Source organism: Rhizobium sp. P1_E6, assembly GCF_056405875.1.
In genome coordinates this window covers 1-53547 of record NZ_JBFUBG010000038.1, presented here as the reverse complement: position 1 = coordinate 53547, position 53547 = coordinate 1, and the positions used below count along the sequence as shown (strand labels likewise).

Annotated in this window: 53 protein-coding genes and 1 tRNA gene; 30 read left to right on the top strand and 24 right to left on the bottom strand. The window is 60.4% G+C overall.

Going from position 1 to position 53547, the window contains the following annotated elements; all coding sequences use genetic code 11:
- The 9 genes from AC1D35_RS19065 to AC1D35_RS19025 form a co-directional block, all read left to right on the top strand.
- Nucleotides 1-531: DegT/DnrJ/EryC1/StrS family aminotransferase (locus AC1D35_RS19065; protein WP_477939518.1), on the top strand; the 531-nt coding region annotated here is incomplete at its 5' end.
- Between the two features lie 31 nt (nucleotides 532-562).
- Nucleotides 563-1318 (top strand): CmcI family methyltransferase, encoded by a 756-nt coding sequence (locus tag AC1D35_RS19060; RefSeq protein ID WP_113507349.1) that lies wholly within the window; start codon nucleotides 563-565, stop codon nucleotides 1316-1318.
- A gap of 78 nt (nucleotides 1319-1396) precedes the next feature.
- The gene (locus tag AC1D35_RS19055; RefSeq protein ID WP_113507348.1) at nucleotides 1397-2122 is read left to right on the top strand and encodes a WbqC family protein; all 726 of its coding nucleotides are present in this window, start codon (nucleotides 1397-1399) and stop codon (nucleotides 2120-2122) included.
- Complete coding sequence (locus AC1D35_RS19050; protein ID WP_113507347.1) at nucleotides 2119-2979, top strand: phytanoyl-CoA dioxygenase family protein; 861 nt, start codon at nucleotides 2119-2121, stop codon at nucleotides 2977-2979. Before AC1D35_RS19055 ends, AC1D35_RS19050 begins: the two co-directional genes overlap by 4 nt.
- On the top strand, nucleotides 2976-4133 hold the full coding sequence (locus tag AC1D35_RS19045; RefSeq protein ID WP_113507346.1) for a class I SAM-dependent methyltransferase: 1158 nt from the start codon (nucleotides 2976-2978) through the stop codon (nucleotides 4131-4133). Before AC1D35_RS19050 ends, AC1D35_RS19045 begins: the two co-directional genes overlap by 4 nt.
- A gap of 128 nt (nucleotides 4134-4261) precedes the next feature.
- Nucleotides 4262-4993 (top strand): class I SAM-dependent methyltransferase, encoded by a 732-nt coding sequence (locus tag AC1D35_RS19040; protein WP_113507345.1) that lies wholly within the window; start codon nucleotides 4262-4264, stop codon nucleotides 4991-4993.
- A complete protein-coding gene (locus AC1D35_RS19035) occupies nucleotides 4990-5865 on the top strand; it encodes an NAD-dependent epimerase/dehydratase family protein (protein ID WP_113507344.1) in 876 nt (291 codons plus the stop codon). Before AC1D35_RS19040 ends, AC1D35_RS19035 begins: the two co-directional genes overlap by 4 nt.
- Nucleotides 5866-5876: 11 nt before the next feature.
- Nucleotides 5877-6854 carry an ATP-grasp domain-containing protein gene (locus tag AC1D35_RS19030; protein ID WP_113507343.1) on the top strand — a complete coding sequence of 326 codons (978 nt, stop codon included), beginning with the start codon at nucleotides 5877-5879 and terminating at the stop codon, nucleotides 6852-6854.
- Nucleotides 6851-7543 (top strand): metallophosphoesterase family protein, encoded by a 693-nt coding sequence (locus AC1D35_RS19025; protein ID WP_113298201.1) that lies wholly within the window; start codon nucleotides 6851-6853, stop codon nucleotides 7541-7543. Before AC1D35_RS19030 ends, AC1D35_RS19025 begins: the two co-directional genes overlap by 4 nt.
- A gap of 54 nt (nucleotides 7544-7597) precedes the next feature.
- Here AC1D35_RS19025 and AC1D35_RS19020 read toward each other — a convergent pair whose 3' ends face one another.
- Together AC1D35_RS19020 and AC1D35_RS19015 are read right to left on the bottom strand one after the other, a co-directional pair.
- A complete protein-coding gene (locus AC1D35_RS19020) occupies nucleotides 7598-7924 on the bottom strand; it encodes a hypothetical protein (RefSeq protein WP_113307247.1) in 327 nt (108 codons plus the stop codon).
- A gap of 68 nt (nucleotides 7925-7992) precedes the next feature.
- A complete protein-coding gene (locus AC1D35_RS19015; RefSeq protein WP_113307246.1) occupies nucleotides 7993-9615 on the bottom strand; it encodes a GumC family protein in 1623 nt (540 codons plus the stop codon).
- Nucleotides 9616-9745: 130 nt separating this feature from the next.
- On the opposite strand from AC1D35_RS19015, the gene AC1D35_RS19010 reads away from it, so the two are divergent.
- The 12 genes from AC1D35_RS19010 to AC1D35_RS18955 all read left to right on the top strand — a co-directional run bounded on the left by AC1D35_RS19010 (nucleotide 9746) and on the right by AC1D35_RS18955 (nucleotide 25062).
- Entirely contained in the window at nucleotides 9746-10801 is a 1056-nt protein-coding gene (locus tag AC1D35_RS19010; protein ID WP_113307245.1) for a glycoside hydrolase family 5 protein, read from the top strand.
- A 1-nt stretch (nucleotide 10802) separates the two neighbouring features.
- Nucleotides 10803-12074, top strand: coding sequence for a hypothetical protein (locus tag AC1D35_RS19005; protein WP_477939512.1), 1272 nt, complete (start codon nucleotides 10803-10805; stop codon nucleotides 12072-12074).
- A 53-nt stretch (nucleotides 12075-12127) separates the two neighbouring features.
- Complete coding sequence (locus AC1D35_RS19000; RefSeq protein WP_477939510.1) at nucleotides 12128-13144, top strand: acyltransferase family protein; 1017 nt, start codon at nucleotides 12128-12130, stop codon at nucleotides 13142-13144.
- A 213-nt stretch (nucleotides 13145-13357) separates the two neighbouring features.
- Nucleotides 13358-14242 carry a formyltetrahydrofolate deformylase gene (purU, locus tag AC1D35_RS18995; RefSeq protein ID WP_113298196.1) on the top strand — a complete coding sequence of 295 codons (885 nt, stop codon included), beginning with the start codon at nucleotides 13358-13360 and terminating at the stop codon, nucleotides 14240-14242.
- Between the two features lie 114 nt (nucleotides 14243-14356).
- Entirely contained in the window at nucleotides 14357-17284 is a 2928-nt protein-coding gene (locus AC1D35_RS18990; RefSeq protein ID WP_113307242.1) for an aminotransferase, read from the top strand.
- Nucleotides 17285-17806: 522 nt separating this feature from the next.
- A complete protein-coding gene (locus AC1D35_RS18985; RefSeq protein WP_477939508.1) occupies nucleotides 17807-18001 on the top strand; it encodes a hypothetical protein in 195 nt (64 codons plus the stop codon).
- Between the two features lie 140 nt (nucleotides 18002-18141).
- The gene (locus tag AC1D35_RS18980) at nucleotides 18142-19137 is read left to right on the top strand and encodes a P1 family peptidase (RefSeq protein WP_113307241.1); all 996 of its coding nucleotides are present in this window, start codon (nucleotides 18142-18144) and stop codon (nucleotides 19135-19137) included.
- A 44-nt stretch (nucleotides 19138-19181) separates the two neighbouring features.
- Nucleotides 19182-20102, top strand: coding sequence for a LysR family transcriptional regulator (locus AC1D35_RS18975; protein ID WP_113307240.1), 921 nt, complete (start codon nucleotides 19182-19184; stop codon nucleotides 20100-20102).
- A gap of 150 nt (nucleotides 20103-20252) precedes the next feature.
- On the top strand, nucleotides 20253-21782 hold the full coding sequence (locus tag AC1D35_RS18970) for an ABC transporter substrate-binding protein (RefSeq protein ID WP_113307239.1): 1530 nt from the start codon (nucleotides 20253-20255) through the stop codon (nucleotides 21780-21782).
- Nucleotides 21783-21823: 41 nt separating this feature from the next.
- Nucleotides 21824-22771 carry an ABC transporter permease gene (locus AC1D35_RS18965; RefSeq protein ID WP_477939505.1) on the top strand — a complete coding sequence of 316 codons (948 nt, stop codon included), beginning with the start codon at nucleotides 21824-21826 and terminating at the stop codon, nucleotides 22769-22771.
- On the top strand, nucleotides 22771-23634 hold the full coding sequence (locus tag AC1D35_RS18960; RefSeq protein WP_113307293.1) for an ABC transporter permease: 864 nt from the start codon (nucleotides 22771-22773) through the stop codon (nucleotides 23632-23634). The genes AC1D35_RS18965 and AC1D35_RS18960 overlap by 1 nt, the downstream gene beginning before the upstream one ends.
- 36 nt (nucleotides 23635-23670) lie before the next feature.
- Entirely contained in the window at nucleotides 23671-25062 is a 1392-nt protein-coding gene (locus AC1D35_RS18955) for an amidase (RefSeq protein ID WP_113307237.1), read from the top strand.
- A gap of 72 nt (nucleotides 25063-25134) precedes the next feature.
- Here the strand turns inward: AC1D35_RS18955 and AC1D35_RS18950 are convergent, their stop codons facing one another.
- The 3 genes from AC1D35_RS18950 to AC1D35_RS18940 form a co-directional block, all read right to left on the bottom strand.
- On the bottom strand, nucleotides 25135-25989 hold the full coding sequence (locus AC1D35_RS18950; RefSeq protein WP_113307236.1) for a C40 family peptidase: 855 nt from the start codon (nucleotides 25987-25989) through the stop codon (nucleotides 25135-25137).
- A 66-nt stretch (nucleotides 25990-26055) separates the two neighbouring features.
- The gene (locus tag AC1D35_RS18945; protein WP_113298189.1) at nucleotides 26056-26406 is read right to left on the bottom strand and encodes a MarR family transcriptional regulator; all 351 of its coding nucleotides are present in this window, start codon (nucleotides 26404-26406) and stop codon (nucleotides 26056-26058) included.
- 187 nt (nucleotides 26407-26593) lie between these two features.
- Complete coding sequence (locus AC1D35_RS18940; RefSeq protein ID WP_113298188.1) at nucleotides 26594-27985, bottom strand: leucyl aminopeptidase family protein; 1392 nt, start codon at nucleotides 27983-27985, stop codon at nucleotides 26594-26596.
- Nucleotides 27986-28123: 138 nt separating this feature from the next.
- On the opposite strand from AC1D35_RS18940, the gene AC1D35_RS18935 reads away from it, so the two are divergent.
- The gene (locus AC1D35_RS18935; RefSeq protein ID WP_113307235.1) at nucleotides 28124-28957 is read left to right on the top strand and encodes a tetratricopeptide repeat protein; all 834 of its coding nucleotides are present in this window, start codon (nucleotides 28124-28126) and stop codon (nucleotides 28955-28957) included.
- 1 nt (nucleotide 28958) lies between these two features.
- Here AC1D35_RS18935 and AC1D35_RS18930 read toward each other — a convergent pair whose 3' ends face one another.
- The 10 genes from AC1D35_RS18930 to AC1D35_RS18885 form a co-directional block, all read right to left on the bottom strand.
- Nucleotides 28959-29591 (bottom strand): LysE family translocator, encoded by a 633-nt coding sequence (locus tag AC1D35_RS18930; protein ID WP_477939501.1) that lies wholly within the window; start codon nucleotides 29589-29591, stop codon nucleotides 28959-28961.
- Nucleotides 29592-29770: 179 nt separating this feature from the next.
- Nucleotides 29771-30754 carry a type II secretion system F family protein gene (locus tag AC1D35_RS18925; RefSeq protein ID WP_113307233.1) on the bottom strand — a complete coding sequence of 328 codons (984 nt, stop codon included), beginning with the start codon at nucleotides 30752-30754 and terminating at the stop codon, nucleotides 29771-29773.
- Between the two features lie 14 nt (nucleotides 30755-30768).
- Nucleotides 30769-31776, bottom strand: coding sequence for a type II secretion system F family protein (locus AC1D35_RS18920; RefSeq protein WP_113307232.1), 1008 nt, complete (start codon nucleotides 31774-31776; stop codon nucleotides 30769-30771).
- A gap of 1 nt (nucleotide 31777) precedes the next feature.
- Nucleotides 31778-33253, bottom strand: coding sequence for a TadA family conjugal transfer-associated ATPase (locus AC1D35_RS18915; protein WP_113298183.1), 1476 nt, complete (start codon nucleotides 33251-33253; stop codon nucleotides 31778-31780).
- Nucleotides 33254-33276: 23 nt separating this feature from the next.
- Complete coding sequence (locus tag AC1D35_RS18910) at nucleotides 33277-34554, bottom strand: CpaE/TadZ family protein (protein WP_113307231.1); 1278 nt, start codon at nucleotides 34552-34554, stop codon at nucleotides 33277-33279.
- Complete coding sequence (locus AC1D35_RS18905; RefSeq protein ID WP_113307230.1) at nucleotides 34551-35267, bottom strand: CpaD family pilus assembly protein; 717 nt, start codon at nucleotides 35265-35267, stop codon at nucleotides 34551-34553. The genes AC1D35_RS18910 and AC1D35_RS18905 overlap by 4 nt, the downstream gene beginning before the upstream one ends.
- On the bottom strand, nucleotides 35264-36775 hold the full coding sequence (locus tag AC1D35_RS18900; RefSeq protein WP_477939497.1) for a type II and III secretion system protein family protein: 1512 nt from the start codon (nucleotides 36773-36775) through the stop codon (nucleotides 35264-35266). The genes AC1D35_RS18905 and AC1D35_RS18900 overlap by 4 nt, the downstream gene beginning before the upstream one ends.
- 5 nt (nucleotides 36776-36780) lie before the next feature.
- Nucleotides 36781-37596 (bottom strand): Flp pilus assembly protein CpaB, encoded by an 816-nt coding sequence (cpaB, locus tag AC1D35_RS18895; protein ID WP_113307228.1) that lies wholly within the window; start codon nucleotides 37594-37596, stop codon nucleotides 36781-36783.
- Nucleotides 37597-37706: 110 nt separating this feature from the next.
- The gene (locus AC1D35_RS18890; protein WP_113307227.1) at nucleotides 37707-38219 is read right to left on the bottom strand and encodes an A24 family peptidase; all 513 of its coding nucleotides are present in this window, start codon (nucleotides 38217-38219) and stop codon (nucleotides 37707-37709) included.
- 103 nt (nucleotides 38220-38322) lie between these two features.
- Nucleotides 38323-38502, bottom strand: a complete 180-nt coding sequence (locus AC1D35_RS18885) for a Flp family type IVb pilin (protein WP_113307226.1) — start codon at nucleotides 38500-38502, stop codon at nucleotides 38323-38325.
- A 391-nt stretch (nucleotides 38503-38893) separates the two neighbouring features.
- On the opposite strand from AC1D35_RS18885, the gene AC1D35_RS18880 reads away from it, so the two are divergent.
- The 7 genes from AC1D35_RS18880 (at nucleotide 38894) to AC1D35_RS18850 (ending at nucleotide 44497) form a co-directional block, all read left to right on the top strand.
- Nucleotides 38894-39295 (top strand): pilus assembly protein N-terminal domain-containing protein, encoded by a 402-nt coding sequence (locus AC1D35_RS18880; RefSeq protein ID WP_113307225.1) that lies wholly within the window; start codon nucleotides 38894-38896, stop codon nucleotides 39293-39295.
- A gap of 113 nt (nucleotides 39296-39408) precedes the next feature.
- The gene (locus AC1D35_RS18875) at nucleotides 39409-40041 is read left to right on the top strand and encodes a TadE/TadG family type IV pilus assembly protein (RefSeq protein WP_113298591.1); all 633 of its coding nucleotides are present in this window, start codon (nucleotides 39409-39411) and stop codon (nucleotides 40039-40041) included.
- Nucleotides 40041-40622: a TadE/TadG family type IV pilus assembly protein gene (locus tag AC1D35_RS18870; protein WP_113307224.1), complete on the top strand. Its 582-nt coding sequence runs from the start codon at nucleotides 40041-40043 to the stop codon at nucleotides 40620-40622. Before AC1D35_RS18875 ends, AC1D35_RS18870 begins: the two co-directional genes overlap by 1 nt.
- A 252-nt stretch (nucleotides 40623-40874) precedes the next feature.
- Complete coding sequence (locus tag AC1D35_RS18865; protein WP_113307223.1) at nucleotides 40875-42095, top strand: phosphopentomutase; 1221 nt, start codon at nucleotides 40875-40877, stop codon at nucleotides 42093-42095.
- The gene (locus AC1D35_RS18860) at nucleotides 42092-43060 is read left to right on the top strand and encodes an adenosine deaminase (protein WP_113307222.1); all 969 of its coding nucleotides are present in this window, start codon (nucleotides 42092-42094) and stop codon (nucleotides 43058-43060) included. The genes AC1D35_RS18865 and AC1D35_RS18860 overlap by 4 nt, the downstream gene beginning before the upstream one ends.
- Nucleotides 43061-43171: 111 nt before the next feature.
- Nucleotides 43172-43801: a uracil phosphoribosyltransferase gene (gene upp, locus AC1D35_RS18855; RefSeq protein WP_037100564.1), complete on the top strand. Its 630-nt coding sequence runs from the start codon at nucleotides 43172-43174 to the stop codon at nucleotides 43799-43801.
- Nucleotides 43802-43927: 126 nt separating this feature from the next.
- Nucleotides 43928-44497: a TIGR02281 family clan AA aspartic protease gene (locus AC1D35_RS18850; protein WP_113298173.1), complete on the top strand. Its 570-nt coding sequence runs from the start codon at nucleotides 43928-43930 to the stop codon at nucleotides 44495-44497.
- Between the two features lie 6 nt (nucleotides 44498-44503).
- Here the strand turns inward: AC1D35_RS18850 and deoA are convergent, their stop codons facing one another.
- The 9 genes from deoA to AC1D35_RS18805 form a co-directional block, all read right to left on the bottom strand.
- Nucleotides 44504-45811 (bottom strand): thymidine phosphorylase, encoded by a 1308-nt coding sequence (deoA, locus tag AC1D35_RS18845; protein ID WP_113307221.1) that lies wholly within the window; start codon nucleotides 45809-45811, stop codon nucleotides 44504-44506.
- Nucleotide 45812: 1 nt separating this feature from the next.
- Nucleotides 45813-46589: a deoxyribose-phosphate aldolase gene (gene deoC / locus AC1D35_RS18840; protein WP_113307220.1), complete on the bottom strand. Its 777-nt coding sequence runs from the start codon at nucleotides 46587-46589 to the stop codon at nucleotides 45813-45815.
- A gap of 21 nt (nucleotides 46590-46610) precedes the next feature.
- Nucleotides 46611-47405 carry a purine-nucleoside phosphorylase gene (locus AC1D35_RS18835; protein WP_113307219.1) on the bottom strand — a complete coding sequence of 265 codons (795 nt, stop codon included), beginning with the start codon at nucleotides 47403-47405 and terminating at the stop codon, nucleotides 46611-46613.
- Nucleotides 47402-47791: a cytidine deaminase gene (locus AC1D35_RS18830; RefSeq protein ID WP_113298169.1), complete on the bottom strand. Its 390-nt coding sequence runs from the start codon at nucleotides 47789-47791 to the stop codon at nucleotides 47402-47404. The genes AC1D35_RS18835 and AC1D35_RS18830 overlap by 4 nt, the downstream gene beginning before the upstream one ends.
- A 1-nt stretch (nucleotide 47792) precedes the next feature.
- Nucleotides 47793-48764: an ABC transporter permease gene (locus AC1D35_RS18825; protein WP_113307218.1), complete on the bottom strand. Its 972-nt coding sequence runs from the start codon at nucleotides 48762-48764 to the stop codon at nucleotides 47793-47795.
- A 10-nt stretch (nucleotides 48765-48774) separates the two neighbouring features.
- Nucleotides 48775-49878: an ABC transporter permease gene (locus AC1D35_RS18820; protein WP_113298167.1), complete on the bottom strand. Its 1104-nt coding sequence runs from the start codon at nucleotides 49876-49878 to the stop codon at nucleotides 48775-48777.
- A gap of 7 nt (nucleotides 49879-49885) precedes the next feature.
- On the bottom strand, nucleotides 49886-51397 hold the full coding sequence (locus AC1D35_RS18815; protein WP_113307292.1) for an ABC transporter ATP-binding protein: 1512 nt from the start codon (nucleotides 51395-51397) through the stop codon (nucleotides 49886-49888).
- 72 nt (nucleotides 51398-51469) lie between these two features.
- Nucleotides 51470-52462, bottom strand: a complete 993-nt coding sequence (locus tag AC1D35_RS18810; protein WP_113298166.1) for a BMP family ABC transporter substrate-binding protein — start codon at nucleotides 52460-52462, stop codon at nucleotides 51470-51472.
- Between the two features lie 318 nt (nucleotides 52463-52780).
- The gene (locus AC1D35_RS18805) at nucleotides 52781-53098 is read right to left on the bottom strand and encodes a hypothetical protein (protein WP_113307217.1); all 318 of its coding nucleotides are present in this window, start codon (nucleotides 53096-53098) and stop codon (nucleotides 52781-52783) included.
- 227 nt (nucleotides 53099-53325) lie between these two features.
- Here AC1D35_RS18805 and AC1D35_RS18800 point away from each other — a divergent pair.
- A tRNA-Ser gene (locus AC1D35_RS18800) sits at nucleotides 53326-53415 on the top strand.
- Nucleotides 53416-53547: the final 132 nt, after the last annotated feature.

Genomic DNA, 53547 nt, shown 5'->3' with positions numbered 1-53547 from the left:
ACGCTCAGCAACCACGGCCGTGCCCGCAGCCAGAAGAAACAGTTCTGGCCGGATGCAGTCGGCTTCAAATACAAGATGTCGAACATCCAGGCGGCAATCGGCTGCGCCCAGCTGGAGCGCATCGAGGAGCTCGTCTCCCGCAAGCGAGAGATCCTGGCAGCCTATATGGTGCGCCTCTCCACACTGAACGGCATCAGCATGAACCCTGAATATACCGGCACGATCAATGGCGCCTGGATGCCGACGGCCGTCTTCCACCCTGCTACCGGCATCACGCGCGAAGTGCTGCAGCAGGCCTTCGAAGCCGCAAGTATCGATGCGCGCGTCTTCTTCCACCCGCTTTCCAGCCTTTCGATGTTCGGAAAAAAGCCGGCCAACATCAACGCCTGGAGCATTCCGGAGCGAGCGATCAATCTGCCGAGCTACCACGATATGAGCGAGGCCGATATCGACCGCGTGGCAGAAACGCTGATCTCGGTCGTCCGCAGCCATCAGGACAACAGCGCCGTTCACCTCCGTCAGTCGGCCTGAGCGCAGAATATACAGAAGGTTTCAGAGACTTATGACCACCAAGGACGATCGCCTCGAATTCGAAGCCCGCAAGCGCGAAATGTCGCTTGCGCTCGGCAATGACGAAGATGCCTTCCAGCAGTCGCTGAATACGCTGCTGACGCTCGACAAGTATGACTATGCCTATCTCTGGTCCTGGATGGGCGTGCCGATCATTCAGATGCCGGCCGACGTGATTGCCACCCAGGAAGTGGTCTGGAACACCAAACCCGACGTCATCATCGAAACGGGTGTAGCGCGCGGCGGCTCGATGATCTTCATGGCCTCGCTGCTGAAGGTCATCGGCAAGGGCAAGGTGATCGGCGTCGACATCGATATCCGCGCCCACAACCGCGATTCCATCGAAAACCACCCGCTCTCGCCGCTGATCACACTCATCGAGGGCCCTTCGACGACAGCGGAGACGCTTGCCAAGGTCAAAGCGGAAATTCCGGCCGGCGCTTCGGTCATGGTCGTGCTCGACAGCGATCACAGCCGCGACCACGTTCTCGACGAACTGCGCTGCTACGGCCCGCTAGTTACCGAGGGCCAGTATATCGTCGTTGCCGATACTCTGCTCGGCTATGGAAAAGATACGGCGCTGACGCCGAACAGACGCTCGAAAATCTGGCATCCGGGTGATGAGCCCTATACGGCGCTCAACATGTATCTCGAGGAGACCGATCGTTTCGAGACCGACGAAGCCCTGAACGGCAAGCTGGTACTGTCCAGCTCGCCGGGAGGATATCTCAAGTGCGTCGGCAAATGACGGAGCGCCACCGCCGTGTGGCTGGTGGCATGACGCGCGACGTGATGCGACCTGAGCCGCGACTGGAGAACGTGTAACATGACTGCCGTCGTCATTACGCAACCGATGCTGTTTCCCTGGCCGGGCTTCTTCGAACAGCTCATGATCGCCGACAGCTATGTCTATCTCGACGATACGCAGTTTTCGAAAGGCAGCTTCACCAACCGCATCCAGCTTCTGCGCGGCAACGATCGCTGCTGGATGACGATCCCGCTTGCCGGCAAAGGCAGCTTCCAGAAGATCTCCGAGCTCGCAGCGGCAGGCGAGGACTGGAAGGCGAGCCATCGCGCGCTGCTGCGTCAGTCGCTGCTTGGCGCACCCTTCATCGACGATGCTCTTTCGATCTTCGACAGCGTCTACAGCCATTCCTCCCTGCCGGAGCTGCTGATCGCCAGCATCGAGGAGCCAGCCCGGTATCTCGGCATCGGTGCGAACCGGACGGTCGAAAGAACCAGCAATATGGGCGTCGAGGGCACTTCCTGGCAGCGCGTGCTCGACATCGTTCTAAAGGCCGGCGGCACCCGCTATCTCACGGGCCATGGCGCGGCGAATTATATGGATCACAAGGCCTTTGAACGAGCCGGCGTGCAGGTGGACTACATGGACTACAGCCGCACCCCCTGGCCGCAGCCCGGAGGCTCGTTCACCCCTTATGTTTCAGTACTCGATCTCATCGCCCGAAGGGGTCCGGAGGCACGTCACTGTCTCATCCCGACCACCGTGGCGTGGCAAGACTTCCTGAAGGAGGAAACGGTAACATCATGACCGACGCAATCCCAACGTTCAAAGACAACCTGCGCGCTGAATTCGACAGCAAAGGCTATCTCGTCATCCGCGGTTTCTACGATCCGGCGACCGATATCGCGCCTATCCAGGAAGGTATCCGCAAGATCATCGAAGCCCTCTGCAGGAAGTACGGCGTCGATGCTCCGACCGGAACCACGCTCGAGGCCATGACGATCGCCTATCCGAAGCTGATCGCGCAGAACCGTTCGTGGGGCGGCGAAGTCTATGATGCGGTGAAGCAGATTCCGGCCTTCATGCAGCTCGTCACCAAGGCGAAGAATACGGCGGTCTTCGAAAAATTGCGGCCCGATTCCGTTCCCGGCATCGCTGCCGGCGGTTACGGCATCCGCATCGACAACCCCGGCGAAGAGAAATTCCGCGCGCAATGGCATCAGGAATTTCCGGGCCAGCTGCGAAGCCTCGACGGTATTGTCTTCTGGACGCCGCTGTTGCCGGTAACGGTGGACATGGGTCCGGTACAGATCGCCGAAGGTTCCCATGCCGAGGGGCTGATCCCCGTCTATCGCGATGACGCGGGCCTCGGAAAGACCGGCGCCTACGCGCTTTTCATGGACCGGGTCGACGAACGGCTGGCAAAATATGACGTCGTCGCACCGCTCCCCGAACCGGGCGACCTCATTCTGATGGACTTCCTGACGATGCATCAGGGTGGCCATAACGTTTCGAAGACGCCGCGGTGGAGCATTCAGTTCCGGTATTTCAATTTTGCCGAACCGCTCGGCGTTCGCATCGGCTGGTGCGGTTCTTTCGCCGCTGGCGTCGATTTCAGCAAAATCCTGCCGGAACTGGTGACCGATGGGGAGAACACCATATGACAGCGTGCCGCGTCTGCGGGTCGCATATCGCCGAAGCCTCGTACGAGGCTTCGGCGCCGGCGCTCACAACGACCATGGCGTTCGTCGATATTCCGACGCTCGCCTTCGTTTGCGATGAATGCGGGCATGCGCAATCCGGCGATCTGCCCGATATCGAGGCCTTCTACGATACGTCCTACCAGATATCGATGGCGTCGGACGATCACGACCAGATTTTCGCGATCGGCGCAGACAATCAGCCGATCTACCGCACCGACCATCAGGCAGCGGTGAGCCTGCGCCTGCTCGACCTGCCGCAGGGCGCCGAGATCCTCGACTACGGCGCGGCGAAATCGACGACCTTGCGCAAGATGCACAAGGCAAGACCGGATCTTCGGCCGCACGTCTTCGACGTCAGCGCCGACTACAAGTCTGCATGGCAGGGATGGGTCGCGCCGGAAAATCAAGCATCCTATACGATACCGGCCGAATGGGCCGGTCGCTTCCAGGCGATTATGAGCCATTTCGTCATCGAACATGTGCCCGAGCCGGTCGTCTTTCTGAAGGCCCTGCATGATCTCCTCGCCCCCGAAGGGCGTCTTCTCCTGTCCATGCCCGACGTCGCTGCCAACCCCGGCGACATGGCGGTTGCCGATCACCTCAACCATTTCAGCATCCCATCATTGAAGCGGGCCTTCAGCCTGGCCGGCTTCCGTGTCGATACGATCGACACGGAGGTTTTTCCGGGCGCATTCTTCGTCATTGCGAAACGTGCAGACGATTCTGTTCGCCTGAACGTGGACAGAGCCGAGATCGCCACGGCAACAGAAAAAGCCAGGGAGATTTGTTCTTTCTGGAAGCAAGCTGCCATCCGGCTCGACGAGGCAGCGACGGAATTTGCCGGTCGCCGCGCAGCAATTTACGGCTCCGGCTTTTATGGAAGCTGGATCTGCAGCCGGGTGGAAAGCGATGTCGATCTCAGCGTCTTCCTCGATCAGAATCCCAACCTGCAGGGTACCAGCCATTTCGGAAAGCCGGTTATTGCGCCCGCAGCCCTCGCAGACGAGGTCGACGTGGTTTTTGTCGGACTCAATCCCCTCAAGGCAAGGGCAGCCATTGCGCAGCAGCCCAGTCTGCATCGCCCCGGACTGAGCCTCGTCTGGATCGACAGCTAGAATGCACAGCTACCAGCAAGCCTGATGCCTTATCAAAAGGCCATGAGCCGAACGATCGTCGCCAACTGCGGAACCGGAAGGACCATATCGGTACATTCGGGAACCATCGACTCGAAGGAATTTGTATAATGACAGCAGCAGCCATAAACCTCGATGCGGTAACCTCAGAATATCGCCCGAACGGTGCAACGGCGATCGAGAACGATCTCATCCTCAACTGGTACCCCGAGCGGATCATCAATCGCTTCGGCCATTGCGGTTCGCTGCTGGAACTGGGCATCGGCCATGGATATACGCCAAGCATCTTCAACGCCGCCTGCGACCGCCACGTCATCATCGAAGGTTCGCAGGTCGTCATCGATCTCTTCAACGAGAAGAGCCCTGACTTCTCCGGTGAGGTCGTCTTCTCCTACTTCGAGGACTTCGATACGGAAGAACGCTTCGACGTTATCGTCATGGGCTTTGTTCTCGAACATGTCGAAGATCCGGGCCTGGTTCTTGATCGGTTCAGAAAGTTCCTGAAGCCGGGCGGCAAGCTCTTTGCAGCAGTTCCGAACGCAAAATCGATGAACCGTAGGCTCGGAGTCGAACTCGGCAAGATCGACGACATCTACAGCCTGAATGCGAACGATCTGGCACTTGGGCACCGTCGGCAATATTGCCGCGATACGTTCCAGCAAGAGCTGGAACGTCACGGATATTCGATGACCTACCAGGAAGGGATCTATCTCAAGCCGCTTCCGCTCGGAGTTCTAAAGACGCTGCCGGATTTCCAGGAGAATCTCGAAGCCATGCTGCGCGTCGGTATTGAATTTCCCGATCTTTGTGTTGCTTTGTTGATGGAAGCCGAAGCGGCATGACGACAGCCCTCGTCATCGGTCCTCGGTCGATGCTGGGAAGCCAGATTATCGAGCGGCTGCGGGCGCTCGATATCAAGACATTGACAGCGGGACGATCGACAGCGGACGATATCTTCCTTGATCTCGGCGTCTCCGCTGGCAACGTGTCGGAAGGACTCTCCGCCGATATCGTCTTTCATTCCGCGGCGAGTTTTGCAGACGACGGTGACAAGGGGCGCAGGCAGAATTTCGACGTCAATACTGCCAGCGCTGTTGATGTCGCTCAGCTGGTCAAGGAACTCGGCGCCAGCGTTCTTGTTTATGCAGGCTCAGCCTCTTCCGACGAGACCTTGGATCCAGGCAATTTTACATCCTATGGTCTGACCAAGGGTCTCGCGGAACAAGTCCTTGCCTGGGCGGCGCAAAAACATGGGTTTCGGTATTGCAGCCTGCGTTTTCCGCAGATCTACGACACAGAGGGACGCTGCTGCAGCCACCAGGCTTGGTTCGGTCGGATCATCGCCTACGCCTCGCGCGGGCAAAATATCCGCATGCCCCACTCGCTCGGTATCCGAAACTTCCTTCACGTCAGGGATGCCGCCGATCTGATGATCCGCGCCGCTCATACAGAGGTTAGGGGCATATTGAATATCTCCCATCCGGAAGCGATGACCTCAGATGAAATCGCCGCGGTCGCCTACGACACGTTCGGTCTGGGCGGCAATGTCATCGACGCGCCGGAAAAAGCGCCGTTCCGTAAGATAAACTTTCCCGATGGAGCACAGGCTTTCAGCCAGCTGAACTTGTTGCCCTCGATCACGATGAAAGACGGCATTGAGATGATACGGAATGCGGGGACCGCGAAAGCCTTCGGCCCCATGGATCTAGTGTGACGGCAGCAGGCATGAAGACAACTCCCATCACCGTCGTCGTGACTGCGGTCGGCGCCATCATCGGGCAAGGAATTGCCAGCTCCCTCCGGAAATCCGGGCTCTCTGTCCGGGTCATCGGCGTCGATCGGGATGCGCACGGTATCGGTCGCTACTGGTGCGACGACTTCTTCGCCAAGCCGCCATGCAGCGAAGAAAGCCCCGACTATTTCGACTTCTGGAAAAATCTCCTGATCCGGGAAAACGTCGATCTGGTATTTCCAGGGCTGGAGTCGGACGTGCTGTTCTTCAACCGAAATCGGGCTCTTACCCAAGGGACAGACGCTCGAGTCATCCTGAACAATCCCGATCTGATCGAACTTGCGCAGGACAAATGGAATTTCGGCGAAGCGCTGCAACGCCTGGGCCTGCCGGCCATACCTGGTTGCCTTGCTGCAGACTGGCACGATGCGATCGATCGCCTTGGCGCGCCCCCTTTACTTTTGAAACCGCGGCGCGGAAACGGATCGCGCGGCATCGCCGTTCTTCGGGACGAGCATGACTTTGCCTATTGGAGCCGGAAAAGCACCGACGATTTTCTCATCCAGAAATTCATCGGCAGCGACGACACTGAATTTACCGTCGGCGCCTTCGGCTTCGGCGACGGCACCAGTCTGCCGCCGATCATCTTCCGTCGCAAGCTGTCCGTCGCCGGCAATACGCAATATGCCGAAGTCGTCGAGCATCCGGTGCTGGCCAAGGCGGTCGAGACGATCGCCGGTCTTTTCAAGCCATTGGGACCGACAAACTATCAATTCCGCATGGATGGCGAGATCCCTTATCTTCTCGAAATCAATCCTCGGTTCTCCAGCAGTACGTCCTTGCGCGCCGCCTTCGGCTACAACGAAGCCCTCATGGCCGTAGAGCTCTTTCTTTGGGCCAAGCGGCCCGCAGCACCGGAGGTCCGCCCGGGCCGCGGCTGGCGCTACTATGAAGATTATGTGGTGACATGATCGCGATCATTTCAGATATTCACGGTAACCTGCCGGCCCTCGAGGCCGTACTGGAGCGCATCGATGCGCTCGGCTGCCGCCGGATCATATCGCTCGGCGATGTCGTGGGTTACTACGCTCAGCCGGGCGAATGTATCGATCTGCTGCGTGCCCGCGGGATCGTCAATATTCTGGGAAACCACGACCACTACATCGTCAGCGGCGAGGGATGCCCGCGTTCGAAACTGGTTTCGGATATCACCGATTATCAGAGAACGATTATTTCGCCGGAGCAGGTCTCCTGGCTGGCGACTTCGAAGAGTTTCATTGCCGACGGTCCGATCCATTTCTACCACGGCGGCATGCGGGACCCTATCGACCAATATCTCTATCAGATCGGACCCGCTGATCTTCCGGACGACGCATCGATCCTCTTTGCGGGCCACACCCATGTCCAGGCTTTGCTGAAACTGGGCGGGAAGCGCTTCTGCAATCCGGGCGCTGTCGGACAACCGCGCGACGGCGACCCGCGTGCGGCCTTCGCCACGCTCGCTGGTGATGTCATCGATCTGCACCGGGTCGATTACGACATCGACCGGACGGCATTTCATATGCGGCAGACAGGTTTTCCGGCGAAATGCTACGAGAACCTCTATATCGGAGCCCAGATCGGTGGCCGGATCGACAAGATCTCGCTAGCGGCTGTCTGACGGCTGGATAGATAACTTCAGGTTAGGTCCGTCAGCAGTATCCGCTTCCGGCTTTTACCGCACCGGCTGATAATGGCCGCGCAGCGGCACGCGGCTGTCCATGGAAATCACACCGTCCCGCTCGCAGACATACATCAGGGTCGGCATGCCGCCGGAGCGGAAGATCTCGTCGTGGCGGCGGCGGATCTGCACGGTTTCGGTGTGGCAGGCGTAGGACTCTTCCACCTTCTTGTCCGGCTGGGCCTTCACGCCCGGAAGATCCTTGTAGGGGTAAAGCGGCTGCACGGCCTGCCTGCCGGAATTCTGCCAGTCGATGGCAAAGGCGGGCGCGGCCGAAGTGCCGGCAACAAGCGACAGCAGGAGAACGGCAACCAACCGCATGACAACCTCTTTCACGCATCTTCCGTTCGATGCCCACTTTCAGGATGTAGGAAGATTGGAGGCCGCCATCAAGCGGAAGCGCGGGTGGGCTTGCGGAAATAACCTCTGATGACGGGATGAGAGAAGAGGCCGGCGAGGATCGCAAAACCGGCACCGACAGCAAAGCCGGCGAGCAGGCCGCCGATGATGCCCGCGACGATGATGATTTTCTTGCTCGGTCCATCCGCCTTGACCGGAACTTCGGCAGGGGAGACGACGCGGATATTGCTCTGGTTGAGGTTCTGCTGTTCGCTGGTCTCACCGGAGCGTTTGAGCACTGCCTCGTAAAGTTCACGGGCGGCGGTCGCCTTGCGCTGCAGCTCGTTCAGCTGCACCTGCTTGTCCGACGTCGTAGCCTGAAGAGCCTTCTGGATCGCCAGTTCCTTGGCGATATCGTCTTCGGCCTTCTTGGCCTGTTCATAGTCGGCCCTTGCCGAGGTCGCGACCCGCTGCAACTCGTCCTTGATTTCCGCCCCAATACTGCCGAGCGAAGAGCGGGCGGCCTGAAGGCGCGGGTGGCGGGCACCCATCTGGCTCTGCAGGCTGCCGACAACGGCCGCCTGCGCGGAATATTGCTGGCGCAGGCTGACGAGCGGCGATGTGCCCGTGGCGCCATCCGCCTGGCTGCCGGCGACGACATCCTCGACCCGCAGATTTGCGGCGGCATCGGCGCGGGCCTTGGCCTGAATGGTCTTTTCCTGGGAGTTGACGAGCAGCGTATTCAAGGATGAAAGGCGCTGGTCGGAGATCAGATTGCCCTCGGTCGCCGCCATGTCGTTGTCTGCGCGGAAGGTCTCCACTGCCTGCTCCGCCTGTTGCACTTTCTGGCGCAGATCGTCGAGGCGGCCGTCGAGTGTCGACGACGTGGTCTCGTAGATGCCGGTCGATGCACTGCTTTCCTCCTGCATGAAGGAGGTGACGACCTGGTTTGCGAGCTTTGCCGACTTTTCCGGATCGTGGGTCGTCGCCGCAAGCGAGACGACGTAGGTGTTGTTCTCACGCGTTATCAGCAGAGCTTTCTGAAGGGCGCCGATAACGGCGGCGTCATCCGTCCTGCCGCCAGTGAATTCCGGGTCCTGATCGAGTTTCAGGGCGTTGGCTACGCGGCGCAGCACATTGCCTGAGGTCAGTATCTGGACCTGGCTGTCGATCAGCGTCGAAACCATTTCCGGCGACACGGTCGAATTCTGCGAACCGCTATCGGCAAGACCGATCTGGCGCGGATCGAAATAGAGGGCGGCAACTGCTGTGAATTTCTGTTGAATGCGGGGCGCGATTACCGCGCCGGCGGCAGCACCGAGCAAACAAAGGCAGGCAACGATCAGGCGCCTGCTCCAGACGGCGCCAACGGCGGATCTGATATCGAGAAGTGGTCCGGCAACGACTGACGCCCCTTCGGCTGGGGGTTCGGGCGTTTCTCTGACCGGGAGAATAGCGCGAGACGAAGGCGCGGGCGCCGGCTCGGAAGCGTGGCGTTCCGATACTACCGGACGAGCAGGGAGCGGCTCGGGTTCGGGCGGCGGCGGCGGAACGAAATCGGTCGGCCGGATGATCGGGCTGCGCGCACGGGTTCCTTCAGGCGCAGGCTGAGACGACTCAAAACTGCGCCAGGCAGGCAGGCGGCTTACCCTGTTCCTGTCATACTGGTTCATACACACCGCATCCGCCCGGCGAGAAAGCGTGGCCGAGACAGAGCGACTTTAGAAATTCTTAGCTAACGGACCGTTAAGATACCGGCATCGAAGCCACGTGGCGACCTGCCGCGACCCACGAGGATGGCCCATGAGACGGAAAAGACTGCTGCAGAGGCTGCTGCTTGCCGCCGTCATGACCATTTCGTCTACCGTCCATGCGACGAGCGGGCCGCTCTGCTACTACGGCGTCAATCTTTCCGGCGGCGAGTATGGCGAGCGCGGCGGCGTCTACGGCACGAACTACACCTACCCGACGGAAGAAACGATAGGTTATTTTGCCAAGAAGGGCATGACGATCATCCGTCTGCCCTTCCGCTGGGAGCGCCTGCAGCCGACACTTGGCGCACGGCTTGACGATGACGAACTGCAGCGGCTGAAAGATACTGTGGCACTGGTTCGCAAGCACAAGATGAGCGTGCTGCTCGATCCGCACAATTTCGGCTATTACGACAAGGAACAGGTCGGCAAGCCGCCGGCGACGAATACGGCTTTTGCCGATTTCTGGGCGCGGCTTTCCGTCGAGTTTGCCAATCAGGATGGCGTGCTCTTCGGACTGATGAATGAGCCGCACGACATTCCCGCAACCGACTGGCTGAAAGCCGCCAATGCCGCAATCCGCAGCATTCGGGCGGTCGGCGCCCGCAATCTCATCCTCGTTCCGGGCACGGCCTGGAGCGGGGCGGCAAGCTGGGAAAGCGATGTGATCGGCGGCGCGAATGGAACCGTCATGCTCGGCGTGCGCGATCCGCTCGATTTTTATGCCTATGAATTCCACCAGTATCTCGATGTGGATTCTTCCGGAACGCACGATACATGCGAGGGTTCAAAGGCCGCGACCGATGCCGTCACCAATGTGACCGCCTGGCTGAAGAAGAACGGCAAGCGTGGCTTTCTCGGTGAATTCGGTGCTTCGGCGAATGCGGATTGCCTCGACGGGCTGAAGACGATGCTCACCACCGTGTCCGACAACAGCGACGTCTGGTTCGGCTTCTCCTATTGGGCAGCAGGCGAATGGTGGCCGGCGACAGAACCTTTCAACGTGCAGCCGCGCGATGCGCCGGAGCGTCCGCAGATGCGCCTTCTCGAGCAGATGGTGGAGAAACACGCCCCCGTCTGTGCCGCCGTCAAACCCGCGGGGAAGTGACATGACGGCAATCGGAGAAACCAGTGCGAGGTTTGAAAGGGCGGCCGGCGCGGCCAGCACCGCTTCACGTCTCGATTACCCGATCCTGATACTCGGGCTGCTTTCAGTCCTCTACAACGGCATCCTGGCTTTCATAAACCACAACATCATGCCGCTTTCGATGACTCATGTGGCTGCCAGCGAAGGCCTGATCATGGCAAGCGCGATCCTCTATATCCTGCACAAGGGCATTTACGAGGAGGATCTTCCGGCTTTCCTCTTCATGCTTTTCACGCTGATCGTGACGATCTATGTCAGCGTGCTCAACCGCATGGCCTTTATCGACCATTTCCGCAACGTGCTGATCATTTTCTGCTTCACCGGGCTTGGAGGCTGGTGCAACGAACGGACGCTGAAGCTGGTCTTCCGTGTGGCCTGCGCCATGGTGCTGCTTTTCCTGATCTTCGAGATCATCAGCGTGCCATTCTATGTCAGTATCGTGCATCCCTCGGACTATTTCGCCAATACGCGCGGACTGTTGCCGCTCAGCTACAATAAAACCGGCCTGTTTCAGAACRCACTCGGCTTCGAGGGTCGTTTCTCCTTCGGCCTTATCGACCATCGTTCCTCGTCGATCTTCCTCGAACAGGTGTCGCTTGCCAATTTCTGCGGCGTGATCGCGATCTACCTGATTTCGATGTGGGATCGGCTGACGAGGACTGACCGGGCGCTGGCTGTTGCGACAGCAGTCCTGATCCTGACGACCAACGACACGCGCACGATGCTGATCTTGTGCATCTGCTGTATCGGCGGCTATTTCGTCTTTCCGAAAATCCCCAAAGCCGTCAACCTGGCACTGATGCCGCTCATCGTTTGTGCCGGCTTCCTTGTCTACATGAAGGACCCCAACGCGATCGGCGACAATTTCACCGGGCGCATCAATCTGACGATGAAGAAACTGATGGATCTCGATCCGCTGGCGGTCCTCGGACTTTCGGTCGACAAGGTCGCCCAATTCGCCGATAGCGGCTATGTCTATCTCGTCTATGGCGCAACGGTCTTCGGCGTCATCGCCTTCTGGCTTTTCGTCTGCCTGTTCCCGGGGGGCACGAGCCCGGCCCAACGGCGCTGCGCCCATTCACTTTCTCTTTTCATTTTTCTGAATATGATGATCGGCGGGACGGCAATCTTCTCGATGAAGATCGCCGGCCTTCTCTGGCTTGTCGTCGGGTACATGCGTTTCCGCGACACGCCACGCATCCGGCAGGATCGTCCGGCAAATGTACTGAGTTGACGAAGCGGCCTGCCGAGGGGCAATCCGCGGAGCCTGTGGGAGCAAGACATCAGATGCTTGTCCAGCTGCAATATCTGCGCGCTATCGCGGCGCTTATGGTCGTCTATTTTCACGCGATCCTGCAGCTTGCCAAGGTCAATCCCGCCATCGACGCGACCTCGTTCATCTATGGCGAAACGGGTGTCGATATCTTCTTCGTGCTCAGCGGCTTCGTGATGTGGTTGACGACGAGCGGACGCTCCATGACGCCGGCCGACTTCGCCCGCAAACGCATCAAGCGGATCGTGCCGCTCTACTGGCTGGCGACGCTTTTCTCAGCGACCGTGGCGCTCATCGCCCCATCACTTCTGAAGTCGACCGCCTTCGACCTGCCGCATCTCATGGCATCGCTGCTCTTCCTGCCGTGGATCAACCCGGTCGATCCGACGATGATCGCGCCTGTTGTCGTTCCTGGCTGGACACTGAACTATGAGATGTTTTTCTATTTCGTCTTCGCCTTGCTGCTGCCGCTGCGCGAGGATTATCGACTGCCTGCCCTGTTCGGCGCCTTTCTAGCCATCCTGATCGTCTGCCATCTGCTGCCGGAAACGACGGCCACGACATTCTACGGCGAACCCATCATCCTGGAATTTCTGGCCGGTGCGGTGCTTGGCTGGCTCTATGGCCAGAAAATCCTGTTGCCGCAGCGCTGGGCATGGGTCCTGCTGGCCGTCGGCTTTGCCTTCCTGTTCATCAACGAGGATCTGGTGCGGCCCGAGAACCGCTATTACGGCTGGGGCATACCGGCGATCTTCATCGTCTACAGCGCTGTTTCCATCGACTTTTCGAAACTGCCAACTGTCGGCTGGCTGAACTATCTCGGTGATGCCTCCTACGCGATCTACATCACACACGCGTTCACGCTGGCGTTCCTGCGCATCATCGCCAATCATTTCCCCATCGGCGCGCTTCAGCAGCCCGTTTTCTTCGTGATCCTTTGCCTTGTGCTCTCTTCTGTTCTGGGAGCAGTTATTCATGAAATCACCACGCCGCGCCGAAAAGTCCGGGTTGCCAGCCGACCGGCCACCTGACTTCAACACATCAAAAGGCGAGGACGGGCTTTCCGACGGCGCAGGCAGAACGGAATCCTGCATAGCCTGTCATAAGCTTGCGGCCATGAAAGCAAATGCCGCAGGCGTGAAAGTTCGGCTTGCAGTTTATTGCAGAAATGAAAGCTTGCCGGCCTGTTCGCGGCCACGGCTTTGAACTAAGCACGGCCCGGCGCCGCAAAGAGGGAAGAGGACATGACGGACTATGTATTGACGGTAACCTGCAAGTCGACGCGCGGCGTCGTGGCGGCGATTTCCACCTATCTCGCCGAAAAGGGTTGCAACATCATCGATAGTTCGCAGTTCGACGACCTCGATACCGGCAAATTCTTCATGCGCGTCAGCTTCATTTCGGAAGAGGGTGTGTCGCTTGCCGAGATCCGCGAAGGCTTCAAACCGATCTACGAGAAGTTCGGCATGGACGCGGAAGTGCATGACGGGAGCGAGCGCCTGAAGGTGCTTCTGATGGTCTCCCGCTTCGGCCACTGTCTCAACGACCTGCTCTACCGCTGGAAGATCGGCGCGCTGCCGATCGACATCGTCGGCGTCGTCTCCAACCATTTCGAATACCAGAAGGTTGTGGTCAACCACGACATTCCCTTCCACCACATCAAGGTGACGAAGGAGAACAAGCCGCATGCCGAAGCCCAGATCCTCGACATCGTCGAGCAGACCGGTACCGAACTGATCGTGCTTGCCCGCTATATGCAGGTTCTCTCCGATGCCATGTGCAAGAAGATGTCAGGCCGCATCATCAACATCCACCACTCCTTCCTGCCGAGCTTCAAGGGTGCCAATCCCTACAAGCAAGCCTACGAGCGTGGCGTGAAGCTGATCGGCGCGACCGCGCATTATGTGACGGCCGATCTCGACGAAGGCCCGATCATCGAACAGGACACGGCGCGCATTACCCATGCGCAGAGCGCCGACGACTATGTCTCGATCGGCCGCGATGTCGAAAGCCAGGTGCTGGCGCGCGCCATCCATGCGCATATCCACCGCCGCGTCTTCCTCAACGGCAACCGCACCATTGTCTTCCCCGCCAGCCCGGGAAGCTATGCTTCCGAACGCATGGGTTGAGCCGGGCAACCGGCCTCCACCCAAATCCGGACGGCTGAAATCTTCCGTTGCCTGTCGGCAAGTGCTTGATTATCTTTTTTATTAGGTAGTCGAATCATGCTGCGGAGGGGTGCCATGACCGAGGAAGCGCTTGTGGACCGCATGGCGCTGCCGCGCCCCGATGTGACCGCTTCCGAAGCTGCGGATATTCTGCTCACCCATTACGGGCTTTCCGGCACGCTCTCCGAACTCGGCAGCCAGCAGGACCGTAACTACCGGCTCGACACGGACGACGGCCGCTATGTGCTGAAGATCTGCCATGCCGCCTATGCGACAGAGGAGCTTGAGGCGCAGAACGCGGCGATCCGTCATCTGCGCACCAAGGAAGCCGCGCCCCGCGTCCCCGATGTGCTTGCCTCTACCGAGGGGCGGGAGATCGTTGCGGTCACCGTGAGGGAGCAGGACTATCAGGTTCGGCTGCTCGAATATCTCGAAGGAGAAGGCCTGGCGCACCGGTCCTATCTGGCGCCCGCTTCGGTCGCAGCACTCGGCGCGCTCTGCGCACGGCTGGCTGAGGCACTTGCCGATTTTACCCATCCCGGGCTCGACCGCAGCCTGCAATGGGATCTGCGACGGGCCGGCCCCGTGGCCGTGCAACTGCTTTCATCCATTACCGACAGTGTCGCCCGCGACAGGATCGCCAAGACGATGGTCATGGCTGTGCGCCGCATCCAGCCACTTGCGCCGTCGCTGCGGCTTCAGGCGGTTCATCACGACGTGACGGGCGACAATGTCGTCAGCCGCCCTGACGCGCATGGACGACCCGTTCCTGACGGGGTGATCGATTTCGGCGACATCATCCGCGGCTGGCTGGTCGGCGACCTTGCCGTGACCTGCGCCTCTCTGCTGCATCAGGCCGATGGCGATCCCTTTTACATCCTGCCGGCGGTGAAAGCCTATCACGCAATCTACCCGCTGACGGAGGAAGAGCTGAAGGCACTCTGGCCGCTCATCGTGGCGCGCGCCGTCATTCTCGTCGCCAGCGGTGAGCAGCAGATCACGATCGATCCTGACAACGACTATGTCAGAGGAAATCTGGAGGGCGAACGGCGCATCTTCGATACGGCGATGGCCGTGCCGTTCGAACTGATGGAAGCGGCAATCCTGAAAGCGGCCGGTCTCGATATTGCCGGTGCCGATACGTCGGACTGGCAGCCGCTCCTGCCGGAAATCGATCCCACATCCATCACCTTTGTCGATCTCGGCGTGCAGAGCCCGCATTTTTCTGATGGTAACTGGCTGGCGACCGACATGGACTGGCGGTTGCTTGCCCGCGCGGCAGTGGAAACGGGAACTGCGGCGACGCGTTACGGCGAATATCGCCTGTCCCGCGCTGGCCTGCACCATGCAAAGGCCCAGGCGATCTATGCCCTGCACATGGATATCTGCCTTGCGGCGGGCAGCCTCGTTGCCGCTCCCTTTGCCGGCCGGATCACCTGGTACGACCAGCATCTGGTGCTTACGGGCGCCGACATGAAGCTGCATATCGACGGCATCGAGCTCTCGGTCGCTGATGGCAGCGAGGTTACAGCCGGCCAGGAGCTCGGCACAGTCTCCGGTGAAACATCCTCGCTCGGCGGATTGCGCCTGCAGCTTTGCAGCATCGCCGGCTTCGAGCCGCCACTCTTTGTGACACCGCAACAAGCCGGGGCGTGGTCTGCGCTCTGCCCCTCGCCCGCGGTGCTCCTCGGGCTGGGCGCCGATGCGCCGAAACCCGAAACGGCAGCGCTTCTCGAACTGCGGCAGGCGCATTTCGCCAGCCCACAGAAGAATTATTACGAGCACCCGCCGCAGATCGAGCGCGGCTGGAAGGAGCATCTCTTCGATATCGAAGGTCGCGCCTATCTCGACATGGTCAACAATGTCACCATCCTCGGCCATGGCCATCCGCGCATGGCGGAAGCGATCGGCCAGCAATGGCTGATGCTGAACACCAATTCCCGCTTCCACTATGCCGCCGTCGCGGAATTCTCCGAGAGCCTTGCATCGCTGGCGCCCGACGGCATGGATGCCGTGTTCCTCGTCAATAGCGGCTCGGAAGCCAACGATCTGGCGCTGCGGCTTGCCTGGGCGCATAGCGGCCGACGCAACATGGTCTGCCTGCTGGAGGGCTATCACGGCTGGTCGGTGGCAAGCGACGCCGTCTCCACTTCGATCGCCGACAATCCGCGGGCGTTGACGACACGGCCGGACTGGGTTCACGCCGTCGTTTCGCCCAACACCTATCGCGGCCAGTTCCGCGGGCCGGAATCGACTGCGGATTATCTCGGCACCGTGATGCCGGTGCTGGAGACCATCGACGCCAAGGGCGAGGGGCTGGCCGGCTTCATTGCCGAATCGGTCTATGGGAATGCCGGCGGTATTCCGCTGCCCGACGGGTATCTGACGGAGGTCTACCGGCAGGTCCGGGAGCGCGGCGGTCTCTGCATCGCCGACGAGGTGCAGGTGGGTTACGGGCGGCTTGGCCATTATTTCTGGGGCTTCGAGCAGCAAGGCGTCGTGCCCGATATCATCACCATCGCCAAGGGTATGGGCGACGGCCACCCGCTCGGCGCCGTCATCACGACGAAAGAGATCGCCACTTCACTGGAGAAGGAAGGCTATTTCTTCTCCTCGGCCGGCGGCAGCCCGGTCAGTTGCGTTGCCGGCATGACGGTTCTCGACGTGATGGCCGAGGAGCGTCTGCAGGACAATGCCCGCGCGGTGGGCGACCATCTCAAGGCGCGGCTGGCGGCACTCATCGACAGCTACCCCATCGTCGGCGCCGTGCACGGCATGGGCCTTTATCTCGGCCTCGAATTCGTACGCGACAGAGTGACGCTGGAGCCGGCGACCGAGGAGACGGCGGCGATCTGCAACCGGCTGCTCGAACTCGGCGTCATCATGCAGCCGACGGGTGATCACCTGAACGTGTTGAAGATAAAACCGCCACTTTGCCTAACCGAACAAAGTGCTGATTTCTTCGTCGACATGCTGGAAAAGCTGCTTCGGGAAGGCTGGTAGACAGGGAATTGCGGCCATTAAAGAATTCGGTCTTTTCGAGGCTTTGCGATTTTTAACGAAACGCCCCATTGCCCGAATCAAATCGGCTTCCTATGTCTGCCTCGGCGATTTCGAGGCGTCTCGAACCGTCACATTGATTGCACGAAGGCGTGATAGAATTGTTCCTGCAAATCGAGATGTGATGGAATGAATTTTTTCGGATCGTCGAGATTTTGACACGTTTCGGAATATGTTTCTTATACGCCGTCCGCTATTCTCTACTAGGTTTGTAGATTATAGAGATGGTCTTTCACCGGCCCCGGGCTCTTCCGGGACCTCGCAAGTGCAACGCCAACGCAAGGAACGAGACATGTTTGATTTCGAAATTCTCGCCGTACTGCCTGGGCGATCTGTGCTTGGCAATGACCGTCCGGGCGCCCTCTCCCGCCCGAACTGTCGAATGTGACGTTCGTCCCCCTTTCAACGGTACCAGACAAGTCAATTCGCCATAGCCTGCGCATCCGCGCGGCAGGAGTTCTACGCATGAAAAAAGAAGTTATCGAATATGCAGGCATCCCGGTTGGGATCGTCATTCCGGATGATGATCGGCTGAAATTCATCGCCGTCAAATTCCATGTCCATGACCTCGACGAGCAGCATTTCAGCTCGCCCGCCGAGGTGAAGCTGGCCATTCRCGATCTGATGACCCGCCGCCACCCGAAGCCCCTTCATGCCTGACGCAGAACGCGGCTTTGATACTATTAGAGGATTTCCGACCGGCCCGGCAAAACGGGCCGGTCTTGTTTTTGGATAGTCTTGTCTTTTAAACGCATTTGACTTCCTATCGGCGCGCTTCCATTCAAGACAGGAGCCCGCGCTTGTCCGATCTTCTCAACCTCCTCACCGATATCGAAGGCGTCTCCGTCGGCCATGCAACCGACCTCTCGCTTGGTTCCGGCGTCACGGCCATCGTCTTCGATGAACCGGCAGTCGCTTCCGGCAGCGTGCTCGGTGGCGCGCCGGGCGGGCGCGATACAGCATTGCTCGACCCTTCCATGGTCGTCGATGCCGTCGACGCCTTCGTGTTGTCAGGCGGATCGGCCTTCGGTCTCGACGCGGCAGGCGGCGTTCAATCCGGATTGCGGGAGATGGGACGCGGATTCCAGGTCGGCCCGGTGCGGATCCCGATCGTACCGCAGGCAATCCTGATGGATCTGCTGAACGGCGGCGACAAGGACTGGGGGGTGCATTCACCTTATCGCGAGATGGGATATGAAGCCGTCAAAGCGGCCAGCAAGGGCGCTTTCGATCTCGGCACTGTTGGTGCCGGCACGGGTGCCACGACCGCGACCTTCAAGGGCGGGCTCGGTTCGGCAAGTGCGATCAGCAGTTCCGGGCACCGCATCGCAGCCATCGTTGCCGTCAACGCCGTCGGTTCAGCGACGATCGGCGAAGGCCCGCATTTCTGGGCCGCACCCTTCGAGCAGAATGGAGAATTCGGCGGACTTGGCATACCCAAGGATATCGATCATCGGCTGCGGCTCAAGGGCGTGAAGACGACGGCAACGACGATCGGTGCTGTTGTCACCGACGCGTCACTCATCAAGGCGGAGGCGCACCGGCTTTCCATCGCCGCTCATGACGGGTTGGCGCGTGCGGTGCTGCCCGCCCACCTGCCGCTCGACGGCGATACGGTTTTTGCGGCTTCCACCGGCAAACATAAACGTAACGACATGGCAAGCCTGATGGAACTGTGTCATCTCGCCGGGATCGTCATGGCGCGGGCAATCGCACGCGGCGTCTACGAGGCGACGGCACTTCCGGTGCCGGGCGCTCTGCCGGCATGGCGCGACCGCTATGCGGCCGGGCGCTGATCGCCTAGATTAAATAAAATTGCCTGAGGGCGGAGAACGGGTGAATGCAGATTCGGGCGCTGATGTATTTCGACGAGCTGGTGCGAACCAACTCCATGCGCCAGGCGGCCGAAAACCTGAATGTCGCCCCGACCGCAATCAGCCGGCAGATCGAGAATCTCGAATACCATTTCGGCGCGCCGCTGGTGGAACGCAGCGCCCGCGGCGTGAAGCTGACGGCAGCCGGCGAATTGCTGGCAGCACGCGCCGGTCGCACGCTGCGCGAACTCGACCATGTGCAGCAGCTGATCGAAGATCTGAAGGGCCTGCAGCGCGGCCGTGTCAACATTTACGCGAACGGCGCGACCGTCGCCAATCTGCTTGCACCTGCGCTGGCCGAATTCAGCCTGAAATATCCCAAGCTGCGCTTTGCCGTGACGATCACGAGCGCGCGGGCCGCCATCGAAGCCGTGAACAGTGCAGAGGCCGATATTGCGGTGACGCTGTTTGCGCCACCGATGTCCGGCACGAAGGTGCGGCTGCGCTCGGAGATCACCTACGACCTCATCACCTCGCCAAGCCATCCGGCGGCGGCGCGTCCGGATATTCCCCTTGGGGAATTGGCCGATTATGCGCTGGCTCTGCCCGATCAATCCTTCGGCTTTCGCCAGGCCTTCGACGCGCTCTTCGAAAAGGACGGGCTGAGCCTCGATCCGGTTTTCGTGACAAGTTCGCTCGAGATGCTCAAAGAACTGGTGTTGAGCAACGCGGCGGTGACGCTGCTGCCGGCGCTGACCGTTCGCCGCGAGATCGAGGCTGGACAGCTCTGCGCCATTCCCCTTGCCGACAAGACCGGCATCCGCACGCATGTCGATCTATGCGTGGCGCCCGATCGGCAGCTTTCCTTTGCCGCAACGAAGCTTCTCGATTTTATCGAACGCTTCATGCGCGAACGCGCCAACCGCAAGGCCGACAGCAAGCCATAGACCCTCACGGACTTGCATTAGGCCAGGAATTGCTGTGTAGCTTTTTCGGCTACACTGAGCACACAAAATCGTCATTGTGTGTGCACTGTCGTAGTGTCACTCTACTTGCAAAAGGGATCCGCCAAGCAGCGGAACCAACAGGGGAACAGGATGATCAAGGTTTTGCTCGCGCCGTCGGCGCGTCTCATGCGGCGTCTTTCCATGGGCGTTGCGCTTTCCGCCGGCATCATGATGCTGGCGCTGACGCCTGCCGAAGCCGCCAAGACCACACTCAATCTCGGCATGAGCGTCGAGCCTGCCGGACTCGACCCGACAATCGCCGCACCTGTCGCCATCGGCCAGGTGACCTGGCAGAACATCTTCGAAGGACTTGTTAGCATCGACGAGACCGGCAAGGTGCAGCCGCAGCTCGCCAAGAGCTGGGAGATTTCCCCCGATGGGCTGACCTATACGTTCAAGCTGCAGACCGGCGTCAAATTCCACGACGGCGAGGCCTTCGATTCGGCCGCCGCCAAGTTCGCTCTCGACCGCGCCCGCGGCAAGGATTCCGTCAATCCGCAGAAGCGCTTCTTCGCATCGATCGCCTCCATCGATACGCCGGATGCGGAAACGCTGGTGCTGCATCTTTCCAGCCCGACCGGCAGCCTGATCTACTGGCTCGGCTGGCCAGCCTCCGTCATGGTCGGACCGAAGTCCGCAGCCGACGACAAGACGACGCCTGTGGGCACCGGACCGTTCAAATTCTCCACCTGGGCCAAGGGCGACCATGTAGAGCTCGTCAAGAATGCGGACTACTGGAACAAGGAGCGTGCTGCCAAGCTCGACAAGGTGACCTTCCGCTTCATCAATGATCCGCAGGCACAGGCAGCTGCGCTCAAATCCGGCGACCTCGATGCCTTTCCGGAATTTGCAGCTCCGGAACTGATGAGTTCTTTCGATGGCGACGCGCGCCTGGCAACCAAGATCGGCAATACCGAGCTCAAGGTCGTGGCCGGCATGAACAATGCCCGCAAGCCCTTCGACGACAAGCGCGTGCGTCAGGCCCTGATGATGGCGATCGACCGGAAGACCGTGATCGACGGCGCCTGGTCCGGCCTCGGCACCGAGATTGGCAGCCACTATACGCCGAACGATCCCGGCTATCAGGACATGACCGGCGTACTGCCCTACAATGTCGAAAAGGCGAAGGCACTGCTCGCCGAAGCAGGCTACCCCAACGGCTTCACCTTCACGATCAAATCGCCGCAGATGGCCTATGCGCCACGAAGTGCGCAGGTGATGCAGGCCATGTTTGCCGAAATCGGCGTGACGATGAATATCGAGCCGACGGAATTCCCGGCGAAGTGGGTGAAAGATGTCATGACCAGCCGCGATTACGACATGACGATCGTCGCCCATGCCGAGCCAATGGACATCGACATCTATTCGCGCGATCCCTACTATTTCAACTACAAGAACCCCGCCTTCAACGATCTCATGAAGAAGGTGCAGGAGACGCCCAACCCGGCCGAACAGGCGCAGTTTTACGGCGAAGCACAGAAGATCCTCGCCGAGGACGTGCCGGCGCTCTACCTCTTCGTCATGCCCAAGCTCGGCGTCTGGGACAAGAAACTGAAGGGCCTGTGGGAGAACGAGCCGATCCCCTCCAACGTTCTCAGCAACGTTTCCTGGGAAGAGTAATATCGGGTGCGGGCGGCGGCTGACAGGGTGACGAAGACGATATGATCGCACTACTTTCCCGCCGCCTCGCCGGCCTTGTCATTACCCTTCTCGTCGTTTCGCTGGTGATCTTCGCCGTCATGGATCTGCTGCCCGGCGATCCCGCCTCGATCATGCTCGGCACCTCGGCAAGCCCGGAGACACTGGCGGCGCTGCGGCATGAGCTCGGCCTCGACCAGCCGCTCATCCTGCGTTACGGCCAATGGCTTGCCGGTGTCTTCTCGGGCAATCTCGGGCAGTCCTATACCTATGGCGTGCCGGTTGCCGGACTGATCTTCGAGCGGCTGGCCGTAACGCTGCCGCTTGCGCTGATGGCCATCGTGCTGTCGGTATTGATTGCACTGCCGCTCGGCGTGCTGGCAGCGTCGCGGCGCGGCGGCATCCTCGATACGATCGCCACGATCTTCTCGCAGGTCAGCATCGCCGTGCCGGCCTTCTGGGTGGCGCTGCTGCTCATCATCCTTTTTTCCACGACGCTCGGGCTGATGCCATCGGGCGGTTTCCCAGGATGGAGGTCCGGGTTTCTGCCCGCATTGCAGGCGTTGGTGATGCCGGCCGTGGCACTGGCCCTGCCGCAAGCCGGTGTGCTGACACGCGTGGCTCGCTCAGCGGTGCTCGACACCATGCATGAGGATTTTGCCCGTACAGCGCTCGCCAAAGGGCTGTCGCGCAGCACCGTACTCTGGCGGCACATCGTGCCGAATGCGCTGGTGCCGATCTTGACCATCCTCGGGCTGCAATTCACCTTTCTGGTCGCCGGTGCGGTTCTGGTCGAAAATGTCTTCAACCTGCCGGGGCTCGGGCGGCTTGCCTTTCAGGCCCTGTCCCAGCGCGACATCATCGTCATGCAGGATGTCGTGCTGTTMTTCGCAGCCCTCGTCATCGTCATGAACTTCATTGTCGACCTCTCCTATCTCGCGATCGACCCGCGGATGCGAAAGGCGGCATGATGGCACCCATCGTCTCTTCCGCCATTATTCCGCGACGCCGAAGCTTCAGGCTTAGCCGGCGAAAGAATCTCATCGCCGGAATCGTCGTCGTCGGCTTTCTGGCCGCGATCGCCCTTCTGTCGCTTTTCTGGACGCCCCTGCCGCCAGCAAAAATGCAGATCATTCACAAGCTGCAGCCGCCGCTTGCCTTCGGCCTTCTCGGCACGGACCAGTTCGGCCGCGACGTGCTCTCCATGCTGATGGTCGGATGCTGGAATTCGCTGTCGATCGCCGTCAGCGCGGTGGCCATCGGCGGCACGCTCGGCTCGATCGCCGGGATTTCGGCGGCTGCCATCCGCGGCCCCTACGAGGCGTTGCTGATGCGCGCCTGCGACGTGATCTTCGCGCTGCCGCCGATCCTGTCCGCCATGATCCTCGGCGCCTTTCTCGCACCGGGGCGTTTCACCGCCATCACGGCCATCGCCGTGTTCATGGTGCCGGTCTTTGCGCGCGTGACGCTCGCCACCTCCCTGCAGGCCTGGAGCCGCGATTATGTTCTGGCGGCGCAGGCGATCGGCAACAGCCGTTTCACGATCTCGGTGCGGCATGTGCTGCCGAACATCATGAGCCAGATCATCGTGCATGCGGCGATCCAGCTTGGCCTTGCGATCCTGACCGAAGCCGGCCTCTCCTTCCTCGGCCTCGGCATGGCGCCGCCCGCACCGACATGGGGCCGGATGCTGGCAGACGCCCAGACCTTCCTTTCGCTGGCCCCGTGGCTGGCGATCCTGCCCGGCCTTGCCATTGCGCTTACCGTCTTCGGCTTCAACATGCTGGGTGACGGGCTGCGCGACCTTTTCGACCCGCGCGAGGCGAGCCGCTGATGTCCTCCCGAGACAAAACGCCCGAAAGATCAGACCATGCCAGATACCGATTTCACCATCCGCGAGCTCAGGCGGCGCTTCGCCGATAAAAGCCTCTCGCCGCTCGAATACTGGCTTGCCCTCGAAAAGCATATCGAGGCCTGGGAGCCCTCGATCGCCGCACTTTACCTCTACGACCCGAAAGGGGCGCGAGAGCAGGCGAAGGCCTCGACCGAGCGCTGGATGACGGGCAGGACGCTTGGCGCGCTGGACGGCATCCCGGTCACCCTGAAGGAACTGATCGCGACCAAGGACCAGCCGGTGCCGCTCGGCACGAAAGCCGTCGAACTGAAACCTGCGGAGGCGGATGCGCCTGCTGCGGCACGTATTCGGGAAGACGGTGCTATCATCTTCGCCAAGACGACCTGCCCCGATTACGGCATGCTCTCGTCGGGCCTTTCCAGCTTCCATCATCTGAGCCGCAATCCCTGGGACATGACGCAAAACCCTGGCGGATCGAGCGCGGGCGCCGCTGCGGCAGCCGCTGCCGGCTACGGGCCGCTGCATGTCGGCACCGATATTGGCGGCTCTGTGCGCCTGCCGGCGGGCTGGACAGGCGTGTTCGGCTTCAAGCCAAGCCACGGGCGTATTCCGGTCGATCCCTATTATGTCGGGCGCTGCGCGGGGCCGATGACCCGCACCGTGGAGGATGCCGCTTATTCGATGGCAACGCTTTCCCGCCCAGACTGGCGCGACGGCACCAGCCTGCCGCCGAATGATTTCGACTGGATGGATCTCTATATCGATCTCAGCGGCATGCGAATCGGGCTGATGCTCGATGCCGGCTGCGGTCTTGCGGTCGATGAGGATGTGAGGATATCAGTCGAAGAGGCTGCGAAGCTCTTCGAGAAGGCGGGGGCGACGATTGTCCCGGTTGGACCGGTGCTGACGCGCGCCATGCTGGATGGGCTCGACAATTTCTGGCGCTCGCGCTTCTGGGGCGATATTGCCGGGCTCAGCGAGGAGCGCCGCGAGAGCATCCTGCCCTATATCTACGAATGGGCGAAGGGCGGCGCCGATATCAACGGCGTGGATGCGGTCAAAGGCTTCAACCAGACGATCGAGATGCGCAAGACCTGCGGTCAGCTTTTCACCGGGGTCGATGCCGTGCTCTCACCGACCAATCCGATCGTTTCCTATCCGGCTGAATGGGCCTCTCCCACCAATGATCCGAAGCTGCCCTTCGAGCACATCGCCTTCACGGTACCGTGGAACATGTCGGAGCAGCCGGCGTCGTCCATCAATTGCGGCTTCTCGCAATCCGGCATGCCGATCGGCCTGCAGATCGTCGGGCCGCGTTTCGACGACATGCGCGTGCTGAGGCTCTCCAAGGCCTTCGAAGATCGGACTGGCGGTGTGAAGAACTGGCCGAAGCCGCCAATCGCCTGACGCTGGCGGGTACCGCCAGAGCTGCGACAAAACAAGAGATAGAGCATTCGCGATTCGAAGAACTAAAATGCCTTAGAACGGCCGGCGATAGCCGGTCGGCCGCTCGTAGAGCCAGCCGATGCGCTCGACAGCGCCCTCGAAATTCTCGCGCGCGACGGTCATCGTATGGCCATTGGCATGGATGATGGTTTCGGGATCTTCGAAAATCGCAACATGCCCCTTCCAGAAGACCAGATCGCCGCGGCGCACATCGGAGCGCTCGATCGGCTCTCCGAGATCAGCCGCCTGCATGTCGGTATCACGCGGCGCGCTTCTGCCGGTCATCTGCAGCGCAAGCTGGACGAGGCCGGAGCAATCGATGCCGAGGCCGGAGCGGCCGCCCCAGAGATAGGGCGTCTCCAGAAAGCGAGAGGCGATATCGACATAGTCCTGGCCGTCGAGAGCACCGAGCGGCTGCAGATGTTTGGAGAAGATCGCGGTGCCGTCATCGAGCACAAGATAGTGGTTGCCGCGCGCTTCCGCCTTGCCGGCAATATGGACACGGCTGCCCATCGAGAGGACCGCCTTATAAGGTTTGCGAAGTTCCGGCTCGCGATAGAGAAACGTCCGTTGCGGAACGACGATATGGGTCGGGGCCGGTCCCGCTTCGGTGAGTGCTTCCTGCGGTAGATAGCCGACATAGCTGTCGGAAACCGCCTTGACCCAGCACCAGCCATCGGCGCGATCGAATACCGTGACATCCTCGCCGAAAAGCAGTTCCGTATCGATGCCGCGCGAAAGATCCGGCTGCGGGCGCAAGGCTACGACCGGAATGGAGACACGAGCCGGCGTGCCGCTCACAAAGCGCGTCGCCTCAACCTTGCCTTCAAGGCCGGTTTCCGCGAGATCCGGGCGGTAGGCGTGAAGGCGGCGGTCGAGCATCGTCATGGTATTCCTTTCAGATGGGCCTTTCAGTCGGGGGCCTTTCAGAGTGGCCTTTCAGTCGGGGGCCTTTCAGACCGAAAGCTTGCGGCCCTGCTCGCGCACGAGGTCGCCGAGCTTTTCGAGATAGAGCGCACCGCCGACGGTGCGCTTGATGATGACGTTGCGCCGGTCGGCATCGTCGCGGACGCGATCGACGAGGCCCATCTCGCCCATCGTATCGAGCGCGCGGGTGATGACCGGTTTCGTCACGTTCAGCGTCGCTGCCAGCCCGCGCACGGTATGCGGCGGCGGCACGAGATAGATATGCAGCAGGATCGCCATCTGGCGCAACGTCAAATCTCTGTTGTCGTGACGGACCTGGTTGAGCGCCACACTATGCCAGAGGCCAAGCGCCTGCGAGGCGGTCAGTTCAATCGGCACGGCCCCTCCGGAAATCGTTACGCTAACGTTTCATTTTCCGGCAGTTACAGCGCGCAAGCAAGAGGCGGCACAGAATGCCGCCTCACAAGGTGAATAAAATTTTAACGAATGGCTCAGCGAAGGCTTTTGTTTTCACATGTCGTTATCGCAAACCGCTGCACACTTTTGCGCGACATGCTTTGGCGGCTCAGCGGACGTTGTGGCGGATATGGTGGTAAAGCGCACGGATGGCCTGCGCCTCGCCGCCTCCCGGCGAATGCGCACGCTCGTTCGGCGCCCAGCCGTAGATGTCGAAATGCGCCCAGCTTTTCGCCTTGCTGACGAAGCGCTTCAGGAAGAGTGCCGCGGTGATGGCGCCCGCCATGCCACCCGCCGGAGCGTTGGTGATATCGGCGAACTTGGCGCGGATGTCCTTCTCGTAGCCGGTGTAAAGCGGCAGTCGCCAGAGCGGATCGTCCGTTTCGAGGCTCGCTTCCATCAGGTCGTGAGCGAGGATCGCATCATCGGTGAAGAAGGGTGGCAGATCTGGGCCGAGGGCGACGCGGGCAGCACCGGTCAGGGTCGCCATGTCGATCAGCAGATCCGGTTCTTCCTCGTCGGCATAGGCGAGCGCATCGGCCAGAATCAGGCGGCCTTCGGCATCGGTATTGTCGATCTGGACCGTCAGCCCCTTGCGGCTCTTGTAGATGTCGCCGGGGCGGAAGGCATTCGACGAGATGGAATTCTCGACGACGGGGATGATGACGCGCAGATCCACCTTCAGCTTGGCATCCATGATCATAAGCGCCAGGCCCATGACATTTGCCGCGCCGCCCATGTCCTTCTTCATCAAGAGCATGGAGGAAGCCGGCTTGATGTCGAGGCCGCCTGTGTCGAAGCAGACACCCTTGCCGACCAGCGTAACCTTGCGGTGGCCCTTCTTGCCCCAGCGCAGTTCCAGCAGGCGCGGCGCATCGGCGCTGGCGCGGCCAACGGTGTGAACCAGCGGGAAGTTTTCCTTGAGCAGGTCGTCACCTATGATAACCGACATCTCGGCCTTGTAGTGCGCTGCCAGGCCACGGAAAGCGGCTTCGAGCTGCTCCGGCCCCATGTCGTTGGTCGGCGTGTTGATAAGGTCACGGGCGAGGAAGACACCGGCGAGCTGGCGCTTGATCTCGCTGCCGTCGGCATCGCGCGGGATCATCAGCGTTGCGGTGGGCGACTTTTCAGACTTGTAACGGTCGAAACGATAGCTGCCGAGACCGAAGCCGAGCGCCAGGCGGTTCGCCGTCAGCGGCGCGGTCTCGATGTGCCAGTCGCCGGCCGGAAGCGCGCGGGCGAGCCTGCCGGTGATGTAGGGCTGCTCCGACGGATTGGTGCCGAGGCCGAAGAGCGCGCCGCCGAGGTGGCCCTCGGCCGTCGGGATCAGAAGCAGGGAGCCGCTTTCCGCCTTGTAGCCGGCTTTACCTGCCCAATCGAGCGCGATCGGATCAATGGTGCCGGTTTCGATATGGGCGGGCGTGACAGCAAAGATTGGCAGCGTCGACCCACCCTTGGTGTTGAAAGGCGTCGGTCTCTCGATGAACTGGAAGGGGGCCATGTTTGTCCTTAGCGGCAGGGGCAGAATCACTTCTTAACTGTCTGTTAGGGTTAACAGACTATTGCTGGAGCGAAGATTGCGTCAAACCTTTCCCTGTTCCGCTTCGAGGTCAGGCGCCGATTTATTCAGGAACGCGCAATGCCCTTCTCGGCCTCTACCCCTTTTAAGAAGCGTGTTTTTCAGGGAACCGTGGCTCTTCTCGCCATGCTCGCCCTCGGCGGCTGCTCGACAACATCAAAGGATCGGATGACGACCGGTTCGATCCCGAAACTCGACAGGCCAGTCGAGCAGATGGATGCCAACGAATTGCGGGCCGCCACCGACCGCGTCGGCCAAGCCTATGAGAAGAACCCGCGCGATCCCGTCAACGGCGTCAACTACGCCAATCTGCTGCGCATGAACGGGCGCGACGCACAAGCGCTTGCCGTCATGCAGCAGGTCGCCATTGCCAATCCCGGTGATCGCAACGTGCTTGCCGCCTATGGCAAGGCGCAGGCCGCCGCGGGGCAGCTTCAGCAGGCGCTGGACACCATCGGCAGGGCGCAGACGCCCGATCGGCCCGACTGGCGGCTGATCTCTGCGGAAGGCGCGATCCTCGATCAGATGGGCAAGCCAAACGACGCGCGTCAGCGCTATCGCGACGCGCTCGACATCCAGCCGAACGAGCCGTCGATCCTTTCCAACCTCGGCATGTCCTATCTCCTGACGGGCGATCTGCGCACGGCGGAAACCTATCTTCGCTCGGCGGCAGGCCAGCCTTCCGCCGACAGCCGCGTGCGCCAGAACCTCGCCCTCGTCGTCGGGCTGCAGGGCCGTTTTCCCGAGGCCGAGCAGATTGCGCGGCGCGAACTCTCACCGCAGCAGGCCGACGCCAACGTCGCCTATCTGCGCGGCATGCTTACCCAGCAGAATTCCTGGCAGAAGCTCGCAGCGAAAGACACGACGTCCGTCGCCGCCAGCAATACCAACTGAACTATTTGCCGCCCAACCCGGACAGGATGAGACGCAGGCCAAGGCCAGCCATGACCGCGCCTGCGGCCCTGTCGATCCAGGCCTTGGCGGCGATATAGATCTTACGCGGACGATGGGCGGAAAAGGCAAATGCCACAATCGCATACCATCCCGCCTCCACCAGGAAGACACCGACGGGCAGCGCCAGCAAAAGCTCCACCGGCACGGTTTTGGGCAAGAGTGCCGCAAAGATACTGGCGTAGACCACGATCGCCTTCGGATTGCTCAACTGCGTCAGCAGAGCGGCCGTGAAACTGCGTGCCGRCATGCTTTTGCCGGCGATATCGCCTGACAGCGCGAGTGGTTCACTCGCCCCCTTCCAAATCGCGAAGGCAATGTAAATCAGATAGGCGCCGCCCGCGATCTTCAGCACCAGATAGAGCCACTCGAATTGTGAGAGCAGCGCCGTCAGGCCCGCAAGAGCGAGAATAGCAAAGGTCACGCCGCCGACGCCCATGCCAAGTGCGGCGGCGAGCCCATCAAAGCGCGAGCGGGAAATGGCAATGCGCGAGACAACGACAAAACTTGGACCGGGGCTCATCGCGCCGATCATCAATGCACTGATGATACTGATAAAAATGCCCATGGAGGACATAGCAAAACTCCATTTTCACGCAATTCCGGCCGTAAAACCGCTACGCATTTTTGCTGGCTCAAGTTATCGAGGATTGCCTGTCGAGCGACAGGAACGTCAGCGCCTCCCGATGGAGACCTATCTCATTTGCCAGCTACGCGGAGGCGCAAGCTAGCGGGATTTGCGCTGAGCGGCAAGCGTCAGAACCGGTCCGCAACCTGGATGCCGGCCGGACCAAGGATGACGGCGACCAATACCGGCAGGAAGAAGAGGATCATCGGGACGGTCAGCTTCGGCGGTAGCGCAGCAGCCTTCTTTTCCGCCTCGTTCATGCGTTCGTCGCGGCCTTCCTGCGCAAGCACGCGCAGTGCCGTCGCAACCGGCGTGCCGTAACGGTCCGCCTGCATGAGCGCCTGTGTGACCGAACGCACGAGATCGATCTGAGTGCGCGTCGCGAGATTGTCGAGCGCGGCGCGGCGATCCGGCAGGAAGGAGAGCTCAGCGGTCGTCAGCACCATTTCTTCGGCGAGCGCCGGCGATTGTTCGCCGAGTTCTTCGGAGACACGCCGCATGGCCGCTTCGATGGAAATGCCCGATTCCACGCAAATCAGCATCATGTCCAGCGCGTCCGGCCAGGCGCGCTTGATGGAGTGCTGACGCTTGCCCATACGGTTGGAGATATAGATGTTCGGTGCATAGAAACCGATATAGGCGATGCCAATGACGATGAAGAGCCGTATCGGCAGGCCTTTGTCGGCAAGGTTGCCGAGGCCGAACACCCAGAAAGCGGCAACCGCCAGGAAGAGAAATGGCAGAAGAAAGCGCGCGACGAGGAAGGTGTTCAACGCATTTTCCGAACGAAAACCAGCGGCGCGCAGCTTGTTCATCGTGTTCTCGTCGACAAGTGCCTTGCGCAGGTTGAAACGCTCGACGATCTGGCGGACGGGTCGGCTGTTCTGGCTTCTGAGCGTGGCCTTGCCGCCGACGTCGGCATTCAGACGGGCGCGCTCGCGGGCGCGGATCTGCTCGCGCTCGGTCGAGACGGCCTTCATGCGTTTGTTGAGATCACCGCGCTCGAAAAAGGGAACGGCAAGCGTGTAGAAGGTGGCGAAGACGGCGATGGCGACGAGTGCCGCCACGATCATGGCGGGATCGGTCAATGTTGCGGCGAGTTCCTGCGACATGCTGCTTGCTCCCGCTAGATATCGAAGTTGATCATGTTGCGCATCACGAAGATGCCGATCGACATCCAGACCGCCGAAAAGCCCATGATGAAGTGGCCACGCGGATCGGTGAACAAGACCATCATATATTGCGGAGACGTCAGGTAGACGAGCGTGGCAACGATGAATGGAAGGGCGCCGATAATGACGGCAGATGCCTTGGCTTCCATCGACAATGCCTTGACCTTGGCCTTCATCTTCTTGCGGTCGCGCAGCACCTTGGAAAGGTTGCCGATCGCTTCCGACAGGTTGCCGCCGGCCTGCGACTGGATGGCAATGACGATCGCGAAGAAATTGACTTCCTGCAGCGGCATCTGATTGGTCATGCGGGCACAAGCTTCGGGCACGCTGAGGCCGACTTGCTGCGATTCGACAATACGGCGGAATTCGCTCTTGACGGGTTCCGTCCCCTCGGTCGCAACGAGGCGGATCGCATCGTTCAGCGGGAGGCCGGAACGGATGGAGCGAACGATAACGTCGAGCGCATTCGGAAATTCGTCTAGAAACTTGTTCTGGCGGCGCGAGACGAGGAAGCCGAGCACCCAGCGTGGCAGACCAAGTCCTGCGGCCACGGGAACACCGAGCATGATCGGTGTCGATGCACCCACGATGAAAAGCACGACCAACAGCACAAACGCGAAGAGCGCGCTGAAAAGATAGAAGCGGGCGGGCGTGATCGGCAGTCCCGCCTGCACCAGGCGGGATTTCAGCGATAGCACTTTCTTGGTCTTTTCGTGCTGCCGCTTTTCGAGATCCTTCAGGCTGTCCTGCACCGATTTGCGACGCTTCGACAGTTCCTGAACGCGGTCGCGAGCAGCCTTGACCTTTGTACGATCGACTTCGGCTGATTTGACGCGGTTGATGCGGCTTGCCGACTTCTTGTCGCTCTCGATACGCGAGAACAATACGGCATAACTCACCCCGGCTGCCGCAACGGCTGCGAGAACGACGATTGCCAGTACTGTCGGATCGATGCCGAACATCTCAGTCCTTCGATTTCGCTTCCAGCTCGTCGAGCGCAGCGGCGAGGCGTTTGTCTTCGTTGTAATAGCGGGCGCGGTCCCAGAAATGCGGCTTGCCGATACCGGTAGACATATGGCGGCCGATCAGACGACCGCTCGCGTCCTCGCCGTCGATTTCGTAGCGCATCAGGTCCTGGGTGATGATGACGTCACCTTCCATGCCGACCACTTCGGTGATCTGGGTGATGCGGCGCGAACCGTCGCGCAGGCGCTGGGCCTGGATGATGACGTCGATCGAGGAGGAGATGATCTCGCGCACGGTCTTTGCCGGCAAGGTGAAGCCGCCCATGGCGATCATCGATTCCATACGGCTCAAGCATTCGCGCGGGTTGTTGGCGTGGATGGTGCCCATGGAACCGTCGTGACCGGTGTTCATGGCCTGCAGGAGGTCGAAAACCTCCGGTCCGCGCACTTCGCCGACGATGATGCGTTCGGGACGCATGCGCAGGCAGTTCTTGACCAGATCGCGCATGGTGATCTCGCCCTCGCCTTCGATATTCGGCGGGCGGGTTTCGAGACGCACGACATGCGGCTGCTGGAGCTGCAGTTCGGCCGTATCCTCGCAGGTGATGACGCGCTCGTCGCGGTCGATGTAGTTCGTCAGGCAGTTCAAGAGCGTGGTCTTGCCCGAACCCGTACCACCGGAGATGATGACGTTGCAGCGGACGCGGCCAATGATCTGCAGGACGGTCGCGCCTTCGGGCGTGATGGCCCCGAAGCGCACGAGCTGATCGAGCGTCAGCTTGTCTTTCTTGAACTTGCGGATGGTGAGCGCCGGGCCATCGAGCGAAAGCGGCGGCGCGATGACGTTGACGCGCGAGCCGTCGGGCAGGCGCGCGTCGCAGATCGGGCTCGATTCATCGACGCGGCGGCCGACCTGGCTGACGATGCGCTGGCAGATCGACAGAAGCTGCGAATTGTCGCGGAAGCGGATTTCGGATTCGATCGTCTTGCCGCCGACTTCGATGAAGGTCTGGCCAGCACCATTGACCATGATATCGGCAATGTCGTCGCGCGCCAGCAGCGGCTCGAGCGGACCGTAGCCCAGCACGTCATTGCAGATATCCTCGAGCAGTTCCTCCTGCTCGGAGATCGACATGGCGAAATTCTTGATGGTGATGATATCGTTGACGATATCGCGGATTTCCTCGCGCGCGCTTTCGCCATCCAGCTTCGAGAGCTGCGAGAGGTCGATCGTATCGATCAGCGCGGAAAAAACCTGCGCCTTGGTATCGTAATATTCGTCCGTGCGGGCGGGGCGCTTGCGCTGCGGCGTCTGCATCGGCGGCGGCGTCACCTGCTGGCGGACAGGCTCGCGCGACGGCTCGACAAGCACCGCGGGACCGGATGGGGCGGCAGCCGGCATCGGTGGCGGCGGAGCGGCGATACCGCCGGCACCGGCCTTTCCGAAACCATCATTTCCGCGTTTTCCGAACATTGAGCCGATCCAATTCTACTCGTTTACTTGCGCTTCAGAAGGCCGAGAAGGCCGCCCTTCCTGGATTTCTTGATTGCCACGCGACCGGTGACGATGTGCGAGATCTGCGAAAAGGTCTCCGCCGTCGGAGATTTCGGATCGACCTCCGAAATCATCCGGCCACTGTTGGCGGCGTTGCCAAAGAGGCCGATATCGAAGGGAATGATGGCAATCGGCTCGACTTCCAGCGGTTCGCAGAAATCGGAAATCGAGATTTCCGGCCGCTTCGGCATACCGACCTGATTGAGAATGAGATGCGGCAGCTTGTCGTTCGGACGTATCTTGCGGAGCGCATCCAGCATGTTCTTGGTGTTGCGCAGATTGGCAAGATCGGGAACCGCGCAGATAACCACTTCGTCAGCGCTTGACAGGACCGTACGGGTCCAGTCCGACCAGGCATGCGGAACGTCGAGCACCGTGACAGGCGCGCTGCGCTGCAGCACATCCATGACAGGCTGGAAGGCTAGGCCCTCGAAATCATAGGCACGGTCAAGAAGCGAGGGGGCGGCCAGCAGGGAAAGATGTTCCGAGCACTTCGTCAGCAGGCGGTCGAGGAAAACCTCGTCAAGCCGCTCCGGCGCAAAGACGGCCTCGGCAATGCCCTGGGCCGGGTCCTGATCGAAATCGATGTTCGCCGTGCCGTAGGGCAGGTCGAGATCGGCCAGGATGGTCTCGGTCGAGAACAGGTTCGAGATGCCGAAGGCGCAATTATGAGCGACGGTCGATGCGCCGACGCCACCCTTGGCGCCGATGAAGGCGATGCTGCGGCCAAGCGGCTCGGCTTCCGGATCGACGAAGATCGTCGCCATTGCGCCCATGATATCGGGCATGGCGACAGGTTGAACCATATATTCGGAAATGCCGTTGCGGATCAGATCGCGGTAGAGGCCGATATCGTTGTAATAGCCGACGATGATGACCTTGGTCGAGGGATCGCAGACGGCAGCGAGCGGAGCCAGTTCGGCGAGCAGGCCGGCGGAGTTCGCCCTGGTCTCGATGATAATCAGGTTCGGCGTCGGTGCGCCTGAGAACATGTTTGCGGCGGCAGCCGTGCCGCCGCTGGTGATGCGCAGACTGACTTTCGACATGCGCCGGTCATTGGCGCAACGCTCCATCACCCGCTGCAGTCCTTCGCTTTCGCAGAAGGCATGAACGGAGATGCGCGGCAGTGGCCGCATGTTTTCCAGTTCGCCCATGCGCATCGCTTCTTCGGCATGGCGGAGCTCGCTGGTATTCTTGATCTCGTAGTCGACGGTGCTCATCGTTCTGTCCCGCGGTACTCCTGGATTGCCTCGTTACGCTGCTCTGCGTCGATCGGGGTCATGCCGCGCGGAGCGACGAAATCTTCCGGATTGGCGACCTGGGCGGCGAGGTTGTTCTGCGAGGCGCAGCCGAAATTGTAATAATTCTGGTTCGTGAAATCGGCCGAGATATCCTTCGGCCATTGGCCGCACCGTGTCGTTACTGCCGTCATGCCGGTGAAGCTCAGGCGTATCGGCGCGGCATCGAGAAGGCCGGTTGCGGCGTAAGTCGTGTTGATGATCCTGTTGCTCGCAATGCCGCGCGAAGCAAGTTCAACGCGAACCTGGCTGCGCAGGGCGCGGGCCGCTCCTGCATTCGCCGATCCCTCCGGAGACAGGATGTAGACGGGGCCAGACGCGCGCGACACGTAATTTTGCGCAAAGCCGCGGATCAACTCGCGCTGGGCGATCGTTAGTCGGCGGTCGCTGGAGGCAACAGGAATGTCCACGGTTTGCTCGGCTTCCGTCACGACGATGGGATGGCGTTCCCGGTAGTCATCAGGAATACCGCCGGTCGTCAGCTGATCACGCGGGCCGGCGCAGCCAGAAAGAATTGCAACGGCGAGTGACGCAGCCACGAGCAGAGGCTTTGTCGTGCGGAAATGTTTCGCGCTCCAATGAGCCATCGCCTGATCTCTGTTCGTTTTCATCGGTCCAGACCGTGCTCCGCTCATTTGTAGATAAATCCGATAGAACCGTGGAACTGCGCATCGGCGACCGGCGCCTCGCGGCTGCCGTAAACCTTGTTGACGCGGTTCATGAAGAAGGCGGACGCATCGTTTTCCGGGCTGAAATTATCATCCGGCCGATTAAGCTGATTGCGCGCCACCGGACGCACCAGATAGGGCGTCGCGATGATGACGAGTTCCGTTTCCTGGCGTTCGACTCCCTTCTGGCGGAACAGCGTGCCGAGGAGCGGGATCTTCGAGACGCCGGGGGTGCCGTTCATCGTCTGGGAGATGTTGTCGCGAATAAGGCCAGCAAGAGCGATCGAGCCACCCGAGGGAAGCTCGACCGAGGTCTGTGCCGAGCGGCGCTGATAGGTCGGCGCAGCACCCGATACCGACGGCGCCGGCTCCGAGACGTTTGTGTTGATCTGCAGGCTGATGCGGCCGGATGAAAGGACCAGCGGCTTGAAGGCCAGATTGATACCGTAGTCATAGGGAACGACGGTGACGTTGCCGTTATTGTCTGTCGTCGAGTAAAGAACCTGACCGCCGGAATTGAAAGTCGCAGCCTGGCCGGAAATCGCCGTCAATGTAGGTTCGGCCAGCGTGCGGACGACCTTGCCCTGTTCCAGCGCATTCAGATAGGTCGAAATATCGTACTTGCCGATCGAGTTCTTGAAGAGTGCGGCGAGGCCGCCGCCAACGACGGATGTGGCGCTATCGGCGGACGGGCTGCCGAGCTGGGCGACCGTCATGCCCGAGGAATTGGTGACGAGATTGTCGAAGCCAAGCTGTTTCAGGACTTCACGGCGGACCTCGGCGATCGTGACCTTGAGCGTGACCTGGTCTTCGCCCTCGATCTTCAGGAGGTTGACGACCTGGGACTCCTGACGGCCTTCGTTAAACAGCGCAACCGAATTGTCTCCACCGCTGCCGGAAATACTTTGCGAGCGCGTCGTGGCCTCGCCGCCTTTCAGGAAGGCCTTGGCGAGCGCTGCCGCCTGCGTGGCGTCCTGAGGTGTGCGAACGGTACCGGTCAGTACGATATTGTCGGAAACGATCTCGACCTTGATGGCGGAGTCCGGGATAAAGCGGCGCAGATTGGCCTCGAGACCCGAGACGTCGCGTTCGATCTCGACATCGAGGCTGATGACCTCTTCGCCGCTGGCGCCGAACACAAAAATATTGGTCTGCCCGACCTTCTTGCCGAACAGGTAGATGCGCCGCGAGGTGCGGGTCACGGCATCGGCCATGACCGGATCGGAAACGAGAATATCGTGCGCGTCTTCAGGCAGATCGACGACAACGGCCTTGTTGAGACCGAGCTTCACACGGCGATGTGCGCCGGGGCCGCCCTGCGATATGCGGATGAGGCTTTCCGACGCGGCATTGGCCTGTTCGATGCCCGAGGATGCGATGAAGGAGAGCGGCGTGATGCCGGCGGCAGCCATTGCCAGGGAAAGGCAGCCGGTGAGGAAAAGCCTGGTGCGCTGTGTCGAGTTGCCCATCTGCATTTCCTTTACTCCGGCTTTACTGAGCCGGTGGCATCCGTGACGATGGAGCCGGACTTGATGACCTGGATGAGTGCGCTGCCGTTGTCGCCGCTGAGCAGATAGTCTGCCGCRCTGGTGTCCTGCTCCTGCGCATCGGCGACCGACCGCAGGGCAAGCGAAAGGCGATCGGCCATCTGCTGGGCGACGGCCAGAACCTTGGTCTGATCGGGGGTCAACTCCAGCGTTGCGGTGGTGCCGACCGCTGCCTTGGTGCCGTCTTCCTTTTCTTCGATCTGCTGGTCGATGGCGAGGACGCGAACGTTGCTCAGGACGGTTTCGGTTATGTATTTGTCGCTGCCCTGCCCCTTGCGCACCATGATGACATCGACACGGTCGTTGGGGAGGATGAAGCCACCAGCTCCGGTCGAAACGGAGATTTCGGTCGCAACGGCGCGCTTGCCGGCAGGCAGCAGGGAGGACAGGATACGGCTATTGGAATCGGCGACCTTTTCCGGACGGATCGGCTCTCCTTCGAAGACCGGCAAGCGCACGACGGCCCCCTGCAGATCCTTGATGGCATCAGGCCGATCGGTCTCGGTAATGAAGCCCTGGACAACGCCATTCTGAGGCCAGGCCATCCAGTGGACGGCCTTCTCATCCAGTCTCGCGCCGACAGGAAGATTGGCGCTGGAGACCAGCACGTTGACGGTCGGCTCCTTCTCGATAACGGACTGGACTTTTGTTACGATGCCTCGATTGCCGGCCATGTTCATCGCAAGAAGACCGGCAAGGCCGGCTGCCACCACGGCGACAGCTAGAATAATAAGGCGGGCCGGTTTCATTGATCATTCCTTGGGGCACGACGCGTTCGCCCCGCAGAATGCTCAGGAATTGGTATAATTATGGTTAATGTAACGCTTAGATTTTAAGTTAACGGCCGATTAAAACGCCGTTATTTCAGGCTTTCCAGCGCGGCAATGAAGAGCGGCGAGGATGGGAACGCCAGGAAGCCGCCGATCGCAATGGCAATACCATAGGGAACTTTCTTGGCGAGCAGGAGCGAATTGGGAATGGGCAGTCCGATGGCCAATATCGTATTTGATTGTGACCGGATCAACAGGATTGCCAACGTCACCAAGCCGCCGATGACACCGACATAGGTCAGAAAAGACAGCAGAGCGGGATCGTAACCGAACCAGATCGCGGCCGCGCTCAAGAGTTTCGCGTCTCCACCGCCCATCACATTGAGGGCAAAGAGGGCAAAGCAAATGCCGAACACGATGGCGGCACCAAGTGCGTGCATTCCGATTGCGGAAAGAGCCAAGCCGCTCAGGGGGGCGAGCACGGCGAATGAAACTATCAGGATCAACGACACCCTGTTCGGGATGGTCATCGTCAACAGATCGGATATGGCAGCAAAAGCGAGGCAGAGCGGAAAAATCAGAAGGATTGCGGCTACGATCATCTTCTCACTTGCCCAAGTTCTCATCTACCCAAAACGAACAGGCTCACGGGCGTTCGCTCGTGAGCCTGTTTCACTTCCAACCAGAGCTGGGCTCCAGCAATTATCAAGGCTTCACAGCGTCGTCCAACTTGTTGCCCAGCTCGATGAACGTAGAGTTCAGCTTGCCGCCGAGCGTGGTGGCGCCTGCAACGAGGGCTACGGAAATGAGGGCGGCGATCAGGCCGTATTCGATTGCGGTCGCGCCGGATTCATCCTTCAGAAAACGGCTAAAAAGCTTGGTCATGGTTACCTCTAACTCCAGTTGATGTTCAGCACGTCCGCCAACTGTTTCCGTTGATCGGATGGCTGCAACCTAGCGAATGGCCGTTTCCATCGACTTAATGAAATGCGTTAACAAGGTGTAAACGAGACAACCGGACCGGTCAGAGTAAGTAATTCCTTATCGCATTGCTTACGTTTCTAGTGAAACTCCGGAGGAAACGTGGAACAATAGCTTACAGGCATCCAGAAATGGCACGAATTTCCGCAGCCAGTCGATCTCTCGCCACATCGGCTCGTGCCGAAACGATCCAATGCGTTTCACTCATGAACATGGCACGGAGAGCTTAAAGCTTCGTTCACCATTTTTTTCCATTCTATCTGCAATTTGCATAGCGATCGTGAAAGAGGCCAAAATGCCATCGAACGGCAAGACCGTTTTCTTTGCCTGGGTGATTGCGGCTCTTACGGCATACACAGCCTCCGCCCAGGAAGACATGCTGCGCGTCTATATGGATCACGCGCGCGTCCTGAAACTCGACCGGCCGGTCAGCAAGGTCATCGTCGGCAATGCCAAGGTTGCCGATGCGACGGTCGCCGACGCGAGGACAATCGTATTGACGGGCCGCGCCTTTGGCACGACCAACATCGTGCTGCTCGATGGTGACGGCAACGCCATTCTGGACGAACGCATTCTCGTTTCCATCGATGAAGGCAATACGGTGCGCGTCTATCGCCAGACGGAGCGCTCGGTTCTTTCCTGCACGCCCAATTGCGAGCAGCATTCTCAGCAAGGTGAAGCCACTTCTGCAAACTAGGCAATATCATCGGAATTCACGCGCATTCGTTAAAATAGCTGCTCCGACCTGAAACGGAAAATCAACGAACGCGCCCTAGTGTGACGCTCGAAGAACATTTTCGAGGCCAGACTATGGCGATCAGTGAGCAGGAGACGGGCAAGGTGCGTGCGTCCCTCCGTTTATCCAGACTTCGCGCCCTGGCCCGCTCGCGCGACGGCTCCGCAGCGATCGAATTCGCGCTGCTCGCCATTCCCTATTTCGTCGTCGTATTCGCCATCCTGGAAACCTTCATCGCCTTTGCTGCGGAAGAACTCGTCTCGAACGCCGTCGATACGATGAGCCGCCAGATGCGGACAGGGCAGATCACCTTCGTCGATCCCACGCGTGCGGGCTATAAGACGCAGACCCAGTTCCGGCAGGCCTTCTGCGATGAAATCTCGATCATCATCCGTTGTTCGCAAACGGAGGCGGCGACACCCGGCAAGCTCTATCTGGATGTGCAGAGCTTCCCCACCTTTGCTGCCATGCCAGTAGCGATCCCGAGAATGTCTGCGGATAAATATTCCGATCTGAAAATTTCAGCCTTTAAGTTCACGCCTGGCGGCCCCGGTTCAATCAACATGCTGCGTGCCTATTATCGCTGGTCCATCATCGTCGATCTCGTGCGTCCCTACATTACGGGGCTTCGTCCGGTTGGCAGTTCCATGCCGAGCGAATATTTGATCGTCTCGACGGCCGCCTTCCAGAACGAGCAGTATCCATAGTGGCCCGCCGCGGACTTCTCATATGGCTGGGTTCGACGGCGCGGCGTTTTGCACGCGACCGGAAGGGCGTCGGCGCCATCGAGTTTGCCATCATCTTCCCGGTTCTGGTCATGCTCTATCTCGGCGCATTCGAGATCACGGTCGGGCTCAGCGTCAGCAAGCGCACGACACGCGCTGCCGGCTCGATCGCCGATATCGTCACCCAACAGCAGAGCGTCACAAAGAGTTCTCTTACAGATATCGCTAAAGCCGCGCCGCCGATCTACTCGCCCTATAACAGTTCGGATATGCTGGTGAAGGTCACCGCAATCCAGATCGACGGCAGCTCCAAACCTACTGTCATGTGGTCCTGGGCGTCAAAGGGGGCAGCGCCTTATGCCAAAAACAGCACGGTTTCCGACGTGCCGACGGAAATGAAGAAGGCCAACAGCTTCCTCATCCGAAGCGAACTCAGCATACCCTATACACTATTCGTCTTTGCGCCCAACTTCATGCCTGCGAAGATGCGCACGATCACGATCGGCCGCAGCTATTTCTATCGCCAGCGACAGAACGAAAATATCCCCTGCGGGGACTGCTAGCGTATCACGATCCCTGGTATCCGCCTGCCACGCTGTCGATGAATGTCGTTATCGCAAACCACTGCACACTTTGCGCAACATGCTTTCTATCTGGCGCATGTCGTTATCGCAAAACTGCTGCACACTTTTGCGCGACATGCTCTGGCGCTTCCACACCTCAAATTTGCCAAGCGGTTCCCGTCATTATATGGCTGGGCGCCAGTCAGATCGTTCCAGCTTTACGCTGGCGACAGCAGATAATACGGGTGAAAAATGGCGCGTGCCTTTCTCTTCGTTCTGGATTCCTTCGGTGTCGGCGGAGCGCCGGATGCCGCAGCCTATGGCGATGAAGGCGCCGACACGCTTGGCCATATCGCCGAATTCTGTGCCGCCGGTGCTGCCGACCGAGCAGGCCTGCGTTCCGGCCCTCTTGCGCTCCCGAACATGTCGGCACTCGGATTGTTGCATATTGCGCGAGCCGCCACCGGGCAGTTTCCGGCCGGCATGCCACTGCCGGACACGATCTATGGTGTCTATGGCGCCGCCAACGAAACCTCGCGCGGCAAGGACACACCATCGGGACATTGGGAAATCGCCGGAACGCCCGTCACCTTCGACTGGGGCTATTTTCCGAGCGAGGGCGATGCCTTTCCACAGGAACTGATCGAAGCGCTCTGCCGTGCAGCTGATGTGCCCGGCATTCTTGGCAACTGCCATGCGTCGGGAACCGATATCATCGCCCGCTATGGCGAGGAGCATATGCGCAGCGGCAAGCCGATCTGCTACACGTCAGCGGATTCCGTCTTCCAGGTGGCGGCTCATGAGGTCTATTTCGGCCTCGACCGCCTGCTCAACTTCTGCCAGATCGCCCGCGGTCTTCTCGATCCCTATAATATCGGCCGCGTCATCGCGCGCCCCTTCATCGGCCAGAGCGTTGCGACCTTCCAGAGAACGGGCAACCGTCGCGACTTCTCGGTGCCGCCGCCGGAACCGACGCTGCTCGACCGGCTCGTTCAGCACGGCCGCAATGTGCATGCGGTCGGCAAGATCGGCGATATCTTCGCCCATCACGGTGTTTCCCGGGTGATCAAGGCCAATGGCAACGATGCCCTCATGGATGCGACACTGACTGCGATCGACGAGGCGGAGGACGGTGATCTCGTCTTCACCAATTTCGTCGATTTCGACATGGCGTACGGTCATCGCCGCGATGTGCCGGGTTATGCAGCCGCTCTCGAAGCCTTCGACGCACGCCTGACGGAAGTTCACAAGAAGCTGCGGGCCGGCGACCTCGTGGTTTTGACCGCCGATCACGGCTGCGACCCGACCTGGCGCGGCACCGACCATACGCGCGAGCGCGTGCCTGTTATCGCCTACGGTCCCGGCATCAGATCGCGCTCTGTCGGCGTGCGTCGGACCTACGCCGATATCGGCGAGAGCATTGCGCGGCATCTCGGCATTCCCTCGGGGCCGTATGGAAGGAGTTTTCTGTGACATCGCATTTGAAGAAGGTCGAGTTGCACTGCCATCTGGAGGGTGCCGCCCCCCCTGCCCTGACCGAGGCTCAGGCGCGTAAATACGGTATCGACATCAGCGCCTATCTGCAGGACGGCGCCTATGTCTGGCACGATTTCGCGAGCTTTCTGGAATGCTATGACAAGGTTTCCGAGGTCTACAAGACCGAGGATGACTATGCGCTGCTGACGGAAACCTATCTCGAAGAGCTTGCCGGCATCGGTACGATCTACAGCGAACTCATCGTTTCGCCCGATCACGGCAAGCGTATCGGTCTCGGCGCGGATGCCTACATTGCGGGCGTGTGCGAAGGCATCCGCCAGGCGAAGGCAAAAAGCGGCATCGAGGCGCGGCTAATTGTAACAGGTGAACGGCATTTCGGCCCTGAGAGCGTGATCGGCGCTGCCGAATATGCGGCGAAGACCAATAATCCGCTGATTACCGGTTTCAATCTTGCCGGCGAGGAACGGATGGGCCGCGTCGCCGACTATGCGCGCGCCTTCGACATCGCCCGCGATGCAGGGCTCGGCCTGACCATCCATGCCGGCGAAGTCTGCGGTGCCTTCAGCGTTTCGGATGCACTGGACGAGGTGCGCCCCTCGCGTATCGGCCACGGTGTGCGGGCAATCGAGGATGCCGATCTCGTCAAGCGGCTTGCTGACCAAGGCACGGTGCTGGAAGTCTGCCCCGGCTCGAATATCGCGCTCAAGGTTTTTCCGGATTTCGCCGCGCATCCACTGCGCAGGCTGAGGGATACGGGTGTGAAGGTGACGATCAGCTCCGATGATCCACCCTTCTTCCACACGTCGCTCAAGCGGGAATACGAGCTTGCCTCGGAGGCTTTCGGCTTCAGCGATGCTGAAATCAATGCGATGACGCGAACGGCCGTCGAGGCGGCTTTCGTCGATGAAGAGACTCGCAAAGCGTTGCTCGCCCGCCTCTAGAGGTGGACGGGATTGTTAATGCTCCAGGCAAATTCACCTCTGCTCTTGCAGTGGAGGCAATTTCCATGGAAAAAACACCCGATAAGAACAAAGAATTGGAAGGTTTCTCCTATGGACGGCGTCACAGTCATCGATCACCCGCTCGTGCAGCACAAACTCACCATCATGCGGCGCAAGGAAACCTCGACAGGCAGCTTCCGCCGGCTGTTGCGCGAAATCTCGACACTGCTCTGCTATGAGGTGACGCGCGATCTGGAACTGACGATGGAGACGATCGAAACGCCGATCCAGGAGATGCAGTCGCCGATCCTCGAAGGCAAGAAACTGGTTTTTGCCTCCATCCTGCGCGCCGGCAACGGACTGCTGGAAGGCATGCTCGATCTCGTGCCTTCCGCCCGCGTTTCCCATATCGGCGTCTATCGTGATCACGAAACGCTGCAGCCGGTCGAATATTACTTCAAGGCGCCTGAGGATGTCGCCGAGCGCCTGATCATCGTCGTCGACCCGATGCTTGCGACCGGCAATTCCTCGATTGCCGCCATCGACAAGCTCAAGGAGCGCGGCGCGCACAATATCCGCTTCCTCTGCCTGTTGGCCGCTCCCGAGGGGATCAAGAACTTCCGCGCCGCCCATCCGGACGTTCCTGTTTTCACGGCGGCGATCGACAGTCATCTGAACGAGAAGGGCTATATCGTGCCCGGTCTCGGCGATGCCGGCGACCGCATGTACGGCACCAAATAATTTCGATTTCCTTTACCAATTCGAAAGACTTGCAAGGCCCGGGCGGTTCGTTCCGGGCCTTTTTTATGTTCCCGTTAGCAACTTTTCAGCACTTATGGCTTAGCTGCTTGAAGCGTGAGGTCCCGCATGAGGCGGGGTTTATACAGGAAGGATTTCTGTTTCATGCTCATGCGTACGGTCATATTTGCCAGCATCGCGGCTGCGCTGGCGACACAAGTGCCTTCTTTGCTCACCCGCACGACGCAGCAGCCCGGCAATACAATTTCCGCAAATTTCGTCTCGACCGAAGATAGCGCACCTGACGCGCCGGCCACGATCGGCGATGGCGGTATGACCCGCCTGCAGGCCGATGCGCAGGGCCATTATACCGGCAATTTCAGGATCAACGGCAAGCCGGTGCAGGGGCTGATCGATACCGGCGCCACCTATGTCGCGCTGAACGAAAGCCTCGCCCGCAGGCTGGGCTATAGCGGCAACCAGCTCGATTTCCGTTATGCGGTCAATACGGCGAACGGCCAGACCAAGGCGGCGCACGTGATGCTCGATCGCATGGAAATCGGCGGCATCCGCGTTCGCAGCGTCGAAGCTTTCGTGCTGAAGGATGAGGCGCTGAGCGGCACGCTTGTTGGTATGAGCTTCCTGCAGAAGCTTGCTTCCTACTCTGTTGCCGACGGCTCCCTCAGCCTCAAGCAATAAATCCCATCAGATACGGCCGGCGATGACGGGCGGCAGCGCCGGTTTTTCGTCGGCAATGCGATAGTTTGCTGCAAGTGCGACGACGGCCCTTTCGGCCGAAGCCTCGTCGGCAGCGTGAACGAGGGCGATCGGATCGCCTTCATTCACACGCGTTCCGAGCGGCTGCAGGCCGGTGAAGCCGACGCTGTGGTCGATCCTGTCAGCCGGATGGCGGCGGCCGCCACCAAGATCGATGACGCTGACGCCCAATTCACGCGCATCGCAGGCAGCGAGCCAGCCGGCGCGGGACGCCGGAACGGGGCGCTCGACCGGTGCCCGGCGCAAATAGGCATCCGGCCGTTCCAGAAGATCGGCCGGGCCGCCCAGCATATGCACCATGCGGGCGAAAATCTCCGCAGCCCTGCCGGAGGAAAGCGCTTCCTGTGCCCTGCCCTCCGCCTCGAACAGCGAGCCGGCAACGCCGGACTGCACGAGCATTTCGGCGGCAAAGGCAAGCACCACGGTTTCAAGGCGGGTGCCGGCCTTTCGGCCTGCGAGGAAATCGAGACAGTTGCGCACTTCCACCGCATTGCCGGCGCTATCGGCAAGCGGCTGGTTCATGTCCGTTATCAATGCCGATGTCTTCACGCCCGCGCCATTTGCGACCTCGACCAGCGAATGCGCCAACACGATTGCCTGCTCCGGATCGGCCATGAAGGCGCCGTTGCCGGTCTTGACGTCGAGCACCAATGTCTGAAGGCCGGCAGCAAGCTTCTTGGAAAGGATCGAAGCCGTTATCAGCGGGATGGAATCGACGGTCGCCGTCACATCGCGCACGGCATAGAGCCGGCCATCGGCTGGCGCCAAGGCACCCGTCGGGCCGATGATGGCGCAGCCGACATCCTTCACCACCTTGCGAAAGAGAGCGGCGTCGGGGTTGATTACATAGCCTGGAATGGATTCGAGCTTGTCGAGCGTACCGCCGGTATGGCCGAGGCCGCGGCCTGATATCATCGGCACCGCCAGACCGCAGGCAGCGGCAATCGGAGCAAGCATCAGCGAAACATTGTCGCCGACGCCGCCGGTCGAATGCTTGTCGGCGACCGGCCGGTCGATTCCCTCCCAGGAGAGCATGTCGCCGGAGCGCGCCATGGCGAGCGTCAGCGCAACGGTTTCGGTGCGCGACATGCCCTTGAACCAGACAGCCATGGCGAATGCGCCGATCTGGCCCTCCGACAGATTGCCGGCAGCCAGCGCCGCGATAAAGGCGTCGATATCGCCGGATGGAAGTTCCGCGCCATTACGCTTCTGGCGGATGATCTCCTGCGGGATCATCTCAATAGCTCGAGGCAGCCGCCGGCTTTGGCTCCGTGCCGCTGAGAACGGAAAGGATATTGTCGAGCAGGCCGGATGCTCCGAAACGGAAGGTTGAAGGCATGGCCCAATCCGGCGCCATGATGGTTTCGGCAAGGCTCAGATAGAGGGTTGCATCCGCAACGGTGGAAATGCCGCCGGCCGGCTTGAAGCCCACCTTGCGACCACTTTCTCTGATCGAGCGGATCATGATGTCGGCCGCCTCCAGCGTCGCATTGACGGCGACCTTGCCGGTGGAGGTCTTGATGAAATCGGCACCGGCCTCAATCGCCAGTTCGGACGCGCGGCGGATAATGGCGGCATCCTTCAACTCGCCGGCCTCGATGATGACCTTCAGCAGAACGGGCGCAACACATTCGGCGCGCACGGCCGCCACCATATCGGTCACCGCCTTCTCGTTGCCCGCAATCAGCTTGCGATAGGGAACGACAAGATCGATCTCATCGGCGCCGTCGGCGATCGCCTCGCGCGTTTCGGCCGCGACATCGGCGATTTCCATGTCGCCGGAGGGGAAGTTGACGACGGTCGCGATGCGGACCGGATGGCCCTTGCCGAGCACGATGCGGGCATGGGCGACGAAACGCGGCCAGATGCAGATTGCAGCGCTATTGCCATAAGGCGTCTGCGCGCGGGCGCAAAGCGCATCGATCTGCTCCTGGGTGCAGTCATCCGCCAGATTGGTGAGATCGAGAAGGGAGAGGGCAACAGCGGCCGTTTCCCGGCTGGAATGGCTATTCATTTTCGCTTCCTCCGCCGGCAATCATTTACCGGCAATCATTTCTTTCAGTATAGCGGCGAGACGGGCACCGCCAACCGGCGCCATATCCTTGGTTTCCTCGTGGCTGAGCTCGTTTCCGGTCATGCCAGCCCCATAGTTGGTGATTACCGAGGCGGCGGCAACCCTCAAGCCCAGCATTCTTGCAATGATGACCTCGGGCACAGTCGACATGCCGACCGCATCGGCGCCGAGAATGCGAGCCATGCGGATTTCGGCCGGGGTCTCGAAACTCGGGCCCGAGAACCACATGTAGACGCCGCTTGCGAGCGGGATACCAAGCGTCTTGGCGGCATCTCGCATCGCAGCCGAAAGCTCCGCATCATAGGCATTGGTCATGCCGACAAAACGGCGGTCGCTCTCTTCACCGATCAGCGGGTTCATGCCGGAATAGTTGATGTGATCGGCGATCTGCATCACCGAGCCGGGCGCAATGTCGTCTTTCAGGGAGCCGGCCGAATTGGTGAGGATCAAGTTCTCGACGCCGAGGGCGTGTAACACCTCGATCGGCAGGCGCATGGCGTTGGCATCGCCCTTTTCATAATAGTGGACGCGGCCCGAGAGCATGATGACCGGCTCCGAACCGAGATGGCCGGCAACGACGTTTCCTGCATGACCGGAGACCGCACTGACCGGAAAGCCCGGCAGGTCCTTGTAGGGAATGCACACGGCATCCGTGACCTGATCGACCAATGAGCCGAGGCCGGAGCCGAGTATGATGCCGTAGCGCGGCTTGAGCCCGCCGAGCAGAGCCGCGAGCAGATCGATGGTCGCGATCATCCGAGTTCCGTCTCGAAGCTGAAGGGAAGAAGCTCTTCCATGGTCATGGTCTTCTTCACCCCGGCTTCGTCGCAGAGATAGATCCTTGTGTCCTTGGAGGCGAATTCCGAAATCTTCTGCCGGCAGCCGCCGCACGGCGGGCAAAGCGGCAGTTTTTCGGCGATGACGGCCATTTCGACGATCTTCTTCGCACCACCCATGATCATCGCGCCGATCGCCGTCGGCTCGGCGCACCAGCCTTGAGGAAAGGAGAGGTTCTCGATATTGGCGCCGGTATAGACCTTGCCGTCCTCGGCGCGGATCGCGGCGCCCACCGGAAATTTGGAATAGGGCGCGTGCGCGAAGGCCATGGCGCCGCGCGCGGCTTCGAACAGATCGTGAGACATATCAACGCTCCTTCGTATAGGGCACGCCACCGGCCTTCGGCGGGATCGCGACGCCGATGAAGCCTGCGAGCAGGACGCAGGTCAGGATATAGGGCAGTGCCTGGAAAACCTGTACCGGCACTTCGCCGATCAGCGGTACCGATTTGCCCTGCATGAAGTTCGACAGCGCATCGAGGAAACCGAAGAGCAGGCAGGCGAACATGACGGGCACAGGCCTCCACTTGGCAAAGACGAGTGCGGCGAGCGCGATATAGCCCTTGCCCGCCGACATGTCCTTGATGAAGGCGGCTGACTGGGCGATCGCAAGATAGGTGCCGGCGAAGCCGCAGAGGATGCCCGCGCACATGACGGCGCGGTAACGCAGCCAACTCACCGAAATGCCCGCCGTATCCACCGCACCCGGATTTTCACCGACAGCGCGAAGGCGCAGGCCGAAACGTGTGCGATAGAGAACCCACCAGGAGAAGGGCACGGCGAGGAAGGCAAGATAGGTGAGGATATTGTTGCTGGAGATCACGCCGGCATAAAGCGGGCCGATGATCGGCACGTCGCGCATGGCATCGGCGCCCGGAAGCGTGATCGGCGAGAAGCGGGCGTCAGCTGCCAGCTGTGGCGTGCGGCCGCCCTGCCCGAACCAGGCCTGGCCGAGCACGATGGTGATACCGGCGATGAAGAAGTTGATGGCGACGCCCGAAATGATCTGATTGCCGCGATTGGTGATTGAGGCAAAGCCGTGCACGAGGCTGAGCGCCACCGAGCAGACCACGCCGGCGCCGAGGCCCGCCCAGGCCGAACCGGTGAGATAGGCGACACAGGCAGCAGCAAATGCAGAACCCAGCATCTTGCCTTCGAGACCGATATCGAAAATGCCGGCGCGTTCGGAAAACAGGCCGGCAAGTGCGGTGAAGATCAGCGGGATGGAGAGCCGGATCGTCGAGCTCAGAACGCTGATGAAGATTTCATAATAATCCATCGTCCGTTCCTCAGGCTCGCTTGAACTGCTGGTAGATGTGCACCATCGCCGGGCGGAACATATATTCAAGCGCACCGGCAAACAGGATCACCAGACCCTGGATGACAAGGATCATCTCGCGGGTGATGTTGGGCATTTCGAAGGAGATCCAGTCGCCGCCCTGGTAAAGGATTCCGAAAAGGATCGCAGCGAAGACGATGCCGAGCGGATGGTTTCTTCCCATCAGCGATACCGCAATGCCGACAAAACCTGCGCCACCGACGAATTCCACCTGCAGGCGGGCCGACGAGCCCATGACCGGGTTCAGCGCCATCATGCCGGCGAGCGCACCCGACAGCAGCATGGCGATGATGACGGTGCGCGCATAGGGAATGCCCGCATAGGCGGCAGCCGTCGGGCTGACGCCCAGCGTGCGCATATCGAAGCCGAGCTTGGTGCGCCAGACCAGCACCCAGACAAACCAGGCGGCGATCAGCGCGATGATGAAGGAGACGTTGAACGGCGCAGCACCGAGCTTGGCTCCGAACATCGTCATGATCCAGCCGAGCTTCGGAAGCTGTCCGCCTTCAAGGAAGGTGCGGGTTTCCGGCGCCATCTTGCCCGGCACGATCAGCACATGCACCAGCAGATAGACCATGAGGGCTGCGGCGATATAGTTGAACATGATCGTCGTAATGACGATATGGCTGCCGCGCTTGGCCTGCAGGAATGCCGGAATGAAGGCCCAGGCAGCGCCGAAGAGGCCGGCGCCGATGACGGCGATCGGCATCGTCACATACCAGGGCACGTAATTATCGAGCGCCAGTGCCACCAGCGCGCAGCCGAGGCCGCCAATATAGGCCTGGCCTTCCGAGCCGATATTGAAGAGGCCGGCATGGATGGCAACGGCGACCGAAAGGCCGGTGAAGATGAAACTGGTCGCATAATAGAGCGTGAAGCCGATGCCCTCGCCGCTGCCGAAGGCGCCCTCGATGAGAAGCGAGAGGGCGGCAAGCGGGCTTTCGCCGATCAGCCAGACGACGAAGCCGGAGATCAGGAAGGCGATGACCAGGTTCAAAAGAGGGATCAGACCGTAATTGATCCATCTCGGTAGTGTTACGGAAGCAGTGCTCATCGAGGCCTCACGCGGCAATGCCGGCCATCATCAGGCCGAGGGTCTGTTCACCGGCATCGGGCGTCTTCTCGCCGACCACATGGCCGGCAAACATGACAAGGATACGGTCTGAAAGGGCGCGGATTTCGTCGAGTTCGACGGAGACGAGCAGGATGGCCTTGCCCGCATCGCGCATCTCGATGATCCGGCGATGGATGAATTCGATGGCGCCGATATCGACGCCACGGGTCGGCTGGCCGATGATCAGCATTTTCGGATCGCGTTCGATCTCGCGGGCAACAACGATCTTCTGCTGGTTGCCGCCGGAGAAATTCGCCGTCTTCAGGCGCGGGTTCGGCGGGCGGATGTCGTATTTCTCGATCTTCTCCATCGCATCCTTGCGGATGGCGTCGAGATCGAGCAGCGGGCCGCGGCTGTAGGCAGGCCGGCGGTGATAGCCGAGCACCGAATTCTCGTATTCCTCGAACTTGAGGACCAGGCCCATGTGATGGCGGTCTTCGGGGATATGAGCGAGACCAAGCTCGCGCAGGCGCGCCGGATCGGCCTTGTCGATCGTCTGGCCGTCGAGCAGAATTTCGCCGGAGGCCGGCTTACGGATGCCGGCAATCGCTTCCAGCAGTTCCGACTGGCCGTTACCCGCGACACCGGCAATGCCGACGATCTCGCCGGCGCGCACATCGAAGGAGACGTTGTCGACCATCGTCACGCCTCTGTTGTCCTTGACCGTCAGGTTGCGGATGGAGAGCACGACATCGGCGGGCTTTGCCTCACCCTTCTGGACGCGCAGCAGCACGCGGCGGCCGACCATGAGTTCGGCAAGCTCTTCGACCGTGGTCTCGCTCGTCTTGCGGGTGGCGACCATCTCGCCGCGGCGCATGACGGAGACCGTATCGGTGATCGCCATGATCTCGCGCAGCTTGTGGGTGATGAGGACGACGGTTTTGCCCTGGTCGCGCAGCACGCCCAGGATACGGAACAGGTGATCGGCCTCAGCCGGCGTCAGCACGCCCGTCGGCTCGTCGAGAATGAGGATCTCGGCGCCGCGATACATGGCTTTCAGGATTTCCACCCGCTGCTGAAGGCCGACCGGAAGCTGCTCGATCACCGCGTCCGGATTGACCTCAAGACCGTATTCCGTTTCCAGCCGCTTGAGTTCGGCGCGCGCCGACGCGACACCCTTTGCCAGCAACGCTCCGCCTTCGGCGCCGAGCATGATATTCTCAAGCACAGTGAAATTTTCGACCAGCATGAAGTGCTGGTGCACCATGCCGATGCCGGCAGCGATGGCCGCCTGACTGTCCCTGATGATGATGGGCTGGCCGTTGACGCGGATCTCGCCGCTGTCGGCCTGGTAAAAACCGTAGATGATGGACATCAGGGTCGATTTGCCAGCGCCGTTTTCCCCGATGATGCCGTGGATCGAGCCCTTGGCAACGGTCAGGTTGATGTCCCTGTTGGCGTGAACGGCGCCGAATTTCTTGTCGATGCCGACAAGTTCGATAGCAGGCTGGTCTGTCACAGCAGGCTCCAAATAAGAAAAGGGCGTATGGCGAAAATCCTTGTCCGCCATACGCCCGATCTCAGTTACGACTCACTTCGGGCAGGCGTTGTCCGTGGTGTAGTCGTGAACCTTGATGGTTCCTGCGATGATGTCGGCCTTGGCCTTGTCGACGGCAGCCTGCATTTCCGGCGTGATCAGCGACTTGTTGTTGTCGTCGATCGCAGCGGCAACGCCGTCTTCCTTGACGCCGAGGGACTGGACGCCAGCGGTGAACTTGTCGTTCTTGGTATCATTGTAGGCGTTATAGACGGCGAGATCGACGCGCTTGACCATCGAGGTCAGAACGGAACCCGGATGCAGGTGGTTCTGGTTGGAATCGACGCCGATCGACAGCTTCTTGTTGTCGGCTGCGGTCTGCAGAACGCCGAGACCGGTCGCACCGGCTGCCGCGTAAACGACGTCAGCGCCCTGGTCGATCTGGTTCTTGGTCAGCTCACCGCCGCGGACGGGGTCGTTCCAGGCTGCACCCGTCGTGCCGGTCATGTTCTGGAAGACTTCGATGTCAGCCTTGACGGCGCGCGCACCCTGCTCGTAGCCGCACTCGAACTTGCGGATCAGCGGAATATCCATGCCGCCGACGAAACCGACCTTGCCGCTCTTGGACGCCATGCCGGCGAGAACGCCGACGAGATAGGAGCCTTCCTCTTCCTTGTAGAGGACGGAGCGGACGTTCGGCTTGTCGACGACGGAGTCGACGATGATGAACTTGGTGTCCGGGAATTCTGCAGCAACCTTCTCGACAGCCGAGGTCCAGGCGAAGGAAACGGCGACGACCGGATTGAAGCCGCGGCTTGCGAAGTTGCGGATAGCCTGCTCGCCCTGGGTGTCGCCGGTCGGTTCGAAGTCACGGTAGGCGATACCGGTTTCCTTCTTGAACTTTTCAGCGCCGTTAAAGGCAGCTTCGTTGAAGGACTTATCGAACTTCCCGCCGGTGCCGTAAACGAGAGCCGGCTTGATGTCKGCGGCAAGCGCCGTCGTCGACATCGCTGCCACGGCAAGGAGGGTGAGAAGGGATTTTTTCATGAGTGCAGCCCTGTTGTTGCTATTTGTTTGGGGTCCTCCCGCAAGCCTTTTCCAGGCATGTCTGCGGAACCACCGACCTCCCCCCGGAGGCCTGGCTGCGTGCATCCTTGCATGGCTCAACGAAAAATTCACGAGAAATTTTTCGGTTGGTAAAGATTTGCCATCATTGCCGAAAATCAGTCCTCGGGGGCTGAATTCTGGGCAAATCGACCGCTAAAATGCGGATTTTCTAACCAGTGCGGGCGCCGCACCGGCATCATTATCTTCGCGTTCTGGTAGCTGCCGGTTGCGCTCATCCACACCCTCCAGCACCATCTGTTACGCGGTAAAACGGCCTGCCACCGGCGGCTTCTTGTAGCCGATCATCCACAGCAGTAGCGACACTATCAGAAGCACGGCAAAGGCCGGCTGCAGCATCAGCCACTGAAAGATGAAGGCGTAAAAACGCGGGTGGACATAATAGGAGACGGACGACTGGAGCGCGACAAGCGTCGAGGGACTGACATCCTGCCATGCATCCGCCATCGGGGTCATGATCACTTCAGAGGAGGCAACGGACTGAATCGAATCGATCGTCCCGGCAATGACCGCAACTGCCAGCGCAACCAAGCTGGCAAGACGCAACAAAAAACGCATCGATTCCTCCGACGACGGGTAAGCCTTGATGTCCGGCGAGCCGCGCCATTCTCCACCCAAACCTAGAGATAGGCTTGGCGCGGGCACGGCGCAATGGACGGCATGCGCGCAGTTTTATCGGAAGAAGTCAAAAAACTGTTAGATTTGGGTTGATCGGCAAAAATTCTTGGGTATATATCGCGCCGTTCCGACGATTTGCTCCTCTCCAAGGCGCGAACGCCCAAAAAGGACAGGTGGCCGAGTGGTTTAAGGCGCACGCCTGGAACGCGTGTGTACGTGAAAGCGTACCGTGGGTTCGAATCCCACCTTGTCCGCCATTGGTTTTCTCTACATCATTGTGATTATTGGTATTTTTGCCGATTTCCAAAGTGGAATCCTGGTGGTGATCTCAGCAGCACGAATTCGACATTCGCGATGCAGCGGGCGCCGTCGCGTGCTTGCCTCCCACC

Coding starts and splice junctions, on each gene's coding strand:
- AC1D35_RS19060 (WP_113507349.1), top strand. CDS start 563: ATGACCACCAAGGACGATCGCCTCGAATTCGAAGCCCGCAAGCGCGAA.
- AC1D35_RS19055 (WP_113507348.1), top strand. CDS start 1,397: ATGACTGCCGTCGTCATTACGCAACCGATGCTGTTTCCCTGGCCGGGC.
- AC1D35_RS19050 (WP_113507347.1), top strand. CDS start 2,119: ATGACCGACGCAATCCCAACGTTCAAAGACAACCTGCGCGCTGAATTC.
- AC1D35_RS19045 (WP_113507346.1), top strand. CDS start 2,976: ATGACAGCGTGCCGCGTCTGCGGGTCGCATATCGCCGAAGCCTCGTAC.
- AC1D35_RS19040 (WP_113507345.1), top strand. CDS start 4,262: ATGACAGCAGCAGCCATAAACCTCGATGCGGTAACCTCAGAATATCGC.
- AC1D35_RS19035 (WP_113507344.1), top strand. CDS start 4,990: ATGACGACAGCCCTCGTCATCGGTCCTCGGTCGATGCTGGGAAGCCAG.
- AC1D35_RS19030 (WP_113507343.1), top strand. CDS start 5,877: ATGAAGACAACTCCCATCACCGTCGTCGTGACTGCGGTCGGCGCCATC.
- AC1D35_RS19025 (WP_113298201.1), top strand. CDS start 6,851: ATGATCGCGATCATTTCAGATATTCACGGTAACCTGCCGGCCCTCGAG.
- AC1D35_RS19020 (WP_113307247.1), bottom strand. CDS start 7,924: ATGCGGTTGGTTGCCGTTCTCCTGCTGTCGCTTGTTGCCGGCACTTCG.
- AC1D35_RS19015 (WP_113307246.1), bottom strand. CDS start 9,615: ATGAACCAGTATGACAGGAACAGGGTAAGCCGCCTGCCTGCCTGGCGC.
- AC1D35_RS19010 (WP_113307245.1), top strand. CDS start 9,746: ATGAGACGGAAAAGACTGCTGCAGAGGCTGCTGCTTGCCGCCGTCATG.
- AC1D35_RS19000 (WP_477939510.1), top strand. CDS start 12,128: ATGCTTGTCCAGCTGCAATATCTGCGCGCTATCGCGGCGCTTATGGTC.
- purU (WP_113298196.1), top strand. CDS start 13,358: ATGACGGACTATGTATTGACGGTAACCTGCAAGTCGACGCGCGGCGTC.
- AC1D35_RS18990 (WP_113307242.1), top strand. CDS start 14,357: ATGACCGAGGAAGCGCTTGTGGACCGCATGGCGCTGCCGCGCCCCGAT.
- AC1D35_RS18975 (WP_113307240.1), top strand. CDS start 19,182: ATGCAGATTCGGGCGCTGATGTATTTCGACGAGCTGGTGCGAACCAAC.
- AC1D35_RS18970 (WP_113307239.1), top strand. CDS start 20,253: ATGATCAAGGTTTTGCTCGCGCCGTCGGCGCGTCTCATGCGGCGTCTT.
- AC1D35_RS18960 (WP_113307293.1), top strand. CDS start 22,771: ATGGCACCCATCGTCTCTTCCGCCATTATTCCGCGACGCCGAAGCTTC.
- AC1D35_RS18955 (WP_113307237.1), top strand. CDS start 23,671: ATGCCAGATACCGATTTCACCATCCGCGAGCTCAGGCGGCGCTTCGCC.
- AC1D35_RS18950 (WP_113307236.1), bottom strand. CDS start 25,989: ATGACGATGCTCGACCGCCGCCTTCACGCCTACCGCCCGGATCTCGCG.
- AC1D35_RS18940 (WP_113298188.1), bottom strand. CDS start 27,985: ATGGCCCCCTTCCAGTTCATCGAGAGACCGACGCCTTTCAACACCAAG.
- AC1D35_RS18935 (WP_113307235.1), top strand. CDS start 28,124: ATGCCCTTCTCGGCCTCTACCCCTTTTAAGAAGCGTGTTTTTCAGGGA.
- AC1D35_RS18925 (WP_113307233.1), bottom strand. CDS start 30,754: ATGTCGCAGGAACTCGCCGCAACATTGACCGATCCCGCCATGATCGTG.
- AC1D35_RS18920 (WP_113307232.1), bottom strand. CDS start 31,776: ATGTTCGGCATCGATCCGACAGTACTGGCAATCGTCGTTCTCGCAGCC.
- AC1D35_RS18915 (WP_113298183.1), bottom strand. CDS start 33,253: ATGTTCGGAAAACGCGGAAATGATGGTTTCGGAAAGGCCGGTGCCGGC.
- AC1D35_RS18910 (WP_113307231.1), bottom strand. CDS start 34,554: ATGAGCACCGTCGACTACGAGATCAAGAATACCAGCGAGCTCCGCCAT.
- AC1D35_RS18905 (WP_113307230.1), bottom strand. CDS start 35,267: ATGAGCGGAGCACGGTCTGGACCGATGAAAACGAACAGAGATCAGGCG.
- AC1D35_RS18900 (WP_477939497.1), bottom strand. CDS start 36,775: ATGCAGATGGGCAACTCGACACAGCGCACCAGGCTTTTCCTCACCGGC.
- AC1D35_RS18890 (WP_113307227.1), bottom strand. CDS start 38,219: ATGATCGTAGCCGCAATCCTTCTGATTTTTCCGCTCTGCCTCGCTTTT.
- AC1D35_RS18885 (WP_113307226.1), bottom strand. CDS start 38,502: ATGACCAAGCTTTTTAGCCGTTTTCTGAAGGATGAATCCGGCGCGACC.
- AC1D35_RS18880 (WP_113307225.1), top strand. CDS start 38,894: ATGCCATCGAACGGCAAGACCGTTTTCTTTGCCTGGGTGATTGCGGCT.
- AC1D35_RS18875 (WP_113298591.1), top strand. CDS start 39,409: ATGGCGATCAGTGAGCAGGAGACGGGCAAGGTGCGTGCGTCCCTCCGT.
- AC1D35_RS18865 (WP_113307223.1), top strand. CDS start 40,875: ATGGCGCGTGCCTTTCTCTTCGTTCTGGATTCCTTCGGTGTCGGCGGA.
- upp (WP_037100564.1), top strand. CDS start 43,172: ATGGACGGCGTCACAGTCATCGATCACCCGCTCGTGCAGCACAAACTC.
- AC1D35_RS18850 (WP_113298173.1), top strand. CDS start 43,928: ATGAGGCGGGGTTTATACAGGAAGGATTTCTGTTTCATGCTCATGCGT.
- deoA (WP_113307221.1), bottom strand. CDS start 45,811: ATGATCCCGCAGGAGATCATCCGCCAGAAGCGTAATGGCGCGGAACTT.
- deoC (WP_113307220.1), bottom strand. CDS start 46,589: ATGAATAGCCATTCCAGCCGGGAAACGGCCGCTGTTGCCCTCTCCCTT.
- AC1D35_RS18835 (WP_113307219.1), bottom strand. CDS start 47,405: ATGATCGCGACCATCGATCTGCTCGCGGCTCTGCTCGGCGGGCTCAAG.
- AC1D35_RS18830 (WP_113298169.1), bottom strand. CDS start 47,791: ATGTCTCACGATCTGTTCGAAGCCGCGCGCGGCGCCATGGCCTTCGCG.
- AC1D35_RS18825 (WP_113307218.1), bottom strand. CDS start 48,764: ATGGATTATTATGAAATCTTCATCAGCGTTCTGAGCTCGACGATCCGG.
- AC1D35_RS18820 (WP_113298167.1), bottom strand. CDS start 49,878: ATGAGCACTGCTTCCGTAACACTACCGAGATGGATCAATTACGGTCTG.
- AC1D35_RS18805 (WP_113307217.1), bottom strand. CDS start 53,098: ATGCGTTTTTTGTTGCGTCTTGCCAGCTTGGTTGCGCTGGCAGTTGCG.